This is a genomic window from Aeromonas sp. s12 (assembly GCF_040907925.1).
In the GTDB taxonomy this organism is placed as follows: Bacteria; Pseudomonadota; Gammaproteobacteria; order Enterobacterales; family Aeromonadaceae; genus Aeromonas; species Aeromonas veronii.
Genome location: NZ_JBFOCT010000028.1, coordinates 1 through 56440, shown reverse-complemented (window position 1 = coordinate 56440; position 56440 = coordinate 1). Strand labels below are relative to the sequence as shown.

Below are 56440 nucleotides of genomic sequence, written 5' to 3'. Positions count from 1 at the left end.
AGCTGGCCGTCCCCACTCTCAAGCAGAGCCAGCTCCAGATTTATGGCCGCCTGCAACGCACCAGCTACGACATCGAGAACCAGCACTTCGATGATGCCAAGGCCCACTTGGCAGATGCGCGGATCTGGGCCGCCAAGACCCCCAATCCTCTCGCCAGTGCCTGGGTCAGCGCCATCAGCGGCGATCTTTATCGCGCGCTGCAGCAGCCGCAACTGGCGCTGGGGGAATATATTGATGCCCAGCAACAGGCCAAAAGCCTCAACGACCCGCTCTTTCTCGGCCTGCTGTCGAACCAGATAGTCAAACTCTACCAGCAGGAGCAGGAGCCCCAGAAAGCGCTGCAGTATGCCAATGAGGCGGCCAACTACTTCCACTCCATCGGCAACCCCTCCCTGCTGTGCGACTCCCTCATGGTGCTGGCGCGACTCAACCGCGAGCAGGGCGACCTCAATATGGCGCTGGTCTACTTCTTCAATGCGCTGGATCTGCTCGATGAGGGGAGCAACAGACCGCAAGCCTCCCTGCTCAAATACGAAATCGGCAAAACCTACCTGCAAAGCGGCAACCTCTCGCTGGCCAGCAACTACCTCAATGCGGCCCGTCAGTCCCATGAGCTGAGCGATGCCAAAGAGCCGCTGATCGATACCCTGTTGCTGCTCGGCGAGCTCTATCTGAAGAAGCAGGAGGCCGCCATCGCCATCCTGCAGTTGGAGAACGCCCGCGCGCTGGCCAATCAGCTCGGCGATACTCGCCGTCAGTACGAGGTATTCCGCCTGTTGTCGCTTGCCTATGAGCAGAAGGGGTATCTGCGTCAGGCTCTCGACAGCTACAAGCGCTTCCACCGTCTTGGCGAGGAGGTGCGCCAGCAGGAGCAGGCCATGGAGCAGGCGGCGATCCGTGACAACTATGTTCAGGTCGAGCGGGTGCAACATATCAAGGAGCTGGAGCAGCGGCTTAACAACAGCCAGCATCAGCAGGAGCGCTATCTCTGGTCGAGTATCACCACCAGCCTGCTGCTGGCGCTCTTTATCTACCTCTTCTTCACCCTCTGGCTCAAGCTGCGTACTGCCCGCCTGCAACTGAAACGGACCAATGAGGCCCTGCTGATCGAGCCTCGCTCGGGGCTGGCCAACTGGCAGCGGTTGATGAACCGCTGGCCGCGGGAGATGGCAAAGCGCCAGCTGAAATCGGATCGCTGGTACCTCAGCGAACAGCCCTCCAGCGAGTTCGATGACAAGCTGCACTATCTGCTGTTCCGGGTGCCTTTCCTGGTCAACACGCTGGAGCGCCACGGCTATCAGGCCAGCAGAGAAATCGAGCAGGCCTTCGGTGCCTATATGGACACCCTGACCCCGCAAGATGGCCGTATCTATGACTTGCGTGAAGGACACATGCTCTATGTAGTGCCACAGCGCCACGTCACCAACCTGCATCAACTGGCGGGAGACCTGCTGACCGCCATCGCCGCCTTCCCTTGCAGCTATCCGCTGGATCGCCAGATCAGCCTCGGGATTGTCAGTCACCCCTTCCTGCCGAAGGCGGCAACCGCGCTCGATCACAATGGCCTGTTTGACCTCTGCTATCTCGCCCTGTCGGGAGCCATTCAGCTCAGTGAAAAATGCCAGCAAAACGCCTGGTTGGAGCTGGCTGCGATCGATTGCCAACAAGCGGCATTTTTTAATGGAGATGTGTGGCAATGCGGCCTGATGGCAATTGACAAGGGACTGGTAAAAGTCAATTCTTCTCATGAAAAGCAATGGGTTAATTGGCCCAGCCTTGCAAGGAAGCCGGCAGCCGATAACCACCAGGAAATAATGTAGATAACAGGCGAGGATCGAAACCAAGTTCGACCACTGTTGCTATCCAACACCAAAAACAATAATGACAACAGGGCGACCTGATAATGAATGACATCGCTGCCGTAGCAGGACAATTGGCAAGACTCAGGGAATCCCTTCAGCAGAAACAGCTGGAACTCGACGGCGTGCTGTCGTTTTCCGATGCAGAGCGTGCTCGCGGCATCCAGTTTATCAACAAGTTGATGCTCTCCTGCCGTGGCTTCGACCGCGAGCTGGACAATCGCTTCGCCAAGCTCAAGCAGAAACTGGATAACAATCCCGCATTTACCGCGCTAGACGAGGATCTGCTGGCCATTGAAAAACTGCTGCAGCAGCACAGCAATGCGTTGGAAGAGTCGATCACCCTGACCCAGACCGCCATCGAGCTTGGTTCCAAACAGCTGAAAAACATCAAGGGCTTCCCGGAAGAGACCCGCAAGTCCCTCAAGGAATTTCTGGCAAGTCCCGCCGGTTACGGCATTGCCGATCACCAGAAAAAGGTGATCAAGCTGCTGGAGTTCTACCAGCAGGCGATCAAGATCCAGCTGCTGCCAAGCCAACCCCTGTTGGCACCTTCAGGTGCAACTCAACAAGAAAGCGATACTGCCAGCAACGATGGCCAACCCGATGTCGACCCGTTTGATCTCAAGGATCACGCCCGTATCGCCGATGAGCTGCAGCGGCTTATCACCGAACTCGACTTTGCCGGTGCCATCGGCGAGAGCCTGAGCGACATTCGCCGCCAACTGCTGATCGGGATCAACCCTGCCCTGCTGGCGGAAACCTGCCTGCAGGTGATCGAGCTCATCATCGAAGGCACCCGTGAGGAGCGTAAAGCCTCCCGTGCCTTCCTCAGCTCCCTCAACGAAAGCCTCTCCGCAGTACATGTCGGGTTTACCGAATCCCTCGATGAGGGGCGTGCGCTGCAAAACGAAACCCGCGAGACCCGCGAGGCGCTGGTCAACGAGTTGCAGGCGATCGATCACTCCCTGGCCAGCCATAACTCCATCGATGCGCTCAAGCGCGCCATCTCCGGCCATATGGGCGCCATCAACCTGCTGCTGCAAGAGCGTGACAGCACAGCGGCGCGAGAGCGTCACCTGCTCACCCGCCTCTCCACCATGGAGTCCAAGCTGCGCTTGATGAAGGAGGAGACCGCTGAGTACAAGAAGCGGCTGACCATTCAAAAACACAAGCTGTTCCTCGACAGCCTGACCCAGGTGCACAACCGGGCCGCCCTCGATGAACGGCTGGAGCAGGAGTACAAACGTTGGCTTCGTTACCGCACTCCGCTCTGCATGGCGATCATCGACATCGATCACTTCAAGAATATCAATGACAACTACGGCCATATGGCAGGTGACAAGGCGTTGAAAGTGGTCGCCAAAGCGCTGCAGAGCGCGCTGCGTGACACAGATTTCATCGCCCGTTTTGGTGGGGAAGAGTTTGTGGTGTTGCTACCCAACATCAACCCGGACAAGTTCCAGAAGCCGCTGGAGACCCTGCGCCAGACCATCAAGAGCATCCCGTTCCGTTTTCGCGATGCCAAGGTGGAGATCACCATCTCCATCGGCGCAACCCTGTTCAAGGATGGGGACAACCCGTCAGATGTGTTTGAACGGGCGGACAAGGCACTCTACCACTCCAAGCACACCGGTCGGGATCAAGTGACACTGGCCTGACAAGCGGCTAAAAAAACAGCGAACAGTCGTCGCCCTATTTCCCTCCACCCTCTGTTACCACTACTATCGATCTCAGGGGATGCAACATAGCGTCCCCTTTTCTCCCCAGGGAAAAACACAACGATAACAAGTGAGTAAAGGGGAACCTATGATTACGCACATCAATCCCGTCGGCAGCATGGATTTGCTGTCACAGCTTGAGGTGGATCGCCTCAAGCAGACTGCCTCCAGCGATATCTATCAACTGTTTCGCAACTGCTCGCTGGCAGTGCTCAATTCTGGTAGCCATACCGACAGCTCCAAGGAGATCCTGGAGCGCTTCAAATCGTTCGATATTCATGTGATCCGGCGCGAGCGCGGGGTCAAGCTGGAACTGTTCAATGCCCCCGAACACGCCTTTGTCGATGGCGAGATCATTCGCGGCATTCAGGAACACCTCTTCTCGGTGCTGCGCGACATTCTCTATGTCTCCAATCAGCTCGAGTCCAACCGCCAGGTCAATCTGACCAACTCAACTCATATCTCCAACGTAGTGTTCGCCATTCTGCGCAACGCCAAGGTGATCCTGCCCGGCGCCGATCCCAACCTGATCGTCTGCTGGGGTGGCCACTCCATCAACGAGATCGAATACCAGTACACCCGCGCCGTGGGCAGCGAACTGGGCTTGCGTGAGCTGAACATCTGTACCGGCTGTGGCCCTGGCGCCATGGAGGGCCCAATGAAGGGAGCCGCCGTCGGCCATGCCAAACAGCGAGTGCGCAACGGGCGCTACATCGGCCTGACCGAGCCCTCCATCATCGCGGCCGAACCGCCCAACCCCATCGTCAACGAGCTGGTGATCCTGCCGGATATCGAGAAACGGCTGGAAGCCTTCGTACGCCTCGGCCACGGCATCATCATCTTCCCGGGGGGGGTCGGCACCGCCGAAGAGCTACTCTATCTGCTCGGCATCATGATGCATCCAGCCAACGAGCGGCAGCCGATGCCCATCATCCTGACCGGCCCGAAAGAGAGCGCCGACTACTTCCGTGCCATCGACGACTTCATCAAGGCGACCCTCGGTGAACCGGCGACCAAGCTCTACCGGATCATTGTCGGCGATGCGCCGGAAGTGGCCCGGGTGATGAAAGAGGCGATGCCGAAAATACGCGAATACCGCAAATCTGTCGGCGATGCCTACTCTTTCAACTGGTCCCTCAAGATTGAGCCAGAGTTCCAGCTCCCCTTCGAGCCGGATCACGCCAGCATGGCCAGTCTGGATCTGCACCGCAACCAGCCGCCCCAGTTGCTGGCCGCCAACCTGCGTCGAGCCTTCTCCGGCATCGTCGCCGGCAACGTCAAGGAAGGGGGCATTCGCGCCATCGAGAAGAAGGGCCCCTTCAAGCTGCACGGCGACAAGGAGCTGATGCACCTGATGGACAAGCTGCTGGAGAGTTTCGTCAAGCAGCAGCGGATGAAGCTGCCGGGCAGTCAGTATGTGCCTTGCTACGAAATCGTCCGCTAGGGTACAGATACATCATCGACAGAGGGGCGCATCGGCGCCCCTCTTTATTAGCTCAATGCCTTCCCGACTGCCATCAATCCCCCATAAGGCGAGCGGTTTGTTACAATGGGGCGTCCCGACCGCCAAGAGTGCCCCATGTCAACTATCCGGCCACACCTGCTCATCATCGATGCCCTCAACCTCATTCGCCGTCTGCACGCGGTACAGGCCCAGCAGGCACTGACCCCAGCCCAGGCGCTGGTCGCCACCCGAGCCAACCTTATCAATACCTGCCGCAAGCTGCTGGCCAATAGCGAGCCAACCCATGTCATTGCCGTGTTTGATGGCGAGGTGCATAGCTGGCGCAAAGAGGTCTATCCGGCCTACAAGGAGGGGCGAACTCCCATGCCCCCCGAACTGCGTGAAGGGCTGGCGACCCTGCAGGATGCCTTTTGGGAGTGCGGGGTCGATGCCCTGCTCTCCGAGACCGATGAAGCGGATGACCTTATCGCCACCCTCGCCAGCGGCATCGCCAGCCATGGCCATCAGGCAACCATCATCTCCACCGACAAGGGATTCTGCCAGCTCATCTGCCCGCAGATCCGGGTGCGCGACTACTTCAACAAGCTCTGGCTGGATGCAGCCTTCGTCCAGCAGCAATATGGGGTAGCCCCTGCTCAGCTGGTCGACTTCTGGGCCCTGACCGGTATCAGCGGTTCCAATATCAAGGGAGTTCCGGGGATCGGCCCCAAGACCGCCACCCAGCTGTTGCAGCAATATGGCAATCTGGCAGCCATGCTCGAAGCCTGCCAGCAAGAGGATGCCGCCAAGCCCCTGATCAAGCTGCGCCAACATCAGGATGAGGCCCTGCTGGCCCAGCGGCTGGTGCGCTTGCAGCGGGATATTCCGCTGGGATTCAACCTGCGGGACATCCGCTACCCGCCCCAGCCAGACTAAAGTGCCGAACAAAAATGCAGGCAAGGGCGCGAACCATGACGAGACTCACCCTCGCTGTTGATAAAAGTGAGTAGAATGTAAAGGAATGTGGTTGGTTTGCTGAGTAAATGCTATAAAGCAGCCCCATCCTCCCCTATACCCTGGAAGTGGAACCCTCTCATGTCCAAAAGAAAAATTACCGTGATCCCCGGCGACGGCATTGGCCCCAGCATCATTGAATCAGCCATCCAGATCCTGACCCATGCGGGCTGTGACTTTGAGTACGAATACGCTGATGCGGGTCTGGTTGCCCTCGAGAAGCATGGCGAGCTGCTGCCCCAGGCTACCCTGGATCTGATTGAGAAGAACAAGGTGAGCCTGAAAGGGCCATTGACCACGCCGGTCGGCGGCGGTTTTACCTCCATCAACGTCTCCCTGCGCAAGAAGTTCAACCTCTACGCCAACGTGCGCCCGGTCATCTCCTTCAAGGGCACCAGAAGCCGTTACGACAACATCGACATCATCACAGTGCGCGAAAACACCGAAGGGATGTACTCGGGTGCAGGTCAGAAGCGCAGCGATGACAACAAGAGTGCCGAGGCGATGAGCATCATCACCCGCGAAGGGGCCGAGCGCATCGTCAAGTTTGCCTTCGAGCTGGCTCGTCAGGAAGGGCGCAAGAAGGTCACCATCATCCACAAGGCGAACATCCTCAAATCGACCTCCGGCCTGTTCCTCGAAGTGGCCCGTGAAATCGCCAGCCACTACCCGGATATCCAGAGCGAAGAGATGATCGTCGATGCCGCCTGCATGAACCTGGTGATGTACCCGGAGCGTTTCGATGTCATGGTCACCACCAACCTGTTCGGCGACATCCTCTCTGATCTTTGCGCCGGTCTGGTTGGCGGCCTTGGCATGGCGCCCGGCGCCAACATCGGCGATGGCGCGGCCATCTTCGAAGCGGTCCACGGCTCTGCCCCCGACATTGCAGGCAAGAACATTGCCAACCCGACCTCGGTGATCCTCGCCTCCATTCAGATGCTGGAGTACCTCGGCATGCAGGATAAAGCAGAGCGGATCCGCGAGGCAGTACGAGCCACCATCGAATCCGGTGATCGGGTCACCCGCGATCTGGGTGGCACGGCTTCCACCAGCGAATTCACCCAGGCCATCATCGATCGCCTGTGAGTTAATTAATTGATTTTAAAAGGGAGCTTCGGCTCCCTTTTTTATGTTTCCGAATCCTTTGCCACTCCCCAAACAGCAACTATGTTCAATAGAGAAAAAGAACAGGGAGTGTTTTTCATGAAGGGATACGGGTGCTATCTGGTGTCGGGTCTGCTGCTGGTGTGTGGCACTGCCAGTGCTTTCGAGCAGGATCAACAGACCCAAACCGCCAAACTGCCACAGCAGGAAAAACGGACTGCCACCGAGGTATGGCGCTCGAGCCTGAATACCAACGACCTGCTCAAGGCACCCAAACCCCTGTCGTTTGGTATTGAAGTCTCCACCGACAACTTTGGTAATCAAAAGATCACCTCCTACCCGCAGCTCAATCTGACCCCGGAAAAAAGCGTCAGTCTGTCGGTCGAACGCTTCAGACCCAAGGTCAAGTTCAAGGCTGGCGGAATGAACACCGCCCTCAGGCTGAGAGGAGATGGGATAAAGATGCAATTCAATCCGGTCGACAAAACCATCCCGCTGCAGATAGAGATCAAGGTGACCGACGACGAATCCTCCCTGCGCCTCGATTACCGTTTCTGATATTTTCCGGCAGCCGAATAGCAAAAGGCCGACAGGTTTCCCTGTCGGCCTTGGTATTTATCGTACGGGCAGAACTGCTACATCACGCCTTGGGCTCGAGTTTGGAGACCCAGTACTTGTTGTAAACATGCACGGTGATCTCTTCTCGATCGTGATAGAGCTGCTTGGCCTGGATCACGAACGCGTTGTCGATCTCCTTGAGCATCTCGCGCAATACCTCGATATTGTGCACCGACTCGGCATAACGCTTCTTCATCGGCAGCTTGAGGTTGAACATCGCCTCCTGGCAGTCACCCTCACGGAACCAGTCCGCAATCATGTGAACGACCCGCGCCGGTTTATCGACCATGTCGCACACCAGCCAGTAGGTGTTCTTCTTGCTCGGACGCCAGACGAAACCGTCATCCCGGATATGCTTGACCTGACCGGTATCCATCAGGGATTGGGCCATCATGCCGTTGTCGACCGCCGTCACCATCATGCCACGACGCACCAGCTGATAGGTCCAGCCACCCGGGCAGGCGCCCAAATCCACCGCCTTCATGCCTGAGCAGAGACGCACATCCCACTCTTCCCGCGGCACGAACACGTAAAACGCCTCCTCCAGCTTGAGGCTGGAGCGGCTCGGCGCATCTGCCGGGAAGCGCAGGCGCGGGATCCCCATGTGGAATCCGGAGTTGTTGAACGAGTAGGAGTAACCCAGCAACACGTGATCATTGGCCATGAAGAAGGCGTGGAACACCGGACGGTTCGGCGTCTCCTTCTTGGTCAGGATCTCGTTGCTGCGCAGCGCCTGACGCAGCGGCACGGTGAACTTGCGGCAGAAGGCTGACAGCTCTTTCGCTTCGTTGGTATCCGCGGTTTCGACCCGCAGATCGCCGCAAATGGTGTAGTCACTCACCGCCTCAAGGATCGGGGAGATCCTGTCCGCGACATCCAGATCCTTCAGCTCATGGGTGACCACCAGCATCTGGCGGATGAAGATGAGCTCCCGGAATGGCAGCTTGCGAGCCAGCAGGTCCGCCTGCTCCTCGTCATACAGTTCGAAGATCACATAACCGCTGTCGTCCTTGACCCGGGCGAAACCGTAGCACTGCATGTTACCGGCACGCTCGGTGATCTCTGCAGCCGCCTCTTTCTCAAAACCGGGGCGGCAATAAAGCAGCAGATTATTCATTTTTTCCTCCAAGACGACAGCCGGCCCAGATCAGGGCCGTCCATCCCAACATAAAACAGAGGCCACCGGCCGGGGTAATCAACCCCAGCCCCTTGCTGCCAAGCAGCACCATGGCGTAAATACTGCCGGAGAATCCGATGATCCCCAGCACAAAAGCGGTGCCAGCCAGGTGGATCATCCTGCTGCGCACACCACACCAGCCCAGAACCAGCAGGGCCAATGCGTGAAAAAACTGATATTGCACGGCGGTATTGAACGCCGCCAGACGCTCGGGCGTAATGCCGGTCGCCGCCAATCCATGGGCGCCATAAGCCCCCAGCATGGTGGCCGTCAACCCGAAGAGACCGGCCAGTATCAGCCAATGTCGATGGATCTGCATCCTCACTCTCCCTCTCTCATCGAGGCTGGCAATAAAGCCAACCCTCTCGTGCTATCCATGCCGGGCCACAAAATGGCTGATGGCCGCCGCTGCATGCTGCATATTCTCCTGCTCACTCACGCCACTGGCTTTACGCGGTTTGAAACCATGATCACCATCGGTCAACCAATGGACCGATACGGCGGGTGAGAAGGGGAAATCGGCCAGTTCGGCGCGACTACCGAAGGTATCGCGCTCCCCCTGCAACAGCAGAGTTGGCGCTGCAATATGCTTGAGTACCTCGCCTCGCCAGCTGTCGGGCTTGGCCGGAGGGTGGAAAGGATACCCGAGAATGAGCAATCCTGCAGCATTCATCTCACCCTCGCCTTCGCTATACAGTTCCGCCGCCATCCGCCCGCCCATCGACTTGCCCGCCAGAAACAGCCGTGGATGGGCAAACTCGCGGATCATGTCGCGCCAATGGGCGAGCAGCACAGGTGCTCTGTCCGGCGGACGGCGCTTGCCATCCTGTGCTCGCTTGGTCATGTAGGGAAAGTTGAAGCGCACCACTTCGATGTCGGGGCCAGCTAGCAGACGTGACATCTCGGCAAGAAAGGGGTGCTCCATCCCTGCACCTGCCCCGTGGGCCAGCAAAATGCGAACGGGGGCATCAACAGCCCCCTCGCGGATCACATCAGGCATCGGCGAGCCTTGCCCTGCGACGCGCCTCTTCCTGCTCCACCAGCTCCAGCATCCAGTCGCGGAAGGCAACGATCTTGCCCTGATCCGACTGCTGCTCCTGGCACACCAGATAGAAGGCATTTTTGCTCACCAGCACCTGCTCGAACGGGCAGATAAGGCGACCGGCCTCAATCTCCGGTTGTGCCAGCACGCTGTGGCCAAGCGCCACCCCCTGGCCGTGGATCGCAGCCTGGATCACCATGGTGGAGTGGCTGAAGATGGGACCCTGATTGACGTTGGGCGCATCGATGTCGAGCTGGCGGAACCACGCCTTCCAGTCGCGGCGGGAGGTATCGTGCAGCAGGGTATGAAGAGTCAAATCTTGCGGCGTACGCAGCGGTTTGGGCCCGGTCAGCAGCAAGGGGGAACAGACCGGGATCAGGTATTCGGTATGCAGCTTGTCCGAGCGCAGACCCGGCCAGTTGCCGCGGCCGTAGTAGATGGCCACATCCACATCGTCGGTAAGCGACCCTTCATCGAGATCAACCGCCTTGATCCGTACATCGATATCAGGATGACGCTCGCTGAATTTGACCAACCGCGGCACCAGCCACTGGATGGCGAAACTCGGCTGCAAACTGACAGTCAATGCCCCCTTGGCACTGCGGGCCAGCAGCTTGTCGGTCGCCTCTGAGATGGAGGCAAAGATGTCCTTGATATCCAGGAAATAGCCCTGCCCCTCTTCGGTCAGCAACAAGGAGCGGTTTTTGCGGCGGAACAGCTTGATGCCAAGATACTCCTCCAGCGCCTTGATCTGGTGACTGATGGCAGCCTGAGTCACAAACAACTCTTCTGCTGCGCGGGTAAAGCTTAAGTGACGAGCCGCAGCTTCAAAGGCCTTGAGGGCATTGAGCGGGGGTAAACGACGAGACATGACACCAGCCGACGATGAGTTTTTCTAATGGGGCGCATTATAATTTGTCGGTTGCGGGTCGACCAGTGAATAAACATAATTCGCCCAGCAATCAGTCGTCATATGGCTCACATTTTCTACTACGTGTTGGTTTACATGTGTTTTTAGTGAGTCTTTCGACTGCGATTGTGGTGTTGTGTTTCTTCCTCTGCGGGAAGAGGGGCTCAAATCTCACCGGTTTGACCCAGTCTGTCATCTGAATGTGTTTGGCGCCTCCAGCTGGATGGCGCCTTTTTTCATCTTCTATACCTTGAACTGCCCCACCAGCTGCTGCTGCTTGTCCGCCAGCGCAGAGAGCTCGCGACCATTTTCGGCGGATGTCGCCGCCTCGGCCCGAATGGTGTGGCTCACATCGCGAATGTTGCTGACGTTGCGGTTGATCTCGTCCGCCACCCGGCTCTGCTCCTGCGCCGCCCGGGCAATCTGCTCGTTCATCTGATGGATGGTGGAGACCGACTGGATAATCTGCTCCAGCACCTGCACCGAGAGATCCACCTTGGCGAGGGTCTCGTCAGCCTGTCCATGACCATCGCGAATCGCCTTGACCACGGCGCCGGTACCGGATTGCAGTTGGCTGATCAGAGTCTGGATCTCGACGATGGCATTCTGGGTGCGACCCGCCAGATTGCGCACCTCATCAGCCACCACGGCAAAGCCACGGCCCTGCTCACCGGCCCGCGCCGCTTCAATAGCCGCATTCAGCGCCAGCAAGTTGGTCTGCTCGGCAATTCCCTGGATCACGATAAGAATGTCATTGATGTTGTCACTGTTGGCGGAGAGTCGCTCCACCACCGGCTGGGCATCGTTGATGATGGTCATCAGCTTGCGCATCGCCTCCTGAGTGTCGGCAACGACATATTTGCCCTCTTGCGCTGCGGCGTCAGTGGTGTTGGCAGCCGCCACCGCCGAGCCGGCATTACCGGAGACCTGCAACGCCGTGGCGCTCAGCTCTTCAAATGCCGTCGCCACCAGATCGATCTCCTGATACTGGGCCTGCATGCCGCTGCTGGTGCGCTCGGCCACCTGCGCGGCTCGCTCGGCACTATTACGCGTACCGGAGACGGTATCAATCACCTGACTGATGGTGGATTGCAACTTGTTGAGGAAGCTGTTGAACCACTTGGCCAACTCGCCGATCTCGTCTTGCCGCAGGATCTCGATACGCTGGGTCAAATCCCCCTCGCCGCTGGCGATATCCTTGAGACGGGCAACTACGGCGCGGATGGGTGCCACAATCTGGCGCGCCATCAACCAAATAAAACTCAGGGCAACCAGCGAGATCAGCACTCCGATCGACAGCTGCGAGACCACGCTGCGATTGGCCTCACTGGCCAGCTCATCTTGCAGTTGCTGGGCCGAGGCCAGTACTACTGCCCGTGGCAATTCAATGTAGATGCCCCATTTACGGTCGGTGCCACGCATGGATACCGGGACAAAGGTCTGCAACAGGGTGCCATCGCTGCTCCAGCGAGTCAGCTCCTGACCCTGACTGAGCCAGCCTTTCAGCTCGCTGGCCAGCCCCTGATACTTCTGATCCAGCCCACGCCCCATGGTCACATCGAACTCATCGGCTCCCGCCACGCGCCCCTCGTGACTGACCAGCAAGATTCTGCCCTTGCCGTCATAGAGCTCCTTGTCCATGGTACTGACCAGACTCTGCAAAGTGGCCAGCGAGATATCGACCCCGACCATCCCCAGCAAGGTCTCCTGCTCCAGCAGCGGGACCGTCACCGAGGTCATCAATATCTGTTTATCGCCCACATCGTCCAGATAGGGCTCCAGCAGGCAGAGGGCACGGGTGCGAATACTGCAGCGATACCACTCGTTTTCGATTCCACCAGCCTCAGTCGGGCTCTCATCGGCCAGTACATCCTCATTCTGCACTTCCGGCTCTATCTTGCCGTTGTCATAGGCCCAGTAACTGGAAAAACGCCCCTTGTCGTTGGAACCCAGCGCCGTTGAGCCCTGATAGTTGCTGTCTTCCCCATCCAGCTGGTCAGGCTCGAACACCGCATAGACACCAAGCAGATTGGTCGATGAGGCAACGGCATCGTGCAGTTGCTGATTGACGGCGCTGCGCAGCGCCTCCGAATGGACAAAGTTCTCGGCCGCATTCTTGCGCTGGAACAACACGCTCTCGGCCAGCAAACTGGCGCGGAAATAGGCCTCATCGAGATAGCTGGTCACCTTGGCCGCCTGCTCCGAGCCCATCGCCTTCATCCAGTTCTCGGCAGACTGCTGCGCCTCGTGCATGGTGGCTTGCCGCACCTGCTGTTGCATCTTGTTCGCGTTGTAAATCGAAGAGGCAACCAGAGCGGCGGCTGTCACCAACAGACAGCAACCGGCGATCAGGGTAATCCGACCCTGGACAGAAAGAGCGCTCATGCCAATATTCCTACGTCATACAGATATGGATAGATTATCGACTTTACAAACAAAAACTTAACTCTCTCACAGCAAATCCAGCGAGAGTTGATTAACTTCACCCTCTTTTGGCAAACCCACCACCAAGCCCAGCAGGCGAACCGAACGCCCTTGTGCCCGCTGTAGCCCCTCTTTGAGCAGGGGAACGAACAAGGCTGGCTGATAGCCACCCTGACTGCGATAGACTGTGGTCTGGTGGAAGTCGGCAAACTTGAGTTTAATCCCCTGCCCCATCACCTGCTCGGCAGGGCACGCCAGCTGAAATCGCCGCTCAAGCTCCGGTAGCAGTTGCTGCAATACCTTCAGGCAGGCGGCTTCGTCACAAACATCGCTCGCCAAAGTGGTCTCCACCCCGATGGTTTTGCGGATCCGGTGCGCCTGCACCGGCTGTTCATCCAGCCCCCAGATCCGGGTCGTCAACATCTCCCCCAGCTTGCCAAAACGACTGCACAGCTCTTGTGCCGACAAGGCCCGCGCATCCTCACAGGTGTAGAGCCCCTGAGCCTCCAGCCGCTCGGCGGTCTTGCGCCCCACCCCGGGCAGTTTGCCGAGGGGCAACTGGCAGACAAATTCGGCCACTTCGTCGGGACGAATGACAAACAGACCATCAGGCTTGCGCTGCTCCGAAGCGAGCTTGGCGAGAAACTTGTTGGGGGCCACTCCGGCCGAGGCGGTCAATCCCAGTTCGGTGACGATGGCTTGCCGGATCTCTTGCGCCATCAGGGTGGCGCTGCCGCCACAACAGCGGCTGTGGGTCACGTCGAGGTAAGCCTCGTCCAGCGACAGTGGTTCAACCTGATCGGTATAGCGCAGGAAAATGGCTCTGAGCTGACGGGAGATATCCTTGTACACCGCCATTCGCCCAGGGATCAGTACCAACGGCGGGCAGAGTTTTTTCGCCAGGGCGCTCGGCATGGCGGAGCGCACCCCGAACCGGCGCGCCACATAGTTGCAGGTCGAGATGACGCCGCGCCGCTCGGAGGCCCCACCGATGGCGAGCGGCACCTCCCGCAACGCCGGATTGTCCCGCATCTCCACCGCGGCAAAAAAGCAGTCCATGTCGATATGGATGATCTTGCGCATACCACTGTATAAATAAACAGACATGGCACCATCTTACCCCAAGGATAATCGCAGCTCTATCTCTCTCGTTGCGGCTAAAATAGTAGACTCCAAGGAGACCTTTACTACCACAATGACAAGGAGCGTTCGGGATGAAATATCTTTGGTTGGGACTCTGTTTGCTGCCGTTGACCGGCATCGGCAAGAACAACCCGACGGCAGAGTGCCGCTGGCTGTACGACCGGATTGAGATACTGGAACAGGCTATCAAGAAAGGGGACAAGCTCGGCACAGAGCAAGAATTGGCACGCTGGAAAACTGAGTACAACAAAAAACAGTGCTCACAGTACGACTACTGAGCCGGACAAGATGGCGTGACCGACAACGGCAGATAACAAGCGGGCCCCGATCAAGATGACCGGGGCCCGTTTTTCAACGCATGGCCAGCTTGATTCTGCAGCAGAGTGCGCTCAAGGCAGCACCATAGGGCCAGCCACGGCGGTAGCCACGTCATCCCCGCGCAGCACCCGAACCAGTTCAAGCGCAAACTCGATGGCACTGCCCGGCCCCTGACTGGTGATAAGGCGATGAGCCTCATCTCTGACGACCCGCTCACGTGACAGCTGCGATGTCGGTAGTCGGGGCTGAAAGCCGGGATGACAGGTGACGATGGCATCACCCAGCAGAGCATGATGTTGCAACACCACCACAGGGGCGGCGCAGATGGCAGCACGCCAGCGACCAAGAGCGACCTGCTCTTTGAGCAGATCAATGGCCAGCGGGGTATCGCGGATCACTTCGCTGCCGGGCAGACCACCGGGTACCACGATGGCTTCAAAGTCCCGACGGGTCAGCTCGTCGATATGACAATCGGCCACCAGCTGTACCCCGCGCGATGCCTTCACCTGCCGAGACCCGGCAGGGCAGCAAGAGGCCAGCACCACCTCGATGCTGGCGCGCACCAGGGTATCGACAATCGCAACAGTCTCTATCTCTTCCGACCCGGGGGCCACCAGCACCAGTACACTCACGTTCGCCTCCTTGCTGCTTGCTCGTAAAAGATCAGACGGCCTGGCTCTTCTCTTTAATCGCCTGATAGAGACCCTGATTGACCGGTACAGCAATGCCATGCTGGGCAGCCTTGGCCAACAGGAAGCCGGTGATGGCCTCGATCTCGGTCTCACGTCCCAGCTCCATATCCTGATGCATGGAGGAGTAATTGTCAGCGGTCAGCTCCACCACTGTCATCACCCGGCGTTGCAACTCCTCTGCCGTGGTTGCAATCCCTTCGGCACACATCACATCCGCCACTTCCACGCAGATCTGCTGCAGGGCATCGGCAAAACGGGAGCCAACCAGCTCGCCATTTTTCAGCTTGTAGAGAGCCGTCAGGGGATTGATTGCACAGTTGATGGCCAGCTTTTGCCACTGGCGCGTCAATACCTGCTCATCCCAGCCAGCCTGCCCCAGTGCAAGCGCCAGCTCGTCCGCGAGCGCAGCATGGGCCTTGGCGGCGTCGTTGATCGGGCCAAGCCAGGTTTCCCCCTTGCCAGTATGACGGAAGACAAAATGGCCGCACTGCATGGCGCCATGGCTGGTGACACCGGCAATCACCGGATTGTGCGGGAACATCTCGACCACCTGCTCGGCAATGCCCATCCCGTTGTGCAGCAGCACGATCGGCACGCCGGCATCCAACTTACCCACCAGCGGCGTCAGTGCGGCAATCACCTGACTGGCCTTGGTCATCACCAGCAGACGCTGGATCTTGCCGGGTTTGCTGACAAATCCGCGCTCGATATTGAGCAGCTGGACATGCCCCTCCAGCGAGGTGAAATCGATCCCCGGATGGAGCGTGGACTTATGATGTTCGCGCAACAAGACACGGGTGGATTGACCACTCAAGGTCAACAGGGAGGCAAAAACGCCGCCGAGGGCGCCACAACCCAACAGTGACCACTTCGGAGTAACGGGTGGAATAACGAGCTGTCGGGAATTTTTTAATCCGCTTGGCATGGTGTGACTCTGTCAGGGTAAGGGTTGCAATCCTCTCAACCTGTTACCGGGGATAAGTGAAGATGTCGCTGGTGGACACTAACGGGTCCACCCGTCCTGTGCGCAGGGGATTCTAGCAGAGCAACCCCATCAAAATCAGCAAATTTGCCCGTTTTCTGGTAGATTTGCCCCCCGATAACGCAACATGAGGAGCTCCGGCTATGCCGTCATTCGATATTGTCTCTGAAGTCAAAATGAACGAGGTGTTGAACGCAGTCGACAACGCCAATCGTGAACTGGCCACCCGTTTCGATTTTCGTGGGGTAGAAGCCAGCTTCGAGTTGAACAAGGAAGAGGTAAAGCTGGAAGCCGATGCTGATTTCCAGCTCAAGCAGATGGTCGAAATCCTGCGCGGTGCCCTGCTCAAGCGCAACATCGAAAACAGCTCCATGGAAGTGGGTGACTCAGTTCACTCCGGCAAACGCTTCCACCTGACCGTCAAGTTCAAGCAGGGGATCGAGAAAGAGATCGCCAAGAAGCTGGTCAAGCTGATCAAGGACTCCAAGATCAAGGTACAGGTCGCCATCCAGGGTGATGAAGTACGTGTCACCGGCAAGAAGCGTGACGATCTGCAAGAGACCATGGCACTGGTCCGTGGCGCCGAACTGGGTCAACCGATGCAGTTCCAGAACTTCCGCGACTGATTTATCCACTCAGCCGTGGCGCACTTGATGACTCGCGCCACGCTATCTAAATCGCGGCCATAAAAAAACCGGAGCAGATGCTCCGGTTTTTTGTACCCCAAGTTTTATTAGAACTTGTAGGTAACAGAGAAGTAGTGGCTGAAGCCGGTGCTCTTCCAAGGAGTACCATCGAATGCAGTGGAACCATCTTTGGTACCATAAGCATCCATAAAGTACTTCAGACCGTAACCAACGGCATAACGATCGGAATGCCAGTAGATACCGTGGAAAGTAGCCAGGTTGTCGCTGGTACGGTCAGCACGGTCATGGGTATCCAGACCGAACTGATAATCCAGATAGCCTTGGTAGGAGACAAAGCTACCATTGCCGAAGGTGTAGAAGGGCTTGAACCAGTTCATGGAGAACTGATAACCGTTCCAGTCGCCTTCTTCTTGAGTAAAGAACTGGTTCTCAGTGGAATGACGGGCATACAGGTTCATGCCTACCTTGCCAAACCAAGGAACCATCACATCGGCGCCCAGACCAATCTGATTTTCCATCTGCTTGTCGCCGACGTTGTTCAGGTTAGCAATGTAGAGCTCTTGCACAGGACCAAAGGAGAGATCTTTACCGGTCAGAGCATCCAGAGACATGCGCGGCGCAAACTTCATGAACAGGTTCTGACCATGGTGTTTGTTGCTGTGGCGGGAGTCGAAAATATCGAATACGTCGACATAGCCGTACAGATCAAACAGGCCGGAGCGACCACCGAATTCCATTTCAAAATAGGTATCGTTGTAGTCCTCTTCACCGGTGGTGAAAGGGCGCTGGTCGATGGTGTGCATTACGTTGAACTGCATCCACTTGTAGTCATTCTTGTGGATATCACCGCTGTAGTCAGCAGCGAAGGCCGGGGTAGCGGCAGCAGCCAGCAGACCGGCAGCGATCAGAGTCTTGGTAAATTTGGCCATTTTATTGGTCTCTTGTGCGTTAGTTGAGGTTTTCCGTAGCCTGCCCACAAGGAGCGAGAGGGATTCTAATCAAATAAAATTGGGGGTGAAACAACTTCTCGGGAACTTTATCCGGAAGTGTGAATCTAATCACCCCCGATTCTACGCAAACGCTTGCTATTTGTCAGCCGTTGAGAGCAACTCACTCCCTTTTCTGGCGACAAGCACAATCAACAACAACACGGGCAAGCCCAGTAAACTGGTTCCGACAAAGAAGGCACTGTAGCCAATCTGCTCCACAACCTGTCCGGAAAAACCGGCCAGCAACTTGGGTAGCAGCAACATTACCGAGCTGAACAGGGCGTACTGAGTGGCCGAAAATGCCACATTGGTCAGGCTGGAGAGATAGGTCACGAAGGCCGCGGTAGCAATACCGGCACTGAGGTTATCCAGCGAGATGATCAGCGTCAGCAGTTCCAGATTGTGACCAATCTGATTGAGCAGAGCAAACAGCAGGTTGGTGCTGGCGGTGAGCAGCGCCCCCAAGAACAGGATGCGCAGCGTGCCGAAGCGCATCACCAGCACGCCCCCCAGCGCCGCACCCACTAACGTCATGATGACGCCAAACACCTTGGTAATGGTGGCAACCTCAGTTTTGCTGAACTGCATATCCACATAGAAGCTGTTGGACATCACCCCCATCACCACATCGGCAACCCGATAGCAGGCGATAAGAGCCAGGATCAACAGCGCCGAGCTGCCATAGCGACGAAAGAAGTCGGCAAACGGACACCAGACCGCCTCATAGCCCCAGGCCCCGGCACTCGCCAGCAGCGCAGGCCACCCTTTATTCAGGAGCTGCGCCTTGCGTTCGGCCTGTTGTTTGCCCTGCTCGGCCAGATCGATATCCGGCTCGTGGCAAAACAGCGTGGTGATGACCCCGAGTGACATCAGGCCCGCCATCACCAGATAGGTAATCTGCCAGCCACGATAGTCATAGCCACTATTGCTACCAAACCAGGCTGCCAGTGCCAGCGCACCGGCGCCCGCCATGATCATCGCCAGTCGGTAACCGGTCATGTAGGAGGCCGCCATCGCCGCCTGTAGCCGCTCGGGAGCAGATTCGATGCGATAGGCGTCGATAACGATATCCTGCGTGGCCGAGGCAAAGGCCACCAGCAGGGCAAACATCGCCAGCTGGGCCAGCTCGGTCTTGGGATCGCAGAACGCCATGCCGACCAGCGCGGCGGCAATCAACAGCTGGGAGAAGAACATCCAACTGCGGCGACGCCCCAGCAGCGTGGAGAGCAACGGCAGCGGCATGCGATCCACCAGCGGCGACCACAGCCATTTAAAGCCATAGGCGAGCGCCACCCAGCTCATATAGCCGATATCGGTCAGGCTGACATCGGCCTCGCGCAACCAGAATGAGAGAGTACCGAACACCAGCAGCAGCGGCAGACCCGATGAAAAACCCATGGCAAAGAGAATAAATACCCGAAATTCGAGATAAACGGCGAGGGACTCTCTCCAGCTTGGTTTGCGGATCATGTTCAACTACCTGACGACTTTGGAAAAGTGCGTCATTTTGGCAGGTTGATGGCAGATAGCCAAGGCGAGCAAAGAGATAGGTCAAAGAAGCCCGGATAGAGAAAAGGCCCATCCCGAACGGGATGAGCCTTGTATTGTGGCCTGACAAGGGCGAGGTGACGAACCGCGTCCGGCGAGAGTTACTTGCCCGCTTTCTTGTCGACTTTCTTGTCTGCCGGGGTTTCTGCCAGCAAGACCACCTTCTTCAGAATGATGGGACTGGTCGGCACATCGTTGGCACGCAAAATGGGGCTGTAACCGGTCTGTACCTGAGCCAGCTTGTCCAGCACCTCCATCCCCTGCACCACCTGACCGAACACGGTATAACCCGCAGAGCCACCGGCGTTGAGGTTATTGTTGTCGACCAGATTGAAGTAGAACTGGCGAGTAGCGCTGTCGACCGCCTGGGTGCGGGCCATGGCGATGGAGCCACGCTTGTTGGGCAGACCACCGCGCGACTCGTTGACCACAGGCTCATAAGTTGGCAGTTGCTGGAACTGCTGGTTGTAGCCCCCACCCTGCACCACGAAATCCTGGATCACCCGGTGGAAGATGCTGCCGTCATAGCTGCCATCAGCCACGTAACGCAGGAAGTTCTTCACCGTCTGGGGCGCCTGCTTGGACGCCAGCTCCACCACGATATTGCCGTGGTTGGTCTCCATTCTGACTTTCGGGCCCGCGAACGCCAGCGGGGCGATCAGCATGGCCAGCAACCAGAGTTTTTTCATCATCAGACCCCTGCACCGTTCGGTTGACCTTTCAGGTAACCGCGCAGCGCATCATCCGCCATGATCTGCTGCAGCACGCTACCCAGTTGCAGGTTCAGTGTAGACTCCAGATCGGCCATGCTTGGCTCGCTCGGGCTCTCCTTGCTGGAGGACATGTTGAACTGCTTGGTCAGACGGTTGCCCTGAAAATCGGCGATCACCTGCAGGCTGACGCGGGACTTGGTGACATAGGTAAAGGTCTTCTCTTCCACATTGACTGCAGCGTTGGAGATCACCAGCGTCAGGTTGGTGGTGCCACTGTTGCCCACTTCCAGACCCTGGCTGCGCAGACCTTCGGCCAGCCGCTCGGCCATCAGCAGGTTGAGCGGACGCTCGCTGTTGACCAGCACGGGGGCTTTCTCTTTATGTTTGATGGAGAAGACGTAGGCAGCCTCACGCTTGTCTACCCCTTCCATGGTGATGCGATTGCCAGAGTAGTATTGCTGGTTGGCGGGGATCACCTGCGGATTGAGCAGCGCCGTCTCCGGCCAATGAGTGGCACACCCGCCCAGCATCAGGGCGGCCAGCAGCAAGAGTGACTTTTTCATCATGGTTTCCTTTGGCTTTAGCGTTTGATGGCTTTCAAAATAACGAATTTGCTGTTCGACGCAACGACTTGTGCGTTGGCAAACAAGCGCTTGAGTTTGTTGTGATAGTCCAGATGACGGTTGCCTACTATCCAGAGTTCACCCCCTTGAGGCAACACCCGGTGCGCATCGCTGAACATCTGCCAGGCGATATGATCGGTGATCGCCTGCAGCTGATGGAAAGGAGGGTTGCAGAGGATCCGATCCGCCGAGCCGACCGCCACCCCGTCGAGACAGTTATTGACCATAAAGCGGGCGCGCGGCAGTGCGTCTGGTAGATTGTGCTCGACGTTGAGCTGTGCCGAGGCAACCGCCATATAGGATTCATCGATAAAGGTCACCTCCACCTCGCTGTCTTTGGCGAGCAGCGACAGACCCAGCACCCCGTTGCCACAGCCCAGATCGATCACCTTGCGGGCACTGTGGATGGGCAGGTTGTCCAGCATAAAGCGGGCACCGATATCGAGACTGGTGCGCGAGAAGACATTGGCATGGTTGTGGATGAGCATGCCACTCCCCTCCAGCGGCCAGACAGTCGGGAAGGGGTTGGCCAGCGCGGGACGTTCTGCCTGCGGCTCGCAGTGAATGAGGCGCGCCTTCTTCCAGGCCAGCGAGGTACGGGTAGGCCCAAGATACTTCTCAAACAACTTGAGAGTGGAGGTATGAATATCCTTCGCCTTGCCGGCAGCGATAACGCGGGTTGCCGGTGTCACTACCGCACGCAATGCCAGCAGTTGCTGCTCCAATAGAGCCTGATATTTGGAGACCTTGATCACTACCAGCGCAGGGGCATCGGGCAGCGGCGCCAGCGCATCCTGCAAGCGAACCCCGTCTGCATCCAGTCCGTTTTCGGCCAGATTGGCCAGGGTCGCCCGCTCACTGATGTAGGAGTCGGTGACGCAGCAGGGGGAGTGCGGATGCAGATAGGCGGCCAGCGCGCCAAAACCGTCATTCATGATGATGACGGGGCCCGCCTGCTCGAGGGGAGACTCCGCCAGGGTGTTGATCAGATATTCGTCAGCCGCATCCCAGGCTTGCAGGGTCTCCTGACTCTGGCGCGGATAGCGGTAGAGCGTGAGCTGGCAATGGGGAGTGTCGAGAAGGGTTTGCATAGGAAGAGTCCAACCTCGGCTTGATTCGTGTATACAGGCGCCAGGGGCGACGCAAAGTGGCGCTATTCTAGCGAGGAGCAGGAATTTCACCAGTTCGATGCGCATCAAGGGGGCAACTGACGGGTGATTTCCCTCTTACGGGGGCTTATTCCATCCCGCGACTGCCGATAGAATGACCCAACATTCACTCTGGAAGCCGATCCGATGACCATCCAACAACTGATTGAAGCCAAGCTGACCGCCGCCCTCTCCCCCACCGTGCTGGAGGTGATCAACGAGAGCCACATGCACCGTGTGGAACCGGGATCTGAGAGCCACTTCAAGGTGGTGATCGTCAGCGAGCAATTTGCAGGGCAGCGGCTGCTGGCCCGTCATCGTCAGGTCAATTCGGTGCTGGCCGACGAGCTGGCCGGTGCCGTTCATGCACTGGCGTTGCATACCTACACCGAGACCGAGTGGCAGGAAAAAGGCCACGCCCCGCGCACCCCGAGCTGCGTTGGCAAACCGTCGCTCTCCTGAAACCGGTTGTACCACAGGATTCCCCTCGAGAACCTGCCAACAAAAATTAAACATATTTCCCCCATTGGCCCCGAAAAGGCTACATCCAAGGGGGTATATTTCGGCATCAAGGCTTTTTGCTGATAGTGGAGACAACGGCAAATACCCCCATCGAGGTATCGAAATAAAAAAACCTTTAAAACCACTACTTACAAGGTGTCAGGGGCTTATTCATTGCAGGTTAATTTTGTGATGGCACGGGGATTTTGCCCATTTGGCATGGCAGAAAATGCACCTTAAGTGGTAAACTCAAGCGCTTTTGAGTGAGCCTGCATGTTGAATAATTGTTGAGCCTGCCCACCTGGCGCAACCACAACATCGACTCATTCAACCACCCGTCGTGATGTATTTCTCGGCGCTAACCAACCTCTCCCGTAACGGTAGTGCAAGTAAGTATGATTACAATCAAAAGAGGACTGGACATCCCCGTGCTGGGTGCGCCAGAGCAAGTAATCTACGATGGCCCCGCCATCACCCGTGTTGCGACACTGGGCGAGGAGTTTGTGGGGATGCGACCTACTATGTTCGTCAAAGTAGGTGATCGCGTCATCAAAGGTCAGGATCTTTTTGAAGACAAGAAGAATCCGGGCATTAAATTCACAGCTCCTGCCACCGGTGTGGTTTCAGAGATCAACCGTGGTGCCAAACGTGTTCTCCAGTCTGTGGTCATCGACCTCGACGGTTCCGATGAACAGGTGACGTTTGAGCATTTTGCCTCTGCCGAGCTGGCCAAGCTCGAGCGCAGCAAGGTGCAAGAGATCCTGGTCGCATCAGGTCAGTGGACTGCGTTGCGTACCCGTCCGTTCAGCAAAGTCCCCGCGGTAGCGTCTGCCCCGCGCGCCATCTTTGTGACTGCAATGGACACCAACCCGCTGGCAGCCGATGCCGAGCTGATTATCAAGGAACAGCCGCAGGCCTTCCTCGATGGTCTGGCCGTACTGACCCGCCTGACCGACGGCGCCGTCTACGTCTGTAAAGGCGAAGGCAGTCTGCCCCACTCTCCGCTGGCTCAGGTCAAGGAAGAGATCTTCGTTGGTCCGCACCCTGCCGGTCTGCCGGGTACCCATATCCACTTCCTGGATCCGGTCAGCAGCACCAAGGTGCAGTGGCACATCAACTATCAGGATGTGATCGCATTCGGCAAGCTGTTCACCACCGGTCAGATCTTCACTGACAAGGTGATCGCGCTGGCTGGCCCGTACGTGCTCAAGCCGCGTCTGCTGCGTACCCGTCTGGGCGCCTGCATCAGCCAGCTCACCAACAATGAGCTGCGTGCCGACGAAAACCGTATCATCTCCGGTTCTATCCTGAGTGGTGCCAAAGCCGAAGGTGTTCACGACTACCTGGGCCGCTACCACAATCAGGTTTGCGTGCTGGGTGAAGGTCGCGAGAAAGAGTTCCTGGGCTGGATCAACCCCAGCGCCAACAAGTTCTCTATCACCCGTACCACCCTCTCTCATCTGATGAAGGGCAAGCTGATCAACTTCACCACCACTACCAACGGTAGTGACCGTTCCATGGTGCCTATCGGCAACTATGAGCGGGTGATGCCACTCGACATCCTGCCGACCCTGCTGCTGCGGGACATGGTCTCCGGCGATACCGACGGTGCGCAAGCACTGGGCTGCCTGGAGCTGGATGAGGAAGATTTGGCGCTCTGTACCTTTGTCTGCCCCGGCAAGACAGAGTACGGCCCGATCTTGCGTGAGTGCCTGACCAAGATTGAACTGGAAGGTTAAGCGATGAGTTTCAAGCAACTTCTTGAAAATATGGAACACCACTTCGAACCGGGTGGAAAGTACGCCAAGTACTATGCCCTGTTCGAAGCGGCGTACACCCTGTTCTACACCCCGGGTAGCGTTACCCGCAACGCCTCCCACGTTCGTGATGCGCTCGATCTGAAGCGCATGATGATCATGGTGTGGCTGGCCGTGTTCCCGGCCATGTTCTGGGGCATGTACAACGTTGGTAACCAGGCGATTGCCGCCATTGCCCACATGGGCTCGGCTGCTGGTGCCAGCAGCTGGCAATATGCCCTGGCTACCATGCTGGGCGCCTCCCTCGATCCGGCTGTTGCCGGTATCGGCAGCAAAATGCTGATTGGCGCCACCCACTTCTTCCCGATCTACATCACCGTCTTCTTTGTCGGGGGTTTCTGGGAAGTGCTGTTCGCCATGGTACGCAAACACGAGATCAACGAAGGCTTCTTCGTAACCTCCATCCTGTTTGCCCTGATCGTGCCGCCCGAGCTGCCCCTGTGGCAAGCTGCGCTGGGTATCACCTTCGGTGTGGTGATGGCCAAAGAGGTGTTCGGTGGTACCGGCAAGAACTTCCTGAACCCGGCGCTGGCTGGTCGTGCGTTCCTGTTCTTCGCCTACCCGGGCCAGATTTCCGGTGACGCCGTGTGGGTTGCCGTTGACGGCTTCTCCGGCGCGACTGCCCTGAGCCAGTGGGCCCAAGGCGGCCAGATGGCGCTGATCAACGGTGCAACCGGCCAGGCTATCAGCTGGATGGACGCTTTCCTGGGTAACCTGCCGGGTTCCATCGGTGAAGTCTCTACCCTGATGATCCTGTTGGGTGCCGCCATGATCGTCTACATGCGCATCGCCTCCTGGCGCATCATCGCCGGCGTGATGATCGGTATGATCGCCACCTCCCTGCTGTTCAATGTCATCGGTTCCGATACCAACCCCATGTTCAACATGCCGTGGCACTGGCATCTGGTACTGGGTGGCTTCGCCTTCGGTATGGCCTTCATGGCGACCGACCCTGTCTCCGCCGCCTTTACCAACAAAGGCAAGTGGTGGTATGGCGCCCTGATCGGCGTAATGGTCGTGCTGGTTCGCGTGGTCAACCCTGCGTTCCCGGAAGGCATGATGCTGGCCATTCTGTTTGCGAACCTGTTTGCTCCCCTGTTTGACCACTTCGTCGCTCAGGCAAACATCAAGCGGAGGATTGCTCGTGGCGTTTAATAAAGATTCAACCCTCGGCACCGTCAGCGTGGTCACCGGCCTCTGTCTGGCCTGTTCCATCGTGGTATCCGTTGCCGCTGTGGGCCTGCGTTCTACCCAGCAGGAAAACAAGGCGCTGGACAAGCAGAGCAACATTCTCTCCGTAGCCGGTGTGGATGTGAGCGAAGTGGCCAAGCGCGACCTGGCCAAACTGTATGGCGAGAAGATCGAAGCCCGTCTGGTGGATCTGGCGACCGGTGACTTTGTTGACGGCGATGCCGACAACTTCGACACCAAGCAAGCAGCCAAAGATCCGGCCCGCAGCATCCGTCTTGCCGCCGCTGACGACAAGGCCAGCCTGCGTCAGATCTCCAAGCAGATCCCGGTATTCTTCGCCAAGGATGCCGAAGGCAAGATCGACAGCATCATCCTGCCCATCTACGGTCAGGGTCTGTGGTCGACCATGTATGCCTTCGTCGCCGTTGCCGCTGATGGCCAGACCATCAAGGGCATCACCTACTATGACCACGGTGAAACCCCGGGTCTGGGTGGCGAGATCGAAAACCCGGCCTGGCAGGCGCTGTTCAAGGACAAGAAACTGTTCGACCAGAATGGCATGCCGGCGCTGCGCGTCATCAAGGGCCATGCTCCGGCGGGCTCCGAGCACGAGATCGATGGTCTCTCCGGTGCCACTCTGACCGGTAACGGCGTACAGCATACCTTCGACTTCTGGATGGGTCCCAAGGGCTTCGGTCCTTTCCTGGCCAAGGTTCGTGCAGGAGAAATCAACAATGGCTGACAAGAGCGAAATGAAGAAGTTGCTGTTGACGCCTGTGCTGGGCAACAACCCCATCGCCTTGCAGGTGCTGGGTGTCTGTTCTGCACTGGCGGTTACCAGCCAGATGAAGACAGCGTTTGTAATGACCCTCGCGGTCATGGCGGTCACCGCCTTCTCAAACCTGTTCATCTCCCTGATCCGCAACCAGATCCCGAACAGCGTCCGGATCATCGTACAGATGGCGATCATCGCCTCACTGGTTATCGTGGTTGACCAGGTGCTCAAGGCTTACGCCTATGACATCTCCAAGCAACTGTCGGTCTTCGTGGGTCTGATCATCACCAACTGTATCGTAATGGGCCGCGCTGAAGCGTACGCCATGAAGAGTGCCCCGCTGCCCTCCTTCCTGGATGGTATCGGCAACGGTCTGGGCTATGGTGCCATTCTGCTGAGCGTCGCGACCGTGCGTGAACTGCTGGGCTCCGGCACCTGGTTCGGCATCGAGCTGCTGCCGCTGGTGAACAACGGTGGCTGGTATGTGCCCAACGGCCTGCTGCTGCTGCCGCCGAGTGCATTCTTCATCATTGGTCTGATCATTTGGGGCGTTCGCACCAAGGATCCCAAGCAGGTGGAGGCGAAGGATTAAGGTATGGAACACTATCTGAGTCTGTTGATTAAATCGATCTTCATCGAAAACCTGGCACTCTCCTTCTTCCTGGGGATGTGTACCTTCCTGGCGGTGTCCAAGAAGGTAAAGACCTCTATGGGTCTTGGTATTGCCGTTATTGTGGTGCAGACCATCGCGGTTCCTGCCAACAACCTGATCTACAACTACGTGCTTAAAGATGGCGCTCTGGTATCCGGTCTGGATCTGAGCTTCCTGAGCTTCATCACCTTCATCGGTGTGATTGCAGCACTGGTACAGATCCTGGAGATGGCGCTGGACAAGTACTTCCCGGCACTCTACAACGCGCTGGGTATCTTCCTGCCGCTCATCACCGTGAACTGCGCCATCTTCGGTGGCGTCTCCTTCATGGTGCAGCGTGACTACAACTTCATGGAGTCTGTGGTCTACGGTGTGGGTTCAGGGGCAGGCTGGATGCTGGCGATCGTTGCGCTGGCAGGTATCCGCGAGAAGATGAAGTATTCCGATGTTCCGGAAGGCCTGCGCGGTCTGGGCATCACCTTCATCACCGCCGGTCTGATGGCGCTGGGCTTCATGTCCTTCTCTGGTATCTCCCTGTAATCGGCTTTCCTGCAATCAGAAAGGAACGATAGATGGAAATTATTTTGGGTGTGGTCATGTTTACCGTGATCCTGCTGGCACTGGTGGCAGTCATTCTGTTCGCCAAGTCCAAGCTGGTGACCGCGGGCGACGTGACAATCAGCATCAATGGTGACCCGGCCAAGGCTGTGACCAGCCCGGCCGGTGGCAAGCTGCTCGGCGTGCTGGCTGGCAGCGGTATCTTCGTCTCCTCCGCCTGTGGCGGCGGTGGCTCCTGCGGCCAGTGCAAGGTACGGGTGAAATCCGGTGGCGGCGACATTCTGCCGACCGAACTGGATCACATCAGCAAGGGCGAAGCCCGTCATGGCGAGCGTCTGGCCTGTCAGGTTACCGTTCGCTCCGACATGGATATCGAACTGCCGGAAGAGATCTTCGGGGTGAAGAAGTGGGAATGTACTGTTATCTCCAACGATAACAAGGCCACCTTCATCAAGGAGCTCAAGCTGCAGATCCCCGATGGCGAGAGCGTACCGTTCCGCGCCGGTGGTTATATCCAGATTGAAGCCCCGGCTCACCACGTGCACTACAAGAACTTCGATATTCCCGAGGAGTATCGCGGTGACTGGGATCGCTTCAAGATCTTTGAGCTGGAGTCCAAGGTCGATGAGCCAATCATCCGTGCCTACTCCATGGCCAACTATCCGGAAGAGTTCGGCATCATCATGCTGAACGTGCGTATCGCGACCCCGCCGCCCAGCAACTGGACTGCCCCTCCGGGACAGATGTCCTCCTACATCTTCAGCCTGAAGGCTGGCGACAAGGTGACTATCTCCGGTCCGTTCGGTGAGTTCTTCGCCAAGGATACCGATGCCGAAATGGTATTCATCGGTGGTGGTGCAGGTATGGCGCCGATGCGTTCCCATATCTTCGACCAGCTGCGTCGCCTGAAGTCCAAGCGCAAGATGAGCTTCTGGTACGGTGCCCGTTCCAAGCGCGAAATGTTCTATGTCGAAGACTTTGACATGCTCGCCGCCGAGAACGAGAACTTCACCTGGAACGTCGCCCTGTCTGATCCGCAACCGGAAGACAACTGGGACGGCTACACCGGCTTCATCCACAACGTGCTCTACGAGAACTATCTCAAGAACCACGAAGCACCGGAAGATTGCGAGTTCTACATGTGTGGACCTCCGGTGATGAACGCTGCCGTCATCAACATGCTCAAAGACTTGGGCGTTGAAGACGAAAACATCCTGTTGGATGACTTTGGTGGTTAATCCATGCACAGTGTTGTAAAGACCTGGCTAGCCTTCGGGCTAGCCTTTTTCTTGACTGGGTGCGGTCAGGAGACGGTCCAATCCAAACCGGAGATCCACATCACCGGTAGCACCATGGGCACTTACTACTCCATCAAGGTGGCGGACAGCGCCATCACCGATCCGGCCAAGCTTCAAGCTGAGGTGGATGTGTTGCTGGAGCGGGTCAACGATCAGATGTCGACCTATCGCCCCGATTCCGAACTGTCGCGCTTCAACCAGAGCCGTGACAACAAACCGGTAGTGGTCTCCCGCGATACCGCACGGGTCGTCACAGAGGCCATTCACATTGGCCGTGAGAGCCAGGGGGCGCTGGACGTCACCGTTGGCCCCTTGGTCAATCTGTGGGGCTTTGGCCCGGACAAGAAGCCGACCAAGGTTCCCTCCGACGAGCTGATCACCCAGACTCGCCAGAAGACCGGTCTGGGCAACCTGCACGTCATCACCTCGGTAGATGCCGATACCCTGCAAAAAGACATTCCGGATCTTTACGTCGATCTCTCTGCCATCGCCAAGGGCTTTGGTGTGGACAAGGTAGCCGAATATCTGGAGTCACTGGGTGCGCGCAACTATCTGGTGGAGATTGGTGGCGAGCTGCGGATCAATGGCGTCAACGGTAAGGGTCACCCCTGGCGCGTGGCCATCGAGAAGCCCACCGCAGGCACCGGCACGGTACAAGAGGTGATCGTGCCCGGTGACAACGGGGTGGCCACCTCCGGCGATTACCGCAACTACTATGAACTGGATGGTCAGCGCTTCTCCCACACCATAGATCCGCGCAGCGGCAAACCGATCCAGCACCGTCTGGTGTCGGTCACCGTGATCCATCCCTCCTGCATGACTGCAGACGGGTTGGCCACCGTGTTTATGGTGATGGGGACCGAGAAAAGCCTGGCCTATGCCAACGAGCGCGGCCTGGCGATCTTCGTGGTCACCAAGACGGACAACGGCTTTGAAGAGGCTTACTCCGATGCCTTCAAGCCCTATCTGGTCAAGAAGTAAGAGGTAGAGATGCAGATTTTTCTGATCACCTTCGGGGTATTCATGCTGGTGATAGCCGCCATGGCTATCGGTTACATCTTCCAGAAGAAGACCATCTCCGGCTCCTGTGGCGGTCTGGGTAGTGTCGGCATCGAGAAAGAGTGCGATTGCCCGGAACCCTGTGACAACCGCAAGAAGAAGATGGCCAAGGAAGAGGCCCGTCGCAAGATGCTGGAAGAGAACCGCATCATCTGATGACTCTGGTTTTTCGGTAAACAAAAGCGCGCCCGAGGCGCGCTTTTTACTGGCCGTTATCTTGCGTTAACGGTCAGGGCTGACGTTCGATATAGAGGATCACCTCGCCAAGATGGATACCGAACTTGCTGATCTCGGCACGATTGATCAGACGATCTTCGTCCAGCAGATACATCCAGTCATCGAAGCTCACCCGCACTACCTCGCCATCCGGCAGCGCCAGATCAAGCTGATAACGCCAGTTGAGGGCAAACCCTTGGCTTTTGCCCATCGCCTCCCCCACCACATCGGAAGCAGTACCGCGCCAATGACCATCATCGCCCTTGCTCAGATACCAGGTACGGGTCTGCTGGCGGCCATCATCAAAGTAGAACTGCTCGAACAGCTCTCCCTTGCCATCCTTCCAACGACCCACCATCTCGACCCGAAAGCGACTGGTCACTTCGCCGCTGCGGTCGGTCACCAGGCCGTGAGCCACCAATTTGCCGTTGAAGAAACGGGCGAGATCCCAGTTTGGCCCCTGCCCCCGATAGTCATCGAGACTGGCACCACAGCCACTCAGCAGCAAAAAGGGGAGCAACAGCAACCAGCGGTATGCACGATAGAAAGACATCAGAGACTCCATGTTCAGGGTTGGCCACGCAGGCGGCGGGTCAGGGCGGGATCGCGGCTGTTGTCAGCCAGCCAGATGGCGAGAAAAGCGGCCGAGAATTGCGGATCGGCCAGAGTCCCGAGGGACTTCCCCTGCCACCAGAAGTGGCCTGCCCCGCCCTTGTCGACATAGAAGGTGAGCTTGTCGCCTGCCTGCACATCGGGCCAGAGTACAGCGAGCCGGCCGAGCCAGCGCTGACGCTCGGCGTCAGAGCCAAGACCGAGCCGCTGCCACTCGGCGGCAGTAGCGCTCAGCAGATCTTGCCGCTCGATGGATCTGGCATAGGTGAGGGTCAGTGCCTGTGGATAGTGACCGGGCTGATAGCGCCCGCTCGCACTGTAGAGGGTGGCATCGTAGAGCTTGAACCATAGCCATTTCATCTCCCCCTGCCCGACCGGGCGCAACTGTTGCCAGGGGGCGGCAGAAGCCTGCACCGCGGTTGCAGCAAAGAGCGTAAACGCCAGCAGCAGCGGGTTAATTCCACCCCATATGCCAGTGGTTGGGGTCTTCCAGTTCATGCCAATCCATCTCCTGTTCCTGCAGGGTATTGATATCCTGCATCACCACCTGCACCAGCTGCCCCTGCGCATCCCGCTGGCAGGCAACCACCAGATAGAAGCGATCAGTCAGCTCATGCTGGCTCTCTTTGGTCCATTTGGAAAAAAGCAACGAGTCGGTCGAAAAGGTGTTTGTCATCATTCACCCTCCAGCTTGACCATTACCCACAGGAGTACGGGTAACCACCACATCCAGATCACTGCCAGCAGCGCCGAACTGATCCAGATGCCCCAAGGTAAGTTTACTGCCCCCATGGCAGCCCCCGCCACATAGGAGGAGGCACCGCCAAATACGCCAAACAGCGCCTGCTGCCAGCGAGGCAAGCGCAGCAGCCAGCGCATACCGTGGGCCAGCGTCAGGGCAAAACCGAGCCAGAGCAGCACCAGCCAGAGGGGAAAACCGGACGGGAACCGGAACAGGCCGAGCTGCCAGAGCAGCACATCCAGCAGACAGCCGGCCACCGCGATGGGAAGCAGCCGCCAGTCACACTGGCGGCTGGGTGAGAAGAGAAAGTGCAACAGCAACATTGCCAGCAGCGGGCCCGGCTGCTGCCACTTCACCGCCAGCAACCAGTAGAGGTTGAACCCCAGCAGGTGAGCCCACTGCCACATGGTCAGTGACCGCTTACTGGCACATCACCCGACCAGCCAGCGGGCCCCGGCTTGGCGGCCTCCAGCTGCACCAGACTGATGGTGCGCTCCCAGAATCCCCCCTCGCAATAGGCAAAGTAGAAGTGCCACAGCCGGATGAAATCCTGGCTGTAACCGAGCTTGGGCAGCTCGGGCGCCAGCGCCAGAAAGCGATCGCACCAGTGAGCCAGGGTGCGGGCATAGTGATGGCCGTGATCATGCAGCCGCACCAGCTGCATGTCGGTCTCCCGCGCCAGCAACCCCGCCATCTGGGAGACGCTCGGCAGACAGCCACCGGGGAAGATGTAGCGCTGGATAAAATCGACCCCGCGCAGATACTGGGCGTGGCGCTGATCGGCGATGGTGATAGCCTGAATGAGCAGACGGCCACCGGGCTTGAGCAGCCGCGACAGCTGGCGGAAATAGTCGGGCAGGAAGGCATGGCCCACCGCCTCAATCATTTCGATGGAGACCAGCTTGTCATAGGTGCCTTCCAGCTTGCGGTAATCCTCCAGCAGCAAGGTGATGCGATCCCCCAGCCCCTCCCGCGCAATCCACTCCTTGGCATAGTCATGCTGGGCCCGGGAGATAGTCGTGGTGGTCACCCGGCAGCCGTAGTGGCGGGCGGCATAGACGGCGAGGCCACCCCAGCCGGTACCGATCTCCAGCAGATGATCGTCAGGTCCCAGCTCCAGCCGCTCGCAGATGGTGCGCAACTTGGCTTGCTGACCCTCTTCCAGAGTGGCCTCAGCGCTCGGATAAATGGCGCTCGAGTACTGCATATGGCTGTCGAGAAACCCCTGATAGAGGGTATTGCCGAGATCGTAGTGGGCGGCGATGTTGGAGCGCGAACCGGTCAGGGTATTGCGGTTGAGCCAGTGGCGCACCTTGTTGAAGGGGAAACTGAGCCAGCCGAGGCGCCGCTCGAGGGAGTCGAGCAGGGTCAGGTTGCGGGCCAGCAGCCGCACCAGTACTACCGGATCCGGGCTGGTCCAGAGCCCCTCCACCCAGGTTTCCCCAGCGGCAATGCTGCCCCCCAGCAACAGGCGACGATAGAAGGCAGGATCCAGCACCACCAGTTCGGCATGCAGATCGGTACCCGCAACGCCAAAGCTGTGGCGCTCACCGCCATCCCGCAGCAGCAGCTGGCCATGTTCGAGGCGACCCAGCAGATTGAGCAGCAGTTGTCTTGCCCCCTTGTCGATGAAAGAGGCAGAGAGGGTTGATTGAGCAAGTTCCATTAGCGGCTCTCCGGATGGGTAAATATCGGGGTTCGTTTGATAAATAGACGCAGGGCCTGCCAGTAGATCCCGAGCAGCACCTTCATGGTCATCCATGGCCAGCGGGCCAGCAGAGCCACCAGCCCCTTGCGCGACAGCGGTTCGCGAGTGAGCGCCAGGGTTGCGTCAAACAGCTTGGCTTCACCGGATACGGGGTGACTCTCGATATGGATCAGAGTCTCCTGCTCAGGCGGCCTGATCCGCCAGTGATAACGCATCGCCAGCCCCATAAAGGGGGAGACGTGAAAATCCTTGTCATGGGGTGCCAGCGCCGCCAAATCCAGCAGGTAGTAGTGACGCTCGTTCCAGGGGGTATTCGACACCTCTGCCAGCAGATAGCGCGCCTCGCCCTGCCGGTAGCAGAAGTAGAAGTTGACCGGGCTGAAGTAGAACCCCAGACAGCGCACATTGCCGAGCAGCAGCACCCGTCCCTCGGGGTCGGCATCGCCACCCAGCTCGCTCACCTTCTGCCACACCGCCTGCTTGAGGCTTCCCTCACTCCCCTTGAGATAGTCATGGCGGTGAAACGAGAGCAGCCCCGAGCGCTCCACACCGAACCAGCGCCCCTGATCGAGCTGCGGCAGCTCGTCGAGATCCAGTCCCAGCATAAAGAGGCTGTAGGAGAAGGCGTGAGCCCGCGGTGCGAAACGGCGGTGGCGTACCGAGCCCTGCCAGATGGCGCTGGTGACGCCAGCCAGTTCGTCGGCACCCTCATGTGCGGTGACCACGGTGGCGCCGTTCATAGCTCGGCTCCGAAGCGCCTGGCGACATCCAGCGCGCTGCGCACCCCATCCTCATGGAAGCCGTTGTACCAGTAGGCACCACAGAAGTGGGTGTGTTGCTGGCCGCAGATCTCCGCGCGCCGCTGCTGGGCGGCAATAGAGGCCTGATTGAACACCGGATGGTGGTAGATGAAGCGGCGCAACACCTTGCTCTCATCCACCTTGCCCTTGGGATTGAGGCTGACGCAGAAGGGCTCCGGCGAGTTCACCCCCTGCAGGATGTTCATGTTGTAGCTCACCAGCGGCCGCGCCTCATCGTTGCCATCGAGCTGATAGTTCCAGCTGGCCCATGCCTTGCGGCGGGTGGGCAGGCAGCGAGCATCGGTATGGAGCCAGACATCGTTGGCCTGATAGGGCATGTCGCCGAGAATAGCCTGCTCCCGCTCGCCGGGGTCCGCCAGCAGCGCCAGCGCCTGATCGCTGTGGCAGGCAAAGATCACCTCGTCAAACCGCTCCTCGCCGTAACTGCTCTGGATCACCACGCCATCCGCGTCCCGCCGTACGCTCTGCACCGGACAGGCGAGGCGGATCTGCGACTGCCATCCGGCGGTGAGTGGTCCGATATATTCCCGCGAGCCGCCCGGAATCACGTACCACTGGGGGCGATTGGCCACATCCAGCAGACCGTGGTTGGCAAAAAAGCGCAGGAAGAAGCCAAGGGGGAAGGCGCGCATATCGGCCAGCGTCGATGACCAGATCGCCGCTCCCATCGGCAAGATGTAGTGGCGGGCGAAGTAGTCGCTAAACTCCCCCGCCAGCAGAAAGTCCCCCAGGGTCAGCTCGGGGCCAGCCCCCTGATGCTGACCATCCGCCAGCCAGGCCCGTGCCTCCCGGTTGAAGCGCAAAATCTCGGCGACAAAGCCGTAGAAGCGCGGACTCAGAAGATTGCTGCGCTGGGCAAACAGGGTATCCAGGTTGTGGCCGTTATACTCCAGCCCCTCCGGGCTCTTCACCGAGAAGCTCATCTCGGCCGGTTGCCGCGCCATGCCGATCCTTGCCAGCAACCTCAAGAAGTTGGGGTAGGTGCGATCGTTGAAGACGATAAAACCGGTGTCGATGGCATAGCTGCGGCCAGCCTGATTCACATCGACGGTCGCAGTATGGCCACCCAGGGTCGGCGCCGCCTCGAACAGGGTGATGTCATGGAGTTTGTGGAGCAGAAAACCGGCGGTGAGCCCCGAGATCCCTGAACCTATGATGGCGATCTTTTTCTTCATGAATGGCTTCCTTTCGATACGAGTGCGCGGCCAAGGCGCAGCCAGAGACCCACCGGCAGCGCACCAAGCAGGCGCAGCAACCAGATGAAACGGCGGGGAAAGTGGATCTGGTGACGACCAGCGGTCAGCCCGTCCATGATGGCGCGGGAGGCCTCTTCCACCGTCACCAGACAGGGCATGGGAAAATCATTTTTGGCGGTGAGCGGCGTCTGGACAAAGCCGGGGCGGATCAGGGTCACCCCGATCCCTTTGCTGGCCAAATCGAGGCGCAAGGTATCCGCCAGATAGTCGAGGGCTGCCTTGGAGGCGCCATAGGCCTCGGCTCGTGGCAGCGGCAGCCAGCTCACCGACGAGCTGACGATGGCCAGCCGTGACCCAGCCCCGAGCAACGGCAAGAAGGCGGCCAAAGCATGGCCGGTGGCGGTCAGATTGGTGTCGATCACCCGGGCAAACAGCTCGCTGTCAAACCCCTCCGCCACATCCATGTACTCGCAGTTGCCTGCGTTGAGGATCAGCAGATCGAGGGATGGCAGCGTAGCAGCCACCCCGCTCATAGCGGCCAGATCACGAGCATCGAACTGCAGCGGCGTGACGCCATCCAACCCCAGCGCCTGCAGCCGTTCACCATCGCGGCCACAACCCCACACCTGCCAGCCTGCCCGCCGGTAATCCAGCGCCAGTTGACGACCTATACCGGAGGTCGCCCCTGTGATGAGCACCCGGCCGCTCATGCGCCGAGCCTCCCCTTGATGGCGCGTACCACGGGCCCGAGCAGCGGCAACTGCTCGTAGAGCATGGCGCCCAGGTCAAAATAGTCCCGGTGCTGGCACACCTTGCCCGCCTCGTCGAATTCGAGGCGGGTGGCCCCCTCCACCGTCACCGGCTCACCACCACGCAATCTGGGGTGAGAAAAGGTCATGGTCCAGCCGAGCCAGGCCTGCTGCTCTTGTTGCTGCTGACTGGTGATGACGAAACGGCAGTAGGCGAGGCGCTGATAGAGGGCGGTAAAATAGTCGCCAAGGGCCGCCAGTCCCTCGATACGGTGGGCCGGATCGGTAAAGACCACCTGTTCGGCATAGACCTCGGGCAAGCGGTGCAACTGCTGTTTGTCCAGTTGCTGATAGAGGCCAATAAAGCGGGCCAGCGGCTCGTTCATCCTATTTCTCCAGAGAGCGAAACATCTCGATGGCTCTCACCCGGGCAACGGTGTGATCCACCATGGGTGCCGGATAATCCTGTCGTCCCTTGAGTCGCAGCCAGTCGTGGGGCTGATGCACATAAGCGGCAGGAGTATCGGCTAGTTCAGTTACCCAGGTACGGATAAACTCCCCTTGTGGATCAAATCGTTGCCCCTGAGTGGTGGGGTTGAAGACCCGAAAATAGGGCGCAGCGTCGGCGCCGGTGCCTGCAGCCCACTGCCAGCCACCATTGTTGGCCGCCAGATCCCCATCGATGAGCCGACTCATGAAGTAATCCTCCCCGAGCCGCCAGTGGATATGGAGATCCTTGGTGAGAAAGCTCGCCACTATCATCCGCAGCCGGTTGTGCATCCAGCCGGTAGCGTTGAGGCAGCGCATCGCCGCATCGACGATGGGGTAGCCGGTCCGTCCCTCGCACCAGGCGGCGAAGGCATCCGGATCCCAGCTCCACGGCAAGGCCGCCGTCTCGGGCTTGAAGGGGAGATTCATGGAAAGAGTCGGGATCAGCACCAGCAGGTGGCGATAGAACTCGCGCCAGACCAGCTCATTGAGCCAGACAAAGCCGGGCTGGGCCTTGGACTGGGGCCGATAGCCAAGCCGCTGCTGAAGCGCCGCCACACACTGACGAGGACTGATGATGCCCGCCGCCAGATAGGGGGAAAGCACAGAGGTGCCCGCGATGGCAGGAAAATCCCGGGTCTCGCCATAGTCGAGCACCGCCTGCTCCAAAAAAATGTTCAAACGGCGCAGAGCTTCCGCCTCCCCCACTGGCCAGCGGGGATCTGCCGTCAGTTCGCCAAGGGCGGCATCGACGAAGTCCCGCTCGGCCAGCGGTAGCCAAGGCAAGGGCTCGCCACGGCGCGCTGGGGCGCGATGAATAACAAAGCCATCCTCGTCGAGGGCCTTGAGCCAGGCTCGGCTGAAGGGAGTGAACACCTTGAACATCTCCCCCGAGCCGGTCAGCACCCGCCCCGGTGGCAATACGCAACAGCCGTTGAGCCAGTGACAACTCACCCCCTGCTCTGCCAGCGCAGCGCTGACGGCATGGTCGCGGCGCTGCTCATCGAGCTCGATAGCCTGATTGGCATAGAGCTGGGTCACCCCCAGCTCGCGGCAGAGGTCTGCCAACGCTGCGGGCGCCTCGGCAAAGGTCTCCACTCGCAGCAGATGGAGCGGGATGCCGAGGGCCGCCAGCTCGCGCCCCAACTCATCAACCTGCGCCAACATAAAGCGCTGACGGACGGGTGCCATTTTATGCTGCCGCCACTGGGTGGGGGAGATGATAAAGAGCGCGGCGACCGGTTCATCACCGGCGCAGGCATGGCGTAGCGCAGGGTTGTCGGCAAGGCGCAGATCATTGCGCAACCAGACCAGCTTCATGATTTTTTCCTCCCGCGTCCGCTGGCGCCAGCCGCAGCAGGTGCGTCCACCATCAGCTCGGCAAGGCTCGCCTGCCAGCCGTGGGCTTTAAGCCACTCATCGTCGTAGAGGCGCCCCAGCTCACCAAACAGGCGCGTGCCGGCGGGCCAGCCGGTAGCCAGCTCCTGCTTACCGAGCCCTGCCCCCAGCAGCACCAGCCAGGGGGTAACAGCACGCCCCTCAAGCAAGCTGGCATGGCGCGGCTCGACCGCCCCTAGCAGTTGCACCTCATAACCCTGACCGATCAACTCGTAGGCGGCCCAGACCAGATCGAGGGGGCCGACTTGCCCCCAACTCGCCAGCGTGATCGGCACGCCCTTCTCCTGCTCGATCAGGTGGCGGGCGAAGCGGGTATGGAGCCAGCCCAGCCACACCTGTTGCAGTAGCTCGCCATCGGGCCGTTCACGCCACAGCCCCAGCAGCCGCTCCACCAGCGGTTGCAGTATCCGGCTGCGCACCAGCTCGAACGGGTAGCTCGCCAGCAGATCGTTGAGCTCAGCCTCCGCCTTGCGCTGGTTGAAGGCGAGCAACGCCTGACTGAACTGCTCCAGAGTTTGCTGCCAGTGATCGCTCACCGGCGCGGAATAGGGTTCGCTCAAGAGCCCCTTCACCTGCCCGATACTCACTCCCCGCTCCAGCCAGCTCAGGATCTCGCCGATCTGGCGAATATCCTGCTCGCTGTAGAGGCGGTGGCCCTTTTCGGTGCGAGCCGGTTGTACCAACCCGTAGCGGCGCTGCCAGGCGCGCAGGGTCACGGCGTTGACGCCGGTGAGACGGGAGACCTCGCGAATGGGGTAGATCCCCTCATCAGCGAGAGGAGCAACTTCTTGCGATAAATCAGGCATGACAACGTCCATCAAACAGAGGGGTAAGGCTCCCCGGCGCAAACCATGCGCCGGGGCAACAGCACGGATTCAGAGCCCGTAACGCAACTTGAGCGTATCGGGGTGCGGATTGAGATAAACCTGCTCGGCGAGATAGGGATTGGGGTACTCGCGCAGGTAGTGACGGATCAGGGTGAGCGGCACCAGCAAGGGGAATATGCCGGTGCGGTACTTGTCGATGGTATCGGCAAGCTCCTGCTTCTGGGCCGGGGTCAGCACCCGCTTGAAATAGCCCTGCAGGTGCATCAGCACATTGGTGTGGCTGCGGCGGTTGGCTCGCAGGGTCAGCGCCGTCATCAATCCCTTGATATAGTTGTCGGCCACCTCCTGCAGGTTGGCGGACTTGCCCAGATTGCCGAGCAGCTTGCCAAGCGCCCGGTAGTGGGTGGTGGCGTGGGAGAGCACCAGATACTTGTAGCGGGAGTGGAAGCGGATCAGCGCAGAGGCGGTGATACCGCGGGCGCAGAGTTGCTGCCAGTCGTGGTAAGCAAAGACCCGCAGCACGAAGTTCTCCCGCAGGATGGGGTCGCACAGACGGCCATCCTCTTCCACCGGCAGCAGGGGGTTGGCCTCCATCAACGCCTTGGCAAAGAGGCCAATCCCCTCCTTGGCGCTCCCCTCGTTGTTGGCGCCATAGACCTTGACCCGCTCCATACCGCAGCTGGGTGATTTGGCACAGAGGATATAACCGGAGATAAAGTCGAGCTGGCGCGCTTTCTGCTCGCTAAAGGCAATCAGCTTTTCGGTGACATCGAAGCTACCGTTGCTCGCCTCGGCGCGGATCTCGCCGTTGCGCTTGACCAGCCGGATGGCGGCGCGAGGCGCCCCGAGACCAATGGCCATCTCGGGACAGACGGGGTGATAGTCAAAGTGAGCGCCAAGATCCCGTTGGCAGAAGCTGGAGCGCTTGTGGCCCCCATCGAAACGTACCTCTTGTCCCAGCAGGCAGGCACTGATACCGACTTTAATCTTGTACATGATGACGCTCCTTGTATAAGCATTGATTCAGTTATAGCAGTTATACAAAAAAATGAAAGTTGTATAACTATTTGCGACCAATACGACACAAGGAGAAAAAGAGGATCACCGGAAAAAGAAAAAACCCATGGCGAACGCCATGGGTAAAAAACAAGACACTACGGACTACGGGAAGGAGAATTAGAAGCTGTACTTCACACCCAGGCTGGAGATGGAACCTTTTTGCAGATCCCAGTTGCGATAGGTGTAATCGGCAGTCAGCGCCCAATTCTGGTTGAGCTTGTAGGCACCGCCCACCTTGAAGTCGTGCATATCGTCGGTCATGTTGGCGTAGCGGTAGGCAGTGGAGAGCTCGACATTGCCGATGTCGTAGCGCAGACCCACTTCACCGTACATGCTGCCACTGCTCTTGCGGCTCACCAGATCCCAACCCTTGACGTCATACGCCTGCTCGCGCTCCATGGTGTAACCCATCAGACCGGTTTCACCGTAGAGGTTCAAGCCGGTGCTAAGCGGGGTGAAAACACCGATACCCAGGCTGCCGATACCCATGCTGTCATTGCCGTGCTGGGCAGAGGTGCCCTCGGAGAGCAGACGACCGTAGAAGTTGTTGGAGAACGATTTGGAGAGATCCAGCGTCACACCGCCAAAATCGCGAGTGCCCTGATTGCTGGCATCACGTGGGAACAGCGGGTTGTTGTTCAGATAGTCGGATTTGGTGTGCGCCCAGGTAGCCGCGCCCTTGGCGTAGCTGAAGGCATCCTGCGCCAGGACGGAAGTAGAGGCAAACCCGGCCAGAACCAGAAGAGAGACAGTTGCTTTTTTCATGATGATAACTCCATGTGATTGGGCCCGTTGCTAGCGAGCTGGTATGGAGTCATTGTGCGATCAGGTTCCCGGCTTGCCGAGCTGCAAGCTGTTGCAGAACCATGTCAGATGTAAGCAGATATTGCAGGGGGTGTCAGCGGCAACAAGTTGCCGGCCCACACGGTTTGCATGGGCCGGAACAACGCCAAATCAGCGGAAGACCACCTCGTCAATTTCGACACGCACCAGCGGCTGACCGGTCAATCCGGCAGGACGGGGGATCTCGAGGGCCAGCGACGGACGGGCTTGCCCCTTGCGCAGATAGGTTTCCGGCAGGCGGTTCTCGGCAACCCAGAAGCGGGCCTCCTGACGGCTCAGCTGCACTCCGTCAGCACTGAACAGGGTCACCATGCCACGCACCCCGACCACATTGCGGGTGCCGGTATTGCTCACCATAAAGGTCAGCACCAGCGGGTCAGATCCCTCGATCTTGTCCAGCTTGACCACCACACCGTCACGCGCCATCTGGGCAAGCAGTTCCGGATTGGCCTTGGCCTGATCGGTCAGCACCGGAGCAGCGACGGCCACCACGGCCCCGGCCTTCCCATCAGCAGCCACGCCCTGTACGGACTCGGCCGGTTTGACCACCAGATACTCCCAGGTGAAGTCGTCGTTGAGCTGAACCTGCCGACCATCGGGCAGCGTCACCTGAGAAAGAGGGGCAGCCTGCGCCAGTACGGGGGAGAGGCACAGGGCAATCAGCAGACGGGAGAAGGGTTTCATTGGGCGAAGCTCGGTAACGGGTGAAAGGGCGACAGTATAAACAGTCCCGTCGCCCCTTGCCTATGACGGCACTCACGTTCTGGCACCCGCATCGCTTGCCCGCAGGCTAGATGGCGAGATCGTGTCGCTCTTTCTGTGCCATATCCAGGGTCACCAGATCGAACTTGCTCCCCTTGAGGGCAGACAAAATATCCGATTGCATATCAAAGGCCTGCGCACGCTGGTGTTCGGGCAGACGCACCCGGGCCAGGGTGGTGGAGCAGTCACACAGGGTATGGAAAAAGACCTGTGCCTCGTCCAGCCCCATGTCGGCCAGCATCTGCTCGGCCTGATCCACCATTCGCAGATAACGCTGCTCAAGCTGCCGTGGATTGGTGAAGCGATTGCTGAGGCAACCGTTGCTCCCCTTGCCCCAACGACCGAGCTGACGCTTGTTGAAGCCGTAACGATAATCGCGGCGCATCAATCCGTTGTCGGCAAAAAACCAGATTGAGTTGGCAGGCAGAGACCCGAACTGGGCAAGATAATCATCACGCTCCTCCACCGCTGCCGGAACCAGCAACGGCAGATGAGCCCATTCCGGACGAGTCTGCACATACTCACCAATGCGGCGAACCGGGTCGATCAGCCCTTCAATATTTGGCAGGCGATCGCAAAAGACGATCTCGTCACTCTTGATGACCCAGTGATCGATGCCATAACGCTGGCAATAACGGCGGGCTCGGGCCACTTCGCTGCGACTGCGGGTCGGATTATCGAGGGTAATTGCGTGGATTTTCACACCGGCAGCGCGGCACAGCTCGATGCTGTAGCAGGATTCCAACCGTCCCGAAAAAGAGACAACCAGCTCGTCAAAACTAGCCAGTCGCTCAATCAGCAGCTGTTCCCTGGCTTGAAAAGAGTGATCATATCCCTGATTCAGTACAACTACATTGGCACCCATTAAACAGCTCCGGATGATGAACAGGTGCAGTATTGTGCGGCAAACAAACTGAATAGACCCTTAAAGAGTCTGGTTAAAATTAAAACTTGATGATTATTTCCTGTGATTCTGCTGCTAAATCTTCATTTTGGGCGTCATAAATTCGTAATCTTGCTTGGTGAACCCGATGGGCTCGCAAGAAACCCTGCGCCTGATCCAGCGAGGTGAAGGTCAGGCGCCCTCCCTCACTGTCGGTCAGGCAGAGGCACTCTCCTTCTGCCTCAACACAGAGCTGATAACCGCTGCCATCCTTGCAGGCGATGATCAGGGTCGCCTCGGGATAGTGACTGAGCCAATTGCGAAACCGGCCATGCTCCATAGTGCTCCTAGAGGGGCATCACCCCTTGCCGGTGGCGGGCAAACAGCCCAGCTCACCCAGTTGCTGACGACAACTCGCCGCGTCGGTAAAGACGATCCCCCTGATACCGAGGGCCTCGGCGGCCGCAATGTTGGCGGGACTGTCATCGATGAAGATGCACTCTGCCGGTTTCAGATCGAACGACACCAGCAGATAGCGGTAGATATCCGGCTCCGGCTTCATCATCCGCACCCGCGCCGAGACCACCTTGCCGCTGAAGAAGCGCCAGAAATCCTGATGCTGCTCCAACCAGTCGATGCTGGCATGACCCATGTTGGAGAGGGCATACAGGGTGTGCCCCGCCCCGTGCAGCTCGGCTATCAGGGTTAGCATAGCGGGATCTGGCAGCAGGGAAGCGGGAACTGCCTGTAAAATGGCCAGATTCTCCGCCGTCGAGAGGCCGGTGCGCGCTTGCGCTTCCCGGGCCATGGTGTGGAGCGACATGGTGCCTCTGTCTACCTCCAGCCAATCCGGGTGGTTAAAGAGCTGCTCAGCCAACTGTTCGGCCCCTTGCGGGCCACGCACCGAACGCACTATGCCTACCGGATCCCAGCTCACCACCACCCGCCCCAGATCGAAAATAATCGCCATCGTCTTTACCTCCCCCACTGGGTTTCAGTCATCAAAACAGAGTCAATAGAGCATCGCTCATACGCCATTTTCTTAACCGGATACCCTGCCCCCATCCCCGCCCGCGGGCAAGTTTTACTTGCATCAGACCGGCAAATCCCTTAATGGTTATGACGTTACTTCAAGGACACACCTATGCACGCACCATTCTTCTTTGCTTTCTCGTTTATCCGGCCCGCTTGAGGGAAGGCCTGTCGTCGTGTGAACAGAAAGCAAAGACGAATCGAGCCTCCCCTAGCGGAGGCTTTTTTTTGCATTAATATCAATCGATTACTTTGATAGGGAACAATCATGGCAACGCTCGACGAGATCAGACAAGACATCACCCGGTTGGATCAGGAGCTGCTTGCCCTGCTGGCGAAACGCAAGACCCTCAGCATCGAGGTGGCCCGTGCCAAGCAAGCCAACCCGCGCCCCATTCGTGACCACCAGCGGGAGCAGGAGCTGCTGGTCGCCCTGATCCAGAAAGGGCGCGTGCTTGGGTTGGATGCCCAGTACATCACTCGCATCTATCACACCATCATCGAAGACTCTGTGCTCTCCCAGCAGGCCTATCTGCAGAGCCTGCTCAACCCGGAGCAACAGGAGCCGATGACCAGCGTCGCCTATCTGGGGCCGCGCGGTTCCTACTCCAGCCTGGCCGCCCGCAAATATCTGGCGCGCTACAAGGATCAGGTGATCGAGGTGAACTGCCAGAACTTCCGTGAAGTACTGGATGCGGTGGAGTCGGGCCGCGCCGCCTTTGGCGTGCTGCCCATCGAAAACACCAGCTCGGGCTCCATCAACGAAGTCTATGATGTGATGCAGCACACCAGCCTCTCCATCGTCGGCGAGCTCACCTACCCCATTGAGCACTGCATCCTCACTGCCGTACCGACCGAGCTTGGCCGTATCAAGACCTTCTATGCCCACCCGCAGGTGTTCCAGCAGTGCTCCCACTATCTGAGCAAATTGGAAGGGGCGCGCCACGAGATCTGCGACTCCTCCTCCAGCGCCATGATGAAGGTGAAAGAACTGGCAAGCCCGGAGGCCGCCGCCATCGGCAGCGCCGCCGGTGGTGAACTGTATGGTCTGGACGTGCTGGCCGAGCAGCTCGCCAACCAGAAAGAGAACTACAGCCGCTTCATCGTGGTGGCGCGAAAGCCCATCGACGTGGCGCCGCAGATCCCGGCCAAGACCACCCTCATCATGTCCACCTCCCAGAAGCCGGGTTCGCTGGTCGAGGCACTGCTGGTGCTGCGCAGCCACGAGATCAACATGACCAAACTGGAGTCCCGTCCGGTGCAGGGCAACCCGTGGGAAGAGATGTTCTACCTTGATGTCTCCGCCAACCTGCAGACCCCGGCGATGCAGGCCGCACTGGTGGAGCTGACCAAGATCACCCGCTATATCAAGGTGCTGGGCTGCTACCCGAGCGAGGATGTGAAACCCACCGCAGTGCCGCCGGTGCTGATGGGGAGCTAACCAGCCCACAACGACAAAAGGCGAGCACCCTGCTCGCCTTTTGTTTTGATGCCGGTTTTCACGGCAAGCCCATCAACTCAGAACTGACCGGCCATCAGCTGGTTGATGTTGTAGAGGGCACGGGTATCGAGCTCCATCTCGGTGGCATAGGTATTGCCGCGCGGATAAGAGGCAACCACCCGGGCACCACGCACCACACCGGCGACCGACACATCCAGCGAGTTGGAGGTCTGGGTCAGGTCACGATAGCTGCTCTGGCCGCGCACCTGCTGACCATTGAGCTGCTCGGCCAGCTCGCGATATGCATCCATCTTGGAAGCGCGAATGGCTTGCAGCATCTTCTCCGACTGGGAGGGGCCGGGCTGGATGTCGATCACCGCATAGCCTACCGCCTTGAGCACCGGAAAATCATCGGGCTTCCTACCCTGGGTGTAATCCACCACCCGGTTGTAGCTGCAACCGGTGACCAAGAGTGCCAACAGGCAACCAAACAAGATCTTCATTACTCGCTCCTCACGGGGTCAGGTTGACCAGATGACCGCCCGGCCGGGCCTGACTGTCACGCATCAGATAACCGCGATTGATCGATGCCCGACCAAACGAGTTGTTGGCACCGAACAGATATTTTTGCGGGATCAGGCTCTGGGCCGTGGTCTCCACCATCTTGGTGCGCATGTCGATAACGCGGGCATTGACCAGGATCCCCTTGCTGTTGCGGCTGAAGGTGCCGACCAAAATGCGGGAGATCGGCAAACGGGAAGAGAGCTCCTTATAGTTGCGGCTCAGCACGAAGTCCCCCTGCGGCGTCACCTTGATGCTACCGGTCAGCTTGAAGTCCACCACCACCTCGCCGCGACGATTGAGCTCGTAGATAAAGCTCTCCTCAATCTGCTGCCCCATCCAGTTGGTATCCTGCAGGGTATCGAGATCGACGAAAGAGGCCACTGCGATGGGTTCGGTCAGGGTGGTCAGCGATTTGCGCTCCATCAGCTGATCGGTCATGCGCGCCACCAGCCAGTTGAGTTCCATCCCCTGCGCCGCCTGGCGGGGGTCACCCTGATCCCGATTGATAGGGTCGGAGCCACACCCGGTCAATGCCAGGGCAAGCGCCAACGCCGTGATGAGTTTGTTCATGGATACCTTTCCTGTATCTGCACCTGACTTATTATCGGACGCGCCGGACAAAGCTTGAGCCGGGAATGAGGCATGATTCTTGCTTTTTAATGGTCATCGTCAGCGCCAACGTGCGCTGCCACTTGGAACGTGTTGTGATCCATGTCGGCCAGCAGGTGCCATTTCCTCAAAATGGCGCGGCTGCCCGCCAACTCAAGGTATCTGCTATGAAATTACCGCTGCTGTTGACCCTGCTGCTGGCCAGCCTGAGCGCCCGAGCCGAGCTTATCGAAGCGCAGGGCAGCGCCGCCATTCTGGGGGGCGATGAGGTCTATGCCCGCGAGCAGGCGACCCGCGACGCCCTGCGTCAGGCGCTGCTGGCCAGCGGCGCGGCTGTTTCCAGCGTCCAGCGTCTGGAAAATGGCAGCCTGCGATCCGAGCAGATCCAGATCCGCTCCGGCGGTGACATTCGCCAGTACCGGCTCAAGCGGGAAGAGGTGCGCAACGGCCGCATGTATATCACGCTAGTGGCCGACATTCAGGCCGAGCGCCAGATCTGCCAGACCCAGCACTTCGCCAAGGATTTGACACTGGTCAGGCTGCGGATGCGCTATCCGGACCAAGCCAGCTACGGCGCCATGGACGACATGCCGGAAAACCTCTCGCGCCGGCTATTCGAAACCCTCGCCAACGCGCCGCAAGGGGTCGCGGTGCGCCAGTGGCTGGATGAAAACCTGCGCATCGATCCGCTGCATCTGCAACAGGGGGATCGCAGTGCCCTCGAAGAGATCAAGGCGCTCAGCCTGCGCACCGACAGTCAGTATCTGGTGCTCGGCAGCATCGATGATCTCTCCATCGAGCCGCAGGGCAACCAGCTGACCAGCTGGTATGAGGATCCCGTACGCAACTTTCGCATGCAGCTCTACCTGTTCGATGGCATCAACGGCAGTCTGGTCAACCGCAAGGTCTACGAAGGGCGCGCCACCTGGACCTTTGGCAAGCGGGAGCAAGTGGGCAGCAGCAGCGGCCAGTTCTGGCAGTCAAGTTATGGCCAGGAGGTCAACTACCAGTTGCAACAGGCGGCTCAGGATCTGGTAGCCCAGCTCACCTGTGCCCCGGTCACCGCAAGAGTGGTCGGCCAGAACGAACGCGGCCCCTACATCAATCTGGGACGACGCAACGGCGTCAAGCTTGGCGACCAGTTCCGCATCCAGCACAACGCCGACTTTATCGACCCCTACGGCAAATCGCGCATGATGCGCAACCCGGCCGACGGCCTGTTCGAAGTGGTGCAGGTGTTCGACGATGGCGCCATCATCAGCAGCCAGAACAAATATTCGCCGTTTAACATCCAGAACGGGGATTTGGCAGTATTGGAATAAGAATCAAGGGTTTAAAAGGGAGTTGCTTCTTGTATAATGCCCGCCACACAGCTCCCGTAGCTCAGCAGGATAGAGCGGTCCCCTCCTAAGGGATCTTTATTGCTTAAAAATCTATCTAAACAGGCCGTTATAAGATTTTTTAAATATTAGGAATTATAAATATTTCCTTTAAAAACATAGCTTTATAGCTCAAAAAGCATTCATAAACAACCGAGCTGCTTGTTTTGTGAGCGGCGCAATCGATGCCTGTTTTGCGCTATTTAAGAGCTATTCACGCCACTCAACTCTACTTTTGCGCTATTTTGCCGCTATAATGTCTCAATAGAACATTTTTCGGTGGTACCCAATGGCTCCCAAAAATCCGGCTACATCCATACGCAAAGAAGAGTTCGATCTTAAGACGCTGCTCCAGGGTCACCCTGCGGCCATAATTAAAGGGAAATTCTCATTTACCTTTAAAGACCAGTACATAGATAGTCTTCCATTTATTAATGATAAAAATAAATGTGTTGAATTAACGCACTATAGTTCTGACGATGAAAAATATAATGAAAAGAACAAACCAAGATTAAAACTAAGAATCGGAAACAGTGTTAAGACATTCTATATTGTTTACGATAAAAATCGGAGGCAGAAAATTGGCAATTGGACGCCTCGCACTAAAAGTGGACATTACCAAAAAGGTTTTTTTAGCGTTACACAGGCTAAGGAAGAGTTTAAGAGATTAGTTAGTGATGCTGAAAAGATTAATCCAGAAAAGTGGAAATATCAGTCTTTTACATTGAGAACATATCTTTTAGAGCATTATAAAAACGACCGTGAAAATAAATCAAACAAGAGAAATTCATTAAGCCCTGTTACCGACAAAACAATAAGGGAAATCTCATCTGCCTTTGAACCATGGTTAGACCTAAAGCTATCTGAATTTAATGAAGATCATCCAGTAATATTCAAAAAGTATTGGCAGAACAAAGAAACGCCAATAACATCAGAAACAATGAGGAAATACTATTCCTTATTAAACAGCTTGTTTAATATGTGTGTTACGTGCACCTATTTACCAAAGAATAAAATTGATAGGCATATTTTTCTGTTCCCAAGAAACCCTAAGAGGCCTGTCACAACATATACTGACCCCACAAATGAAGTAGTGGAATTTATTTTTAATGAAGACACTCCAGGTGGTGGGGATTCCAAGATCATAGTTGCAACCATGTTCCTATGCGGGGCAAGAAACTCTGAAATATATAGAAACACAAGCAACAATTTTAATATTAATGATAGAACCATACGTATTCCTGAGCACATTAGTAAAAACAAGGCTGCACGCATTGTTGCTATTGAGTCAGACTCATACTGGAATTATGTAGCGAAATACAAAATTCTAAAAAGCTTGAGTGATCGAGAGGGTGAGTTAATGTTTCCTTGTTGTCGCGACGCAAAGGCCCCCCATGTAACTTCGAGCCTTTATCAGAAAACTTGGCAGGCAGTTAAAAAAGAGTTTAATTTTCCTAAGATAGGCCGACTATATGATGCCAGACATACTTTTGCCAAAAAAGCACTAGAAAGCGGAGTGCCTATTCAAGATTTATCTAAGATCACTGGACACAGCCTCGAAACGTTGATGAATTACTATATTGACAACAATATCAGCCAAGCTACAAGAGAAAAGTTAAGGAGTGCAACCAATTCTAATGCAGCTATAAAGGTGCAACAGGAAACGAATTTCCCTCCATCTGTTAATAGCTTATATGAAAGCTATGTTAGGAGATGTATAAAGAAGAATATAAAAGATGAACTCTCTACTTTCGTACAAGAAATGAAAGATTTGGGTGACCAAAACCAACTAAATGCAGAGCAAATTTTTTGGCTTAAAGAAATGCTGTAGCTTGAATATAAAGCCTTTACTTTCTTGAAATGGATTTGCTGAATGAGGCCATATTTCTAGGTATAGGCCATGAACATGATTCAGTTCGTTCATTTGCTAATGGAGGGGGCGGGTGCCCTCCATATCAGCAACATCAACAATTATAACCAGTGAGGTAACTGTCAGAAAATCTGAACATGGAGTACGATGATGAGAACAAATCATTGTCAATACTGGAACAGTAAAATATGTCACTTTCAGTTTATCAACCCAGTACGCAGGCTAGTTCAGCCCACACCCTTATGACGACTCTCAACATCCCTCAAGATCCACTGAGTGCACATCTCTGGATCGTAGCTGGCGTAGCTCCTGGCATCATTCATCGACTAGCTGAATTGATGAACACAGACTCAGGTTTGATATGCCGCTTAGCAGGCATTAGCCGGAGCACTGTTGCTCGCAAGCTGAGGATTGAGGCTCCCCTATCAATCTCGCAGGGTGCCAGGGTATACGGCGTTGTACAGGCACTCGAAGCTGTTCTCTTCCTCCACAGAAACAATACCGCCAGAGCATTGTCATGGTTACATCGCCCAGCTTGGGGCTTAGGTGGTAAACGGCCAGCAGAGGTGCTGTCGACAGCTTTAGGGGCTCAGGCAGTAATAGTACTTGTAGGACGAATCCAACATGGGGTGTGCACCTAGAGCGAGGTAGCTGATAGGCTAACCCCCCCTTAAGAACGCTTCAAAAATAACCAACCTCATCTTTTTTCGAACTTTTTTCATTTACCCCACTTGAAAAAATCGAAAAACTGTCCATTTACTATTATTGAGAACAATTAAAAAATTTAAGAATTTCAACATTCCGCTGCTTCGCAGCGAAGATAATCCAGATTTTTAATTCCTTCGAGCTAGCTTTCCTTAAAGGAAGAAAATTGCACTTACAATAAGAAATTACTAGAATATAGTGTGTCAACACTCATCTTTTGAGTGAATTATCTTTTATTAAAGTAATTAGCACACCTAACTCAGCAAGATCTAAATGTAGTGCGTGAGAGGCAATGATTATTTTCACGTTTTAACACGCCTCTCACACTGTCGACAGCTGTCGATTACAAATAAAAACTCAACACAAAAGATAAAAAATATCTTTTCTAGTTAATTCCGCCTTAGTCATATGAGCCGTGATCTTCAAATACGATTCCATCATCAAAATGTTCTTGACATAGCTTATCTACGACTCGCTGAGCCTTGTGATGCAAGACCATCTCTAGAGCTGGTAATGTCAGCGCAGGAAAAGTCTGCCCTTGGATAGTGAATGTATGCTTGTCACTACCCGCATGCATATCATAAGTTGTGGATGTATCGACCTCATTTAGGAGATCATACCCAATACTCTCTGCAAGAAGTACCCATATCCAACAACGATATAAGTCTTCCTTTTCATAGTTGCTAATCAACTTGTGCATTGCGTTAATAGACCCTTGTAATGCAGCTCTAATCCACCAGTAATATGCATGTTGCATATACCCAGCATCTTCGCATTTGACTGCTACATTTTCATGATACGTGTAGTCTTTTAATTCATTTGCATATAAAGAAACATCAAGCCGATAGGTTGACAATAACTCTATAGCCTCTATGTCAAATCTCATAGCTGATTTTTTCAAGTGCTGGAGCCAAAGCGAGTATCGTTCTCTATCATTATCAACTAATCCGCCTACATCTGTATCATTAAACTCACCAGCCAGTTTATAAAACTCTTGATGAAGCTCGTATTGTGGGAACGATGAAGCATTTCGGTCTGCAAATGCACTTAACTGGACCAACCCCTGGTGTACTAATGGCGAGTTAAATTCATTCTGTTTAAACATACTCATTAATTCCCCAGCATAATGGTCTGAGGAGCTAAAGCGGCTAGCAGTAGTCGAATTAGGAGGAATTTGATTACTCTTAATATAAAGCTGAGTAATGTAATCGTCGTTTAGGCGATTCCTCAAAATCTCTTTTACGCGTAGGCTTATAATACCCGCCTGCACTAACGATGTGGCCAACTTCTGAGCGATAAGCTCAGGAATACTAATACCCAGAATATTAGCTCTAGCCTCAATTGCACTTACATCCAACGCAACCTGCCATTTCGTATTACTGAGCAGAATCGCATCAGCTTGCAATGACGCGTAAGTACTGTAGCCATAGGCCGCAGCAATCATCTCGTAGATATGACTACGTTTGAGGGAGATGCCTAGTACATCTTTGAGCTCAAGTTGGGTTGTGTGGACGAACGCTTTGATGGTCATGATCCAATCTCCTAGTCCTACCCTGGGGTATACATCGCACGTTTAATCCATCCAAGGTGAGGATTTGAGGTTGAGATCATGTGGCTTGAGAGTAGTAACCATTTTGACTCGTGCGAAAGTCTGGCTGGTCAGCCGCGACAAATCATATCCGAATTGACAGAACAGTCCAAGAGAATCATGGACTACGGGCGTAGCCAGTTCTACACCGATCAGATCATCGTCACTTTCCTGATGGTTAAGGGGATTTTCAACCTCACTATGCGGGCTACTCAGGGACTATACGACTCCCTGTTAGAGCTGATGAATGTGCCACTGTTCACAACGGGTATAGCTATGTCAGCAGGCTAGCACGCACGGTGACGGTGGCTTATCGACAAGCCGCATTACCGTCTTGGTTATCGACTCAACCGGGTTGAAGGTGTTTGGTGAAGGCGAGTAGAAGATCAGAAAACATGGTGGAGAGTCTGGCGCAAGTTGCATCTGGCAGTAGACCCGGTGACCCACGATATCGTGACGGCGGAAGTCTCGTTGGAAAATGTCCATGATGCCGAGGTGTTGCCCACCTTGCTCAACCCTCTGCGGCGGCGCAAGCTGGGGCGTATCAAACACCTAATGCACTCCGCTAAAGCTTACCATGAGACAACTCCTTGCAACCCCAGCAGGGGCAATCAACAGGCGGATAGTAAGAAACCACGAACAGGCGGAGCAGTTTCAGTCCTGACACTGGAGGGGGCTCGGAAGAATTGCCGCTGTGCTGGTTGAAGCGATCCTCCAACTCAGTAATACGGCCTGGCAGCTTATTTATGAACTCGTCGGTCTGCTCGAGGGCCAGAGAGTTAACTGCCTGTGTCGGATGCTTTATGGTCATGCCAGAAAGCAATACGGGAGGGACCATCTGCAAGCAGAATACGCCGCCTTCCCAATATTGTTACTTTTTCCATCGTCGCTAATTACAAAGCTGACTGTGAGCTGAATGTAACTCATATTTATCGGCAGTTATAAACACGCTACTCCACTGTGTAATAAAAACTTAAGATTGCAGTCTTATTCTCGCACTCACCAAACCAAAATTAATCATCAATGAGTAATTATGTTGCATTTTAAAAAACTAGCATTGAGTGTTGTAGTTAGCTCCATTTTATTAGCAGGCTGTAATGACAATCACAGTCAAACTGACCAATATATTGACAGCGAAAATGTTCAAACATTAAAGATTTCGATTGTTACCGATACACATCTATATGATGGTAGTATGGGGGATGATATTAATGGCGAGATGTTTCAAGCCGCTATTAGTAGCGACCGCAAGGCGTTTTTGCAAAGTCAAGAATTACTTGATCATGCAATTCAAGAAATGATTAAAAACGGTACCAACGTTATTTTAGTACCAGGTGATTTGACCAAGGATGGGGAACGAATTAACCATAAAAAAGTACGTACAAGCTTGCAGCGTGCTAGAGAACAAGGAATCAAAGTCTATGTGGTGCCGGGTAACCACGATATGAATAACCCCTATGGTTATAAAGAATCCCTGACCCAAACCCTGACCGCCAAAGGAGCTGTCTATCTGGAAGGAAATGAGCAGAATGTTGTCCCTGGCAGCATGGCGCCGCATATGACTAACACCACTGGCGAACCTATGTTTATGGAGAACTGGGATAATTTCTACCAAGATTTTGGTTTTAATGAAGCCATTGCCCGAGACCCTAACTCTTTCTCCTTTGTTGCCGAACCAACAGAGGGCGTGCGAATCCTCGCAATAGACTCCATTACCTCCTCCATCAAAGATGTGCAACAGCACTGGCAAGCTAATAGTCCGGATTATAGTAAAACTGGCGGATCTCTGCTGACGCCTGAGCGTTTGAGCACTCTGGAGTGGATTAAACAGCAGGCACAGGAAGCCAAAGATCAAGGAAAGATATTGCTGGCAATGAACCATGCTGGTGTTATTGAACATTTCCCTAGCAAGAGTGCTTTAATCCCTGGTTATGTCATCGATGGTGAAAAAACCTCATTTCATGATAGTATCGATGTACCCACCTATATAGAAGAATTTACCAACACATACACTGGTAAGAAGAGCAAAACCCTCTATACCAGCACCAGTGAGTATATATCAAAAATCTTGGCGCAAGCAGGTGTGAACATTGTGTTTACTGGTCACTTCCACGCTAATGATATTACCAAACGTCAATATGAGGATGGTAGTTGGATCTATGATATTCAAACAGGTGCCTCAGTGAGCTATCCCGCACCTTATCGCTCGGTATTGGTCGATATTAAAAACAAATTGATAACCACAGATGTTGACAACACAACGGTTATGGAATCAGTTCCTGATGCAAATTTAGTTGGTTTGGTCGATGGTTTGAGCCAAAATATTTTCGCGGCACTCGGTGTTGATATTGATGGACCATTGCTGGAGATCCTTGACAATTCACTAACAAAAAAACCTGTGGCCAAAACCATGCTGGATGTCTATAAGCGTGAGAATTGCCAAAAATTTATCTGTCAAGATTCGGAATGGCAACCCCTGTTTGAAGCAGATGTGTTAGCTGATTCAGGGCTTACCTGGAATGAGCTGTATAAGACAACCCTCAGCCAGTTGATCGGTGCGGTGCTCAAAGCCCATTACCATGGTGATGAAGAGAACTCAGAACAAATCGATGATAAAATGCGCTTTGTTTTAAACTGGGCTCGTGAATATGGCCAAAAACATAATGTTAGCAAACAGGAATTGGCAGACGAAGTCACCAAACTTAAGACTTTGACGCTTTCCCAAGAGTGGGACCCTAGCAAGGATCTCAGCAACCTCCTTGGCGATAAAATGCTGGCGCCAATTTATGGCCTACTAGGTACCGTCGGTGAAGGGATTATCTATGATCCGGTACCAGACCTGAATATCCAGATTGACATGACAAACGGCCAATTTGAAAACCTAAAATAATTAGGCCTATCGTACCAGCCGAACCGCTCCCCCTTATGGTGAGCGGTTTTTTTATTAACTGTGGCCATCAAACACAATGCATAAGTGTAATACTCATTATTAATCTGCTATTTGGACACAACACTGATGTCCATACTACCTATTTATGCCGAACTACTCTTCCTACTATTTGTCTTGGGAAGGTGCGAATAAGTACCCTATGTGCCAAAACTAAAAAGTTTAGCCATTTAATATCAATAATTTAGAATGGTGTGTTTTTGTGCCAAGTGACTTGTTAGCACCTTCCCTAGAGCTCGCCAAAGAGCTCAATAACGTCAGAAAAGCCTGCAAGCTCATCGGCTACAGCCGCCAGCAGTTCTACGAGATTCGCCGTAACTACCAGACCTATGGCGCCGAGGGCTTGCTCGACAAACTCCCCGGCTGTAAAGGCGCTCATCCCAACCGGGTCGCTCCCGAGATTGAGCAAGCCATCCTCGATTACTCTCTCACCAGACCAACCCATGGCCCGCTGCGGGTCGCGCAAGAACAGGCTCTGCAAGGCATCAACGTCAGTGCGGGCGGTGTGCGTGGCGTGTGGCAACGTCACGACTTGCTCTCCAAGCATGACCGCTTGTTGCGCCTCGAGAAAACCCATAGGGAACAGACGATTGAGCTCAATGACGAGCAGATCCGCCTGCTCGAGCGCTTCAGCCCCGAGTTTCGCGAACGCCAAATTGAGGTTCACTACACCGGGGAACTGGTGGCGGTCGACACCTTCTTCGTCGGCGCGCTCAAAGGGGTTGGCAAGGTGTATCTGCAAACCGTGCTGGACTGCTACAGCCGCCACGCCTGGGGACGGCTCTACACCAGCAAGCTGCCGGTGACCTCGGTTCATGTGCTCAACGAAACGGTCCTGCCGTTCTTCGAAGCCCATGAGGCTCGGGTCTATACCATCTTGTCGAACAACGGGCGCGAGTTCTGTGGGCGCCCTGACCATCATCCCTACGAGCTGTTCCTGCAACTGGAGGGGATTGAGCACCGGACCACCAAGGTACGCAGACCGCAGAGCAACGGCTTTATCGAGCGGCTACATCGTACCCTGCTGGATGAACACTTCCGTATCAAGGGGAGGACAACCTGGTATGAGTCGGTAGAGCAGATGCAGACAGACCTGGATAGCTACCTGGAGCACTACAACATCCAGCGGCCACATCAGGGCAGGATGATGGAAGGACAGACTCCCTACAGCATGTTCAAAAAGGGTCTGAAATTGATACCGAAGGAAGTGCGCACTAAAGTAGCGTAAACAAGACACCGGTTTGAGGCCGGTGTCAGGTGATAACTAGATCTGTACAGCTCCGCTCAGTTCACTTGTCGCCTGACAGGGGATCTCCTGTTGGGACTTACCCATCTGACTCTCTAGGTTGGTTGAGTCAGAGGATCAGCTCCCCGGATTCGCTGAAAATTTCGGATTTAGTCAATAACCCACTAAAATTCCACAATAATTAAATTTTTTCCTACACTCAGACTAACGCTCACAGGGATGTCACTATGAACTTATCCATTAAAAACAAGCTGGTCTTGGCTATCGGGATCATCATCCTGGTGATCACCGGCCTGCAAGTCTGGTACAACACCTCACAACTGCGCACTGAAACCCAGAGACTGGTCTGGAGCATCATTGACGAAAGCTCCATGGCCAACGTCAAGGGTATCTCCAACTGGGTCGATGCCCGCATCAGCATGGTCAGTACCACCAAGGAAGCATTCACCAAAGAAGATGAACCCATCAGCCATCTGGCCCAAGCCATGAATGCCGGTGGCTTTGAGGGGGTCTATGCCGGTACTGCTGACGGCAAGATGCTCGAGAGTACCCCCTCCGGCCTGCCAGCCGATTATGACCCCCGTCAACGCACCTGGTACAAGGATGCAGTTGCCGCCGGTAAACTGGTCATCACTGCGCCCTACGCCGATGTCTCTAACGGCAGTTTGATCGTCACCATCGCCGAGCCATTCCAGCGTGGCAACACCCAGGGGGTTATCGCCGGAGATGTCTCTATCAGCGCCCTTATCTCGGACATTCTGACGGTCACTACCGAGGGGACTTA

At 56.3% G+C, this 56440-nt stretch carries 57 protein-coding genes, 1 pseudogene and 1 other annotated feature (1 of these 59 cut by a window edge); of the genes and pseudogenes, 25 read left to right on the top strand and 33 right to left on the bottom strand.

What is annotated here, in order from left to right:
- From AB5Y67_RS14085 to AB5Y67_RS14060, 6 genes are all read left to right on the top strand, one after another.
- On the top strand, window positions 1-1820 hold the 3' portion of the coding sequence (locus tag AB5Y67_RS14085; protein WP_199416159.1) for a hypothetical protein. The gene continues 463 nt to the left of window position 1, outside the view; only the last 1820 of its 2283 coding nucleotides appear in the window; its start codon lies off the left edge, out of view; the stop codon is at window positions 1818-1820.
- Window positions 1821-1903: 83 nt separating this feature from the next.
- Window positions 1904-3520, top strand: a complete 1617-nt coding sequence (locus AB5Y67_RS14080) for a diguanylate cyclase (RefSeq protein ID WP_040068492.1) — start codon at window positions 1904-1906, stop codon at window positions 3518-3520.
- A gap of 148 nt (window positions 3521-3668) precedes the next feature.
- Window positions 3669-5024: a nucleotide 5'-monophosphate nucleosidase PpnN gene (gene ppnN, locus AB5Y67_RS14075; protein WP_005338611.1), complete on the top strand. Its 1356-nt coding sequence runs from the start codon at window positions 3669-3671 to the stop codon at window positions 5022-5024.
- 135 nt (window positions 5025-5159) lie between these two features.
- Window positions 5160-5960: a flap endonuclease Xni gene (gene xni, locus AB5Y67_RS14070; RefSeq protein WP_199427467.1), complete on the top strand. Its 801-nt coding sequence runs from the start codon at window positions 5160-5162 to the stop codon at window positions 5958-5960.
- Between the two features lie 159 nt (window positions 5961-6119).
- Window positions 6120-7127: an isocitrate dehydrogenase gene (locus AB5Y67_RS14065; protein WP_005349723.1), complete on the top strand. Its 1008-nt coding sequence runs from the start codon at window positions 6120-6122 to the stop codon at window positions 7125-7127.
- Window positions 7128-7244: 117 nt separating this feature from the next.
- Complete coding sequence (locus AB5Y67_RS14060) at window positions 7245-7703, top strand: hypothetical protein (protein ID WP_005358627.1); 459 nt, start codon at window positions 7245-7247, stop codon at window positions 7701-7703.
- A gap of 82 nt (window positions 7704-7785) precedes the next feature.
- On the opposite strand, the gene rlmM is transcribed toward AB5Y67_RS14060, so the two are convergent.
- The 6 genes from rlmM to dinB form a co-directional block, all read right to left on the bottom strand.
- Window positions 7786-8880 (bottom strand): 23S rRNA (cytidine(2498)-2'-O)-methyltransferase RlmM, encoded by a 1095-nt coding sequence (gene rlmM, locus AB5Y67_RS14055; RefSeq protein WP_005338617.1) that lies wholly within the window; start codon window positions 8878-8880, stop codon window positions 7786-7788.
- Entirely contained in the window at window positions 8873-9259 is a 387-nt protein-coding gene (locus tag AB5Y67_RS14050) for a DUF423 domain-containing protein (protein WP_199427466.1), read from the bottom strand. Before AB5Y67_RS14050 ends, rlmM begins: the two co-directional genes overlap by 8 nt.
- Before the next feature lie 51 nt (window positions 9260-9310).
- Window positions 9311-9940: an alpha/beta family hydrolase gene (locus AB5Y67_RS14045; RefSeq protein ID WP_199427465.1), complete on the bottom strand. Its 630-nt coding sequence runs from the start codon at window positions 9938-9940 to the stop codon at window positions 9311-9313.
- A complete protein-coding gene (locus tag AB5Y67_RS14040; RefSeq protein ID WP_005338622.1) occupies window positions 9933-10853 on the bottom strand; it encodes a transcriptional regulator GcvA in 921 nt (306 codons plus the stop codon). Before AB5Y67_RS14040 ends, AB5Y67_RS14045 begins: the two co-directional genes overlap by 8 nt.
- Before the next feature lie 282 nt (window positions 10854-11135).
- Window positions 11136-13277, bottom strand: a complete 2142-nt coding sequence (locus tag AB5Y67_RS14035; protein ID WP_113739001.1) for a methyl-accepting chemotaxis protein — start codon at window positions 13275-13277, stop codon at window positions 11136-11138.
- A gap of 66 nt (window positions 13278-13343) precedes the next feature.
- Entirely contained in the window at window positions 13344-14399 is a 1056-nt protein-coding gene (gene dinB, locus AB5Y67_RS14030) for a DNA polymerase IV (protein ID WP_129504629.1), read from the bottom strand.
- Window positions 14400-14530: 131 nt separating this feature from the next.
- Here dinB and AB5Y67_RS14025 point away from each other — a divergent pair, with 131 nt between their 5' ends.
- Entirely contained in the window at window positions 14531-14737 is a 207-nt protein-coding gene (locus AB5Y67_RS14025) for a hypothetical protein (protein ID WP_005338629.1), read from the top strand.
- Window positions 14738-14848: 111 nt separating this feature from the next.
- Here AB5Y67_RS14025 and AB5Y67_RS14020 read toward each other — a convergent pair whose 3' ends face one another.
- Together AB5Y67_RS14020 and AB5Y67_RS14015 are read right to left on the bottom strand one after the other, a co-directional pair.
- Window positions 14849-15409, bottom strand: a complete 561-nt coding sequence (locus AB5Y67_RS14020) for a DJ-1 family glyoxalase III (RefSeq protein ID WP_129504579.1) — start codon at window positions 15407-15409, stop codon at window positions 14849-14851.
- Between the two features lie 31 nt (window positions 15410-15440).
- Complete coding sequence (locus AB5Y67_RS14015) at window positions 15441-16394, bottom strand: ketopantoate reductase family protein (RefSeq protein WP_129504580.1); 954 nt, start codon at window positions 16392-16394, stop codon at window positions 15441-15443.
- A 200-nt stretch (window positions 16395-16594) separates the two neighbouring features.
- On the opposite strand from AB5Y67_RS14015, the gene AB5Y67_RS14010 reads away from it, so the two are divergent.
- On the top strand, window positions 16595-17077 hold the full coding sequence (locus AB5Y67_RS14010; protein ID WP_005338634.1) for a YajQ family cyclic di-GMP-binding protein: 483 nt from the start codon (window positions 16595-16597) through the stop codon (window positions 17075-17077).
- 107 nt (window positions 17078-17184) lie between these two features.
- On the opposite strand, the gene AB5Y67_RS14005 is transcribed toward AB5Y67_RS14010, so the two are convergent.
- The 5 genes from AB5Y67_RS14005 to AB5Y67_RS13985 all read right to left on the bottom strand — a co-directional run bounded on the left by AB5Y67_RS14005 (window position 17185) and on the right by AB5Y67_RS13985 (window position 22062).
- Window positions 17185-18027 carry an outer membrane protein OmpK gene (locus tag AB5Y67_RS14005; RefSeq protein ID WP_042053245.1) on the bottom strand — a complete coding sequence of 281 codons (843 nt, stop codon included), beginning with the start codon at window positions 18025-18027 and terminating at the stop codon, window positions 17185-17187.
- A 156-nt stretch (window positions 18028-18183) separates the two neighbouring features.
- Window positions 18184-19563: an MFS transporter gene (locus tag AB5Y67_RS14000; protein ID WP_150390361.1), complete on the bottom strand. Its 1380-nt coding sequence runs from the start codon at window positions 19561-19563 to the stop codon at window positions 18184-18186.
- A 173-nt stretch (window positions 19564-19736) separates the two neighbouring features.
- Window positions 19737-20324, bottom strand: coding sequence for a peptidylprolyl isomerase (locus tag AB5Y67_RS13995; protein WP_042053243.1), 588 nt, complete (start codon window positions 20322-20324; stop codon window positions 19737-19739).
- 2 nt (window positions 20325-20326) lie between these two features.
- Window positions 20327-20911: a YajG family lipoprotein gene (locus AB5Y67_RS13990; protein WP_005349692.1), complete on the bottom strand. Its 585-nt coding sequence runs from the start codon at window positions 20909-20911 to the stop codon at window positions 20327-20329.
- A gap of 17 nt (window positions 20912-20928) precedes the next feature.
- On the bottom strand, window positions 20929-22062 hold the full coding sequence (locus AB5Y67_RS13985) for a methyltransferase (RefSeq protein WP_150390360.1): 1134 nt from the start codon (window positions 22060-22062) through the stop codon (window positions 20929-20931).
- Between the two features lie 204 nt (window positions 22063-22266).
- On the opposite strand from AB5Y67_RS13985, the gene AB5Y67_RS13980 reads away from it, so the two are divergent.
- From AB5Y67_RS13980 to nqrM, 9 genes are all read left to right on the top strand, one after another.
- On the top strand, window positions 22267-22581 hold the full coding sequence (locus tag AB5Y67_RS13980) for a BolA family transcriptional regulator (RefSeq protein WP_042053239.1): 315 nt from the start codon (window positions 22267-22269) through the stop codon (window positions 22579-22581).
- 434 nt (window positions 22582-23015) lie between these two features.
- Window positions 23016-24359, top strand: coding sequence for a Na(+)-translocating NADH-quinone reductase subunit A (locus AB5Y67_RS13975; RefSeq protein ID WP_368207866.1), 1344 nt, complete (start codon window positions 23016-23018; stop codon window positions 24357-24359).
- 3 nt (window positions 24360-24362) lie between these two features.
- Window positions 24363-25592, top strand: coding sequence for an NADH:ubiquinone reductase (Na(+)-transporting) subunit B (locus AB5Y67_RS13970; RefSeq protein WP_005338642.1), 1230 nt, complete (start codon window positions 24363-24365; stop codon window positions 25590-25592).
- On the top strand, window positions 25582-26370 hold the full coding sequence (locus AB5Y67_RS13965) for a Na(+)-translocating NADH-quinone reductase subunit C (protein WP_005358609.1): 789 nt from the start codon (window positions 25582-25584) through the stop codon (window positions 26368-26370). The genes AB5Y67_RS13970 and AB5Y67_RS13965 overlap by 11 nt, the downstream gene beginning before the upstream one ends.
- Complete coding sequence (locus AB5Y67_RS13960) at window positions 26363-26995, top strand: NADH:ubiquinone reductase (Na(+)-transporting) subunit D (RefSeq protein WP_005338644.1); 633 nt, start codon at window positions 26363-26365, stop codon at window positions 26993-26995. The genes AB5Y67_RS13965 and AB5Y67_RS13960 overlap by 8 nt, the downstream gene beginning before the upstream one ends.
- A gap of 3 nt (window positions 26996-26998) precedes the next feature.
- Entirely contained in the window at window positions 26999-27595 is a 597-nt protein-coding gene (gene nqrE, locus AB5Y67_RS13955; protein WP_005338645.1) for an NADH:ubiquinone reductase (Na(+)-transporting) subunit E, read from the top strand.
- Window positions 27596-27627: 32 nt separating this feature from the next.
- Window positions 27628-28851, top strand: a complete 1224-nt coding sequence (nqrF, locus tag AB5Y67_RS13950) for an NADH:ubiquinone reductase (Na(+)-transporting) subunit F (protein WP_005338656.1) — start codon at window positions 27628-27630, stop codon at window positions 28849-28851.
- Window positions 28852-28854: 3 nt separating this feature from the next.
- Window positions 28855-29892, top strand: a complete 1038-nt coding sequence (locus AB5Y67_RS13945) for an FAD:protein FMN transferase (RefSeq protein ID WP_199416163.1) — start codon at window positions 28855-28857, stop codon at window positions 29890-29892.
- A 9-nt stretch (window positions 29893-29901) separates the two neighbouring features.
- Window positions 29902-30126 carry a (Na+)-NQR maturation NqrM gene (gene nqrM, locus AB5Y67_RS13940; RefSeq protein ID WP_005338668.1) on the top strand — a complete coding sequence of 75 codons (225 nt, stop codon included), beginning with the start codon at window positions 29902-29904 and terminating at the stop codon, window positions 30124-30126.
- 73 nt (window positions 30127-30199) lie between these two features.
- On the opposite strand, the gene AB5Y67_RS13935 is transcribed toward nqrM, so the two are convergent.
- The 17 genes from AB5Y67_RS13935 to AB5Y67_RS13855 all read right to left on the bottom strand — a co-directional run bounded on the left by AB5Y67_RS13935 (window position 30200) and on the right by AB5Y67_RS13855 (window position 43245).
- Entirely contained in the window at window positions 30200-30739 is a 540-nt protein-coding gene (locus AB5Y67_RS13935; protein WP_150390359.1) for a DUF3833 domain-containing protein, read from the bottom strand.
- A gap of 14 nt (window positions 30740-30753) precedes the next feature.
- The gene (locus tag AB5Y67_RS13930) at window positions 30754-31296 is read right to left on the bottom strand and encodes a chalcone isomerase family protein (RefSeq protein WP_190973214.1); all 543 of its coding nucleotides are present in this window, start codon (window positions 31294-31296) and stop codon (window positions 30754-30756) included.
- Window positions 31253-31474 (bottom strand): TIGR02450 family Trp-rich protein, encoded by a 222-nt coding sequence (locus AB5Y67_RS13925; RefSeq protein WP_005338671.1) that lies wholly within the window; start codon window positions 31472-31474, stop codon window positions 31253-31255. The genes AB5Y67_RS13930 and AB5Y67_RS13925 overlap by 44 nt, the downstream gene beginning before the upstream one ends.
- Window positions 31474-31947: a DUF2878 domain-containing protein gene (locus AB5Y67_RS13920; protein WP_150390358.1), complete on the bottom strand. Its 474-nt coding sequence runs from the start codon at window positions 31945-31947 to the stop codon at window positions 31474-31476. Before AB5Y67_RS13920 ends, AB5Y67_RS13925 begins: the two co-directional genes overlap by 1 nt.
- A gap of 2 nt (window positions 31948-31949) precedes the next feature.
- Entirely contained in the window at window positions 31950-33206 is a 1257-nt protein-coding gene (locus AB5Y67_RS13915; RefSeq protein ID WP_150390357.1) for a cyclopropane-fatty-acyl-phospholipid synthase family protein, read from the bottom strand.
- On the bottom strand, window positions 33206-33988 hold the full coding sequence (locus AB5Y67_RS13910; protein ID WP_150390356.1) for a DUF1365 domain-containing protein: 783 nt from the start codon (window positions 33986-33988) through the stop codon (window positions 33206-33208). The genes AB5Y67_RS13915 and AB5Y67_RS13910 overlap by 1 nt, the downstream gene beginning before the upstream one ends.
- Complete coding sequence (locus AB5Y67_RS13905) at window positions 33985-35244, bottom strand: NAD(P)/FAD-dependent oxidoreductase (protein ID WP_064338595.1); 1260 nt, start codon at window positions 35242-35244, stop codon at window positions 33985-33987. The genes AB5Y67_RS13910 and AB5Y67_RS13905 overlap by 4 nt, the downstream gene beginning before the upstream one ends.
- Window positions 35241-35975, bottom strand: coding sequence for an SDR family NAD(P)-dependent oxidoreductase (locus tag AB5Y67_RS13900; RefSeq protein ID WP_064338596.1), 735 nt, complete (start codon window positions 35973-35975; stop codon window positions 35241-35243). The genes AB5Y67_RS13905 and AB5Y67_RS13900 overlap by 4 nt, the downstream gene beginning before the upstream one ends.
- A complete protein-coding gene (locus tag AB5Y67_RS13895) occupies window positions 35972-36400 on the bottom strand; it encodes a nuclear transport factor 2 family protein (protein ID WP_064338597.1) in 429 nt (142 codons plus the stop codon). The genes AB5Y67_RS13900 and AB5Y67_RS13895 overlap by 4 nt, the downstream gene beginning before the upstream one ends.
- 1 nt (window position 36401) lies before the next feature.
- Window positions 36402-37823 (bottom strand): deoxyribodipyrimidine photo-lyase, encoded by a 1422-nt coding sequence (gene phrB / locus AB5Y67_RS13890; protein ID WP_064338598.1) that lies wholly within the window; start codon window positions 37821-37823, stop codon window positions 36402-36404.
- Window positions 37820-38707, bottom strand: coding sequence for a MerR family transcriptional regulator (locus AB5Y67_RS13885; RefSeq protein WP_150390354.1), 888 nt, complete (start codon window positions 38705-38707; stop codon window positions 37820-37822). Before AB5Y67_RS13885 ends, phrB begins: the two co-directional genes overlap by 4 nt.
- A gap of 69 nt (window positions 38708-38776) precedes the next feature.
- On the bottom strand, window positions 38777-39724 hold the full coding sequence (locus AB5Y67_RS13880; RefSeq protein ID WP_064338600.1) for a DUF523 and DUF1722 domain-containing protein: 948 nt from the start codon (window positions 39722-39724) through the stop codon (window positions 38777-38779).
- 180 nt (window positions 39725-39904) lie between these two features.
- Window positions 39905-40552, bottom strand: coding sequence for a hypothetical protein (locus tag AB5Y67_RS13875; protein WP_064338601.1), 648 nt, complete (start codon window positions 40550-40552; stop codon window positions 39905-39907).
- A gap of 189 nt (window positions 40553-40741) precedes the next feature.
- Window positions 40742-41314: a DUF3157 family protein gene (locus tag AB5Y67_RS13870; RefSeq protein WP_058057847.1), complete on the bottom strand. Its 573-nt coding sequence runs from the start codon at window positions 41312-41314 to the stop codon at window positions 40742-40744.
- A gap of 106 nt (window positions 41315-41420) precedes the next feature.
- Complete coding sequence (locus AB5Y67_RS13865; RefSeq protein ID WP_019445107.1) at window positions 41421-42257, bottom strand: hypothetical protein; 837 nt, start codon at window positions 42255-42257, stop codon at window positions 41421-41423.
- A gap of 79 nt (window positions 42258-42336) precedes the next feature.
- Window positions 42337-42615, bottom strand: a complete 279-nt coding sequence (locus AB5Y67_RS13860; RefSeq protein WP_005338699.1) for a DUF6482 family protein — start codon at window positions 42613-42615, stop codon at window positions 42337-42339.
- Window positions 42616-42633: 18 nt separating this feature from the next.
- Window positions 42634-43245, bottom strand: a complete 612-nt coding sequence (locus AB5Y67_RS13855) for an HAD family phosphatase (RefSeq protein ID WP_005338702.1) — start codon at window positions 43243-43245, stop codon at window positions 42634-42636.
- 170 nt (window positions 43246-43415) lie between these two features.
- Window positions 43416-43537 (top strand) — a sequence feature (Phe leader region).
- 38 nt (window positions 43538-43575) lie between these two features.
- Between AB5Y67_RS13855 and pheA the strand changes: the two genes are divergently transcribed.
- Window positions 43576-44748, top strand: coding sequence for a prephenate dehydratase (gene pheA, locus AB5Y67_RS13850; RefSeq protein WP_005338715.1), 1173 nt, complete (start codon window positions 43576-43578; stop codon window positions 44746-44748).
- Window positions 44749-44825: 77 nt separating this feature from the next.
- Here the strand turns inward: pheA and AB5Y67_RS13845 are convergent, their stop codons facing one another.
- Both AB5Y67_RS13845 and AB5Y67_RS13840 read right to left on the bottom strand, forming a co-directional pair.
- Entirely contained in the window at window positions 44826-45251 is a 426-nt protein-coding gene (locus AB5Y67_RS13845; RefSeq protein ID WP_150390352.1) for an LPP20 family lipoprotein, read from the bottom strand.
- A gap of 10 nt (window positions 45252-45261) precedes the next feature.
- The gene (locus AB5Y67_RS13840) at window positions 45262-45882 is read right to left on the bottom strand and encodes a FlgO family outer membrane protein (protein ID WP_005338718.1); all 621 of its coding nucleotides are present in this window, start codon (window positions 45880-45882) and stop codon (window positions 45262-45264) included.
- A gap of 206 nt (window positions 45883-46088) precedes the next feature.
- On the opposite strand from AB5Y67_RS13840, the gene AB5Y67_RS13835 reads away from it, so the two are divergent.
- The 3 genes from AB5Y67_RS13835 to AB5Y67_RS13825 all read left to right on the top strand — a co-directional run bounded on the left by AB5Y67_RS13835 (window position 46089) and on the right by AB5Y67_RS13825 (window position 49811).
- Window positions 46089-47243 (top strand): flagellar assembly protein FlgT, encoded by a 1155-nt coding sequence (locus tag AB5Y67_RS13835; RefSeq protein WP_019446850.1) that lies wholly within the window; start codon window positions 46089-46091, stop codon window positions 47241-47243.
- 346 nt (window positions 47244-47589) lie between these two features.
- The gene (locus AB5Y67_RS13830; RefSeq protein WP_139473999.1) at window positions 47590-49131 is read left to right on the top strand and encodes a tyrosine-type recombinase/integrase; all 1542 of its coding nucleotides are present in this window, start codon (window positions 47590-47592) and stop codon (window positions 49129-49131) included.
- A gap of 227 nt (window positions 49132-49358) precedes the next feature.
- Window positions 49359-49811, top strand: a complete 453-nt coding sequence (locus AB5Y67_RS13825; protein ID WP_139474000.1) for an antitoxin Xre/MbcA/ParS toxin-binding domain-containing protein — start codon at window positions 49359-49361, stop codon at window positions 49809-49811.
- A 464-nt stretch (window positions 49812-50275) separates the two neighbouring features.
- Here the strand turns inward: AB5Y67_RS13825 and AB5Y67_RS13820 are convergent, their stop codons facing one another.
- Window positions 50276-51406, bottom strand: coding sequence for a hypothetical protein (locus AB5Y67_RS13820; RefSeq protein WP_100654368.1), 1131 nt, complete (start codon window positions 51404-51406; stop codon window positions 50276-50278).
- Between the two features lie 186 nt (window positions 51407-51592).
- On the opposite strand from AB5Y67_RS13820, the pseudogene AB5Y67_RS13815 reads away from it, so the two are divergent.
- The 4 genes and pseudogenes from AB5Y67_RS13815 to AB5Y67_RS13800 form a co-directional block, all read left to right on the top strand.
- A pseudogene (locus tag AB5Y67_RS13815) lies at window positions 51593-52009 on the top strand (transposase); the annotation flags it as partial.
- Window positions 52010-52496: 487 nt separating this feature from the next.
- Window positions 52497-54353: a metallophosphoesterase gene (locus AB5Y67_RS13810; protein ID WP_100654370.1), complete on the top strand. Its 1857-nt coding sequence runs from the start codon at window positions 52497-52499 to the stop codon at window positions 54351-54353.
- Window positions 54354-54612: 259 nt separating this feature from the next.
- Complete coding sequence (locus AB5Y67_RS13805) at window positions 54613-55638, top strand: IS481-like element ISAs19 family transposase (RefSeq protein ID WP_201952287.1); 1026 nt, start codon at window positions 54613-54615, stop codon at window positions 55636-55638.
- Between the two features lie 245 nt (window positions 55639-55883).
- Window positions 55884-56440: cache domain-containing protein (locus AB5Y67_RS13800; RefSeq protein WP_368207860.1), on the top strand; the 557-nt coding region annotated here is incomplete at its 3' end.

Excerpts from the sequence above, each read along its gene's own strand:
- AB5Y67_RS14080 (WP_040068492.1), top strand. The coding sequence starts at position 1,904 with ATGAATGACATCGCTGCCGTAGCAGGACAATTGGCAAGACTCAGGGAA.
- ppnN (WP_005338611.1), top strand. The coding sequence starts at position 3,669 with ATGATTACGCACATCAATCCCGTCGGCAGCATGGATTTGCTGTCACAG.
- xni (WP_199427467.1), top strand. The coding sequence starts at position 5,160 with ATGTCAACTATCCGGCCACACCTGCTCATCATCGATGCCCTCAACCTC.
- AB5Y67_RS14065 (WP_005349723.1), top strand. The coding sequence starts at position 6,120 with ATGTCCAAAAGAAAAATTACCGTGATCCCCGGCGACGGCATTGGCCCC.
- AB5Y67_RS14060 (WP_005358627.1), top strand. The coding sequence starts at position 7,245 with ATGAAGGGATACGGGTGCTATCTGGTGTCGGGTCTGCTGCTGGTGTGT.
- rlmM (WP_005338617.1), bottom strand. The coding sequence starts at position 8,880 with ATGAATAATCTGCTGCTTTATTGCCGCCCCGGTTTTGAGAAAGAGGCG.
- AB5Y67_RS14050 (WP_199427466.1), bottom strand. The coding sequence starts at position 9,259 with ATGCAGATCCATCGACATTGGCTGATACTGGCCGGTCTCTTCGGGTTG.
- AB5Y67_RS14045 (WP_199427465.1), bottom strand. The coding sequence starts at position 9,940 with ATGCCTGATGTGATCCGCGAGGGGGCTGTTGATGCCCCCGTTCGCATT.
- AB5Y67_RS14040 (WP_005338622.1), bottom strand. The coding sequence starts at position 10,853 with ATGTCTCGTCGTTTACCCCCGCTCAATGCCCTCAAGGCCTTTGAAGCT.
- AB5Y67_RS14035 (WP_113739001.1), bottom strand. The coding sequence starts at position 13,277 with ATGAGCGCTCTTTCTGTCCAGGGTCGGATTACCCTGATCGCCGGTTGC.
- dinB (WP_129504629.1), bottom strand. The coding sequence starts at position 14,399 with ATGCGCAAGATCATCCATATCGACATGGACTGCTTTTTTGCCGCGGTG.
- AB5Y67_RS14025 (WP_005338629.1), top strand. The coding sequence starts at position 14,531 with ATGAAATATCTTTGGTTGGGACTCTGTTTGCTGCCGTTGACCGGCATC.
- AB5Y67_RS14015 (WP_129504580.1), bottom strand. The coding sequence starts at position 16,394 with ATGCCAAGCGGATTAAAAAATTCCCGACAGCTCGTTATTCCACCCGTT.
- AB5Y67_RS14010 (WP_005338634.1), top strand. The coding sequence starts at position 16,595 with ATGCCGTCATTCGATATTGTCTCTGAAGTCAAAATGAACGAGGTGTTG.
- AB5Y67_RS14005 (WP_042053245.1), bottom strand. The coding sequence starts at position 18,027 with ATGGCCAAATTTACCAAGACTCTGATCGCTGCCGGTCTGCTGGCTGCT.
- AB5Y67_RS13995 (WP_042053243.1), bottom strand. The coding sequence starts at position 20,324 with ATGAAAAAACTCTGGTTGCTGGCCATGCTGATCGCCCCGCTGGCGTTC.
- AB5Y67_RS13990 (WP_005349692.1), bottom strand. The coding sequence starts at position 20,911 with ATGAAAAAGTCACTCTTGCTGCTGGCCGCCCTGATGCTGGGCGGGTGT.
- AB5Y67_RS13985 (WP_150390360.1), bottom strand. The coding sequence starts at position 22,062 with ATGCAAACCCTTCTCGACACTCCCCATTGCCAGCTCACGCTCTACCGC.
- AB5Y67_RS13980 (WP_042053239.1), top strand. The coding sequence starts at position 22,267 with ATGACCATCCAACAACTGATTGAAGCCAAGCTGACCGCCGCCCTCTCC.
- AB5Y67_RS13975 (WP_368207866.1), top strand. The coding sequence starts at position 23,016 with ATGATTACAATCAAAAGAGGACTGGACATCCCCGTGCTGGGTGCGCCA.
- AB5Y67_RS13970 (WP_005338642.1), top strand. The coding sequence starts at position 24,363 with ATGAGTTTCAAGCAACTTCTTGAAAATATGGAACACCACTTCGAACCG.
- AB5Y67_RS13960 (WP_005338644.1), top strand. The coding sequence starts at position 26,363 with ATGGCTGACAAGAGCGAAATGAAGAAGTTGCTGTTGACGCCTGTGCTG.
- nqrE (WP_005338645.1), top strand. The coding sequence starts at position 26,999 with ATGGAACACTATCTGAGTCTGTTGATTAAATCGATCTTCATCGAAAAC.
- nqrF (WP_005338656.1), top strand. The coding sequence starts at position 27,628 with ATGGAAATTATTTTGGGTGTGGTCATGTTTACCGTGATCCTGCTGGCA.
- AB5Y67_RS13945 (WP_199416163.1), top strand. The coding sequence starts at position 28,855 with ATGCACAGTGTTGTAAAGACCTGGCTAGCCTTCGGGCTAGCCTTTTTC.
- nqrM (WP_005338668.1), top strand. The coding sequence starts at position 29,902 with ATGCAGATTTTTCTGATCACCTTCGGGGTATTCATGCTGGTGATAGCC.
- AB5Y67_RS13935 (WP_150390359.1), bottom strand. The coding sequence starts at position 30,739 with ATGTCTTTCTATCGTGCATACCGCTGGTTGCTGTTGCTCCCCTTTTTG.
- AB5Y67_RS13930 (WP_190973214.1), bottom strand. The coding sequence starts at position 31,296 with ATGAACTGGAAGACCCCAACCACTGGCATATGGGGTGGAATTAACCCG.
- AB5Y67_RS13925 (WP_005338671.1), bottom strand. The coding sequence starts at position 31,474 with ATGACAAACACCTTTTCGACCGACTCGTTGCTTTTTTCCAAATGGACC.
- AB5Y67_RS13920 (WP_150390358.1), bottom strand. The coding sequence starts at position 31,947 with ATGTGGCAGTGGGCTCACCTGCTGGGGTTCAACCTCTACTGGTTGCTG.
- AB5Y67_RS13915 (WP_150390357.1), bottom strand. The coding sequence starts at position 33,206 with ATGGAACTTGCTCAATCAACCCTCTCTGCCTCTTTCATCGACAAGGGG.
- AB5Y67_RS13910 (WP_150390356.1), bottom strand. The coding sequence starts at position 33,988 with ATGAACGGCGCCACCGTGGTCACCGCACATGAGGGTGCCGACGAACTG.
- AB5Y67_RS13905 (WP_064338595.1), bottom strand. The coding sequence starts at position 35,244 with ATGAAGAAAAAGATCGCCATCATAGGTTCAGGGATCTCGGGGCTCACC.
- AB5Y67_RS13900 (WP_064338596.1), bottom strand. The coding sequence starts at position 35,975 with ATGAGCGGCCGGGTGCTCATCACAGGGGCGACCTCCGGTATAGGTCGT.
- AB5Y67_RS13895 (WP_064338597.1), bottom strand. The coding sequence starts at position 36,400 with ATGAACGAGCCGCTGGCCCGCTTTATTGGCCTCTATCAGCAACTGGAC.
- phrB (WP_064338598.1), bottom strand. The coding sequence starts at position 37,823 with ATGAAGCTGGTCTGGTTGCGCAATGATCTGCGCCTTGCCGACAACCCT.
- AB5Y67_RS13885 (WP_150390354.1), bottom strand. The coding sequence starts at position 38,707 with ATGCCTGATTTATCGCAAGAAGTTGCTCCTCTCGCTGATGAGGGGATC.
- AB5Y67_RS13880 (WP_064338600.1), bottom strand. The coding sequence starts at position 39,724 with ATGTACAAGATTAAAGTCGGTATCAGTGCCTGCCTGCTGGGACAAGAG.
- AB5Y67_RS13875 (WP_064338601.1), bottom strand. The coding sequence starts at position 40,552 with ATGAAAAAAGCAACTGTCTCTCTTCTGGTTCTGGCCGGGTTTGCCTCT.
- AB5Y67_RS13870 (WP_058057847.1), bottom strand. The coding sequence starts at position 41,314 with ATGAAACCCTTCTCCCGTCTGCTGATTGCCCTGTGCCTCTCCCCCGTA.
- AB5Y67_RS13865 (WP_019445107.1), bottom strand. The coding sequence starts at position 42,257 with ATGGGTGCCAATGTAGTTGTACTGAATCAGGGATATGATCACTCTTTT.
- AB5Y67_RS13860 (WP_005338699.1), bottom strand. The coding sequence starts at position 42,615 with ATGGAGCATGGCCGGTTTCGCAATTGGCTCAGTCACTATCCCGAGGCG.
- AB5Y67_RS13855 (WP_005338702.1), bottom strand. The coding sequence starts at position 43,245 with ATGGCGATTATTTTCGATCTGGGGCGGGTGGTGGTGAGCTGGGATCCG.
- pheA (WP_005338715.1), top strand. The coding sequence starts at position 43,576 with ATGGCAACGCTCGACGAGATCAGACAAGACATCACCCGGTTGGATCAG.
- AB5Y67_RS13845 (WP_150390352.1), bottom strand. The coding sequence starts at position 45,251 with ATGAAGATCTTGTTTGGTTGCCTGTTGGCACTCTTGGTCACCGGTTGC.
- AB5Y67_RS13840 (WP_005338718.1), bottom strand. The coding sequence starts at position 45,882 with ATGAACAAACTCATCACGGCGTTGGCGCTTGCCCTGGCATTGACCGGG.
- AB5Y67_RS13835 (WP_019446850.1), top strand. The coding sequence starts at position 46,089 with ATGAAATTACCGCTGCTGTTGACCCTGCTGCTGGCCAGCCTGAGCGCC.
- AB5Y67_RS13830 (WP_139473999.1), top strand. The coding sequence starts at position 47,590 with ATGGCTCCCAAAAATCCGGCTACATCCATACGCAAAGAAGAGTTCGAT.
- AB5Y67_RS13825 (WP_139474000.1), top strand. The coding sequence starts at position 49,359 with ATGTCACTTTCAGTTTATCAACCCAGTACGCAGGCTAGTTCAGCCCAC.
- AB5Y67_RS13820 (WP_100654368.1), bottom strand. The coding sequence starts at position 51,406 with ATGACCATCAAAGCGTTCGTCCACACAACCCAACTTGAGCTCAAAGAT.
- AB5Y67_RS13810 (WP_100654370.1), top strand. The coding sequence starts at position 52,497 with ATGTTGCATTTTAAAAAACTAGCATTGAGTGTTGTAGTTAGCTCCATT.